Origin of the sequence: Nitrosopumilus sp. b2 (genome assembly GCF_014078535.1) — an archaeon.
Lineage (GTDB): Archaea > Thermoproteota > Nitrososphaeria > Nitrososphaerales > Nitrosopumilaceae > Nitrosopumilus > Nitrosopumilus piranensis.
Genome location: NZ_MU078705.1, coordinates 277,005 through 332,809, shown reverse-complemented (window position 1 = coordinate 332,809; position 55,805 = coordinate 277,005). Strand labels below are relative to the sequence as shown.

Below are 55,805 nucleotides of genomic sequence, written 5' to 3'. Positions count from 1 at the left end.
AATTATTGAAGCCGTTTTGGAGGCACGAAATGAAAAACTCATTCACGCAATGAAAGATTTGGGTGGCGGTGGACTGTCTTGTGCTATTTCTGAAACTGCAGATGCATTAGATATTGGAATTGAGATGGATGTTAGTAAGGTGCACACTCGAGAATCTGATATGCATCCCGATGAGATTATGGTTTCTGAATCTCAAGAGAGAATGCTAATTGTTACTAGTAAACCTAAATTTAAAAAATTACAAGAAATATGTAAAAAATTTAGAATCGGTTGCTCTGTTATTGGAACTGTAAAATCTGATAACCGTATGCATGTCAAAAAAGGAAAAAAAACATTTGCAAATCTTCCAACAGATGTTGTTGCAAATGCTACCTTGCTTGATTTGCCATCAAAAAAACCATCATATCTTAAGACAATTGAACAAGAAAAAAAGTTCAAAACAATTTCTGATTTTTCTAAAACAATGATGAAATTACTTGCATCCCCAAACATTGCAAGTAAAATTTGGGTTTATGGGCAATATGATCATGAGGTAGGAATCCGAACTGTGGTAAAGCCAGGAAGAGATGCGTCTGTTTTAAGATTAGACAATGGTAAATTTCTCTCAGTAAAAATTGATGGTAATCCAAAACAATGCTACATCAATCCAAGAGAAGGTGCAATTGGTTGCTTTGAGGAAGCATGCAGAAATGTTGTTTGTACTGGCGCCAAACCAATTGGAATGTTAGATCATCTACAATTTGGAAATCCAAAGGATCCTGAAATTTTTTGGACATTCTTAGAATCCCTAAAGGGGTTGACTGATTTTGCAAAGGATTTCAAAATCCCGTGTATTGGTGGTAAAGTTAGTCTATACAATGAAACTCCTGTCGGTCCAATCAAACCCACTCCTCTAATTGGGGTCATTGGATTAATTGACAAAAATCCTCAAATTCCTCAAAAAATTAGTGATGGTGACTGCCTGATAATTGTTGGAGATACAAAAGATGAATTGGGGGGTTCTGAATATTTTGAATATATTCACAAATTTGTAGGTGGAAAATGTCCAAAAGTAGATTTTTCAGAATCAAAAAAGAATATGAAATCAGTTTTAGATATTATAGAAAGACAACTTTTGAAATCAGCTCATGATTGCTCAAAAGGTGGACTGGCAATTGCAGTATCTGAATTGTCTATGAACAATCTAATTGGTTGCAAAGTATCTTTGGAAAAAGTCCCTTGTAAAAAATTGGATGTTGATGGAATCCTCTTTTCTGAAAGTCACTCTCGCTATCTTTTAACATTTGATAAGAAAAATCTCTCAAAAATTGAAAAAATCCTCAAAAAGAATAAAGCTTTGTACAGCGTTATTGGTGAATTTACTGGAGAAAAGATTCATTTTGTTAATGGTAAAAAATCAATTATAGATCTAAGAGTTGATAAAGCACAAAAAACTTGGTTAAATTCGTTAAGGGATTTGGTATTGCATGGATAACAATCACAAATTGCATGTTCTTGATGATAAACCAAAAGAAAATTGTGGCGTAATTGGAATTTACAGCCTTAGTGGTACTAATGTTATTCCAATGGCAATTGATGCATTACGTGCTTTACAACATAGGGGCCAGGAGGCATGGGGTATTGCAATACCAAACAAACCTCCACTCAAAAGATTAGGTCTTGTGTCTGCAGCATCTTCTGAATTCAAGGCAATTGCTGAAGAATATTCTTCTCCTTGTGTAATAGGACATGTTCGTTATTCTACTATGGGCAGGAGTTCATTGGAAAATGCACAACCTCTCAAAGTAAAGGATCTTTGTGTTGCACACAATGGAACAATAGCTAATGTTCAAGAACTCTCAAATTTAGTAGGTGGCTGCTCTTTTACCCCTCAAAATGCAAGTGACACACTAGTTGCTGCTCAAAGACTTGTTTCGTTAATTTCTGAAAAAGGTCAAATGGGAAAAGCCCTATCTGTTTTAAAAAATGAAATGGTTGGATCATATTGCTTTACATTTATCTCTGATGATAATTCTGTTTATGCTGCGCGTGATCCAAAAGGTTTTCGTCCTATGGTTTTAGGTCATAAGGAATCTGATGATACATACATTGTAGCATCAGAATCATCTGCAGTTTCTGCAGTTGGTGCACAAATGCAACGAAATGTGACTCCTGGTGAATTAATCCGATTAAGCAAAGACGGTATAGAAACTGAAATGTTTTCTGATGATCCACAACGTGCACATTGTTCTTTTGAATTTACTTACTTTGCACATCCAACAAGTAACATGGAAGGAACTAACATCTATGTTGCAAGAAAAAACATTGGTCGATTTTTGGCAAAAAAATTCCCAATCAAAGATGCTGATTTGGTTATCCCCGTACCTGATTCTGCAAGACCTGCAGCATTAGGTTATGCACAAGAATTAGGTGTATCTTTTGATGAGGGACTACTCAAAGACAGATACAGCAAGAAAGGGCCTTTGCGAAGTTTTATTGAACCCCATCAAACAGACAGGGTAGAAATTAATCGATGGATTATTCCAATTCGAGAAATTATTGACGGAAAACATGTTGTTGTAATTGATGATAGTTTGGTTAGAGGTACAAGCTCCAAAGCAATAATCAAAGCATTAAGACGTGCTGGGGCACGAAAAATTAGTATGGTCATTACTTATCCTCCAATAAAATTCCCATGTTATGCTGGTATTGATTTTCCCTCTCAAGAGGAACTTGCAACATTTTCAAATGGAAAAGACATGTCTCAAGAAGAAACTATAGACATGGTAAGAAAAAGTATTGGTGCTGACTTTTTGGGGTATAATGACGCTGAGAATCTTGCAGCAGCAGTAGGAATTCCTGTTGATTCTATGTGTTTTACATGTGCGTCTGGAAATTATGAATCCCTTGGAATTACCCCCGAGTTTAAGAGTCGAGAAGAAATCAAAGGAGAAACATGATTAGAATGCAAGCAATTTGGAATGGTGAAATTATTGCAGAAAGTGATGATACTGTTGTAGTGGAAGGAAATCATTACTTTCCTATTAATTCTATCAAAAAAGAATACTTTGAAAAATCTGACCTGACTAGTTTTTGTGGATGGAAAGGTATGGCCAATTATTATTCTGTAACCGTTAATGGAAAGACAAACAAAGATTGTGCATGGTATTATGCTGAACCTAATGATGCTGCTATGAAAATTAAAGGCATGGTTGCGTTTTGGAATGGCGTTGAAGTAAAGTAACCAATTTAATTATTAGAAATACTATAAGATTTTTGTGAAGCAGTACACCGCACTTCTTTGTATTGGTGTAGGAGTAATTGCAACTATTGGTGTAATTTTTGGGGCAGATTTTTTCAAATTTTCTATATCTACTCAAGACTATGAAATTTTTGTAGATCCTCTTTTAGATGAACAGGGAATGTTTACTATGGGGCGAGTGACAATCCAAAACATTGGTGCCAAGCCAATAACAAATGTTCACATTAATTTTGGTGATGGGGATACATTGGATATTCAAACTATCGCAGTGGGACAAAAAATTATTGTCTCTCCTCCTCCTGAGAATTCAATGAAATTTGTGATGATCAGTGCTGATAATGACATATTTGTCAATAAAGCATATCGTGAAATGCCTAAAATGGTAGGTATGATGGGTTCATGATATTTGCTAGCAGTTAAATTCTGTAAAAATTCAGTATTTTTACTTGAAATTTCTTACCAGTGGAAAAGTAAAGGATCTTTATGATGTTGATGAAAATACACTGCTCTTCAAATTCTCTGACCGTGTATCTGCATATGATGTAAAATTCAAGCAAGATATTCCTAGAAAAGGGGAGATTTTATGCAAATTTGCTGAATTTTGGTTCAATGAATTACCTGTACCCAACCATTTCATCAAACGCGAATCTGACACTGAAATTATAGTCAAAAAAATGCAGATGCTTCCAATGGAATGTGTAGTTCGTGGATATTTTTATGGTAGTCTTGTAAACCGATGGAAAAAAGGAGAATTCAAAGTTCCTGAAGGCACTGATACTACATTAGCTGCAAAACTGCCTGAACCAATATTTGATCCTACCACTAAATCCGAGCATGATATTCCTATAGATAAAACAAAAGCAATTGAAATGAAACTAGTTTCTGAGGAACAATACAACTGGTTAGAAAAAACTTCAATTGATATTTACAAAAAGATGGCACAAATTGCTGATAATGTTGGTTTTATCTTGGCTGATTTAAAATTAGAATTTGGAATTTTAGATAACCAAATCATTTTGGGTGATTCAATTGGTCCTGATGAGTATCGTTTATGGCCAAAGGATTCCTTTGAAGTTGGAAAAATCCAAGAAGCATATGACAAACAACTCTTACGTGATTGGCTAACTACAAATGGGTATCAAAAACAGTTTGATGATGCTCGTGACCGTGGTGAAGAACCTATGGCTCCTGAAATTCCATCTGATATAATTTCTAAAATGACAGAACGTTATGTTACTGCATATGAAAAATTCTCTGGTAAATCACTGTAATTGTTATTTTGATTCAATGTTGACTGTTTGTTAACTTTCAACTCGAATAGTGTTTTTGAAAATTAACAAAATCCTGTCTTGATGGGGGTATTTTTAGACATATTTTCTTGATTGTCCTTTTTTTGGTATTTTATAAAAAATCTTAGACCACTACAATAATTCTTTCTATACTACTATCTATATCATAGTGGTATAATTTTTAGTGATTATAATACAATAATTCTTGTAGTGGTAATCATAATTTAGTAACAGTATGATTTTTTTGAAAATGAAAAAAAATTGATGCGATTAGACAAAAAAATATGATACAAGGATCTTTTAGATCAGAATTAAAGGTAATCTCAGTATGTCTACGTTATTAGAAAAACCAATCAAAGTAAATCGTATTGTCACGACAAGTATTGAACATGCTCGAGCAATTGAAGACCCTGCAAGAGCAAAAATTGTTGAGATATTATATCATCAAGCTCTTTCTGCTGACCAGATTACAACCATGCTCAAAAAATTTGGATTCAAAAAAGCATTAACCACTGTACGCCATCACCTGGAAATTCTAAAAGAATCAGGGCTGATTGAAATTGTAAAAATTGAAGAATCTCGAGGTGCAATAACCAAATTTTACAGCACATCTACAAAACTTCTTGATTTTCAAACCCCTGAAGATTTTGAATTAAAATATTCAAAACTCATTGATAACACATCTACAAAAATTGAAAAAATCCTAAAAGGATTGACCCCAAAGACTGGAAAATCAAAAGGAAAGAAATCTGAAGAATATTCTCAATATTTGGTAATGGAAATTATGAATCGTGCCATGACGAATGTACTTGAGAATTCTGGTAAAAAATAATCGTTAAACCTAAGTATTTCGTGCAAGAAATTCTGATATGGTACGTATATTTTACAGCCAAAAAACAGAAGACCTCCTTGAAAAGATGACTCTGACTAATTGGCGTAAACAAGTTCAGCAAGAACTTGGTCAGGAGCATCAAGACATGTCTGATAATTGGAAAATGTGTGCGATTGGTGAAAGAATAAAACTTGAAGGCAAAGATTTAGAATCAATAAAGGATCTTTCACCCGAGGCGATCAGACTTGGATATGAGTTTTCAGTAGCAATGCAAGAAAAAGACAATGAAAAAGCACTTGAAATCATTACAAAAATTGAACAACTTCCAACAATCTGGAGAAATGAAATTAATGGATGAAAAAGCTGTAAAATTATTTTCTGAAAAAAATCTTGTCTTTATTGCAACTGTTATGAAAGATGGTTCGCCACAGGTTTCACCTGTTTGGGCAAATTATGAAGATGGGTATGTTATGGTGAATACTGCTGAAGGGAGAATAAAACACAAAAATGTTTTACGTGATCCTCGTGTTGCAGTTTCAGTTGTCTCAAAAGATAACCCTCTTGATATGACAACAATTCGTGGTGTTGTTGAAGAATTGATTCCTGATTATGATTACAAACATGCTGATAAATTGACGCAACAATATATGGGACGTGATCATTATCCATTCAAACGTGATGGTGAAAAAAGAGTTATACTAAAAATAAAACCAAACAGAATTTTTGTTTTACCTGAATTAAAAATGTCCGAGTAACAATTTACAATATTTCTAAATTCGAGTTTAGAAATATGATAAATTAAGAATGTAACTCATAAAAAAGTTAGCATAGGCAGCTTAACGTCGACGTTTAGCTGCCTTTCTCTTTGGAGCGGCTTTGCGTTTTCCTGCTGCCTTTCTCTTTGGAGCTGCTTTTCTTTTAGTCTCTTTGGAGCTGCTTTTCTTTTAGCTGCAGTTCTTCTCTTTGGAGCTGCTTTTCTTTTAGCTGCAGTTCTTCTCTTTGGAACTGCTTTAGCTGCATTCTTCCTTCGAGTTGCTGCAGCTTTTCTCTTACGAGATGCTGCTGCTTTTGCTGCCTCTGCTGCTTTCTTAGCTGCATTTCTCTTTCGAGTTCTTGCTGCTTTCTTAGCTGCTTCAGCTCTTTTGGCTTTAGATATTGCCATGATTTTTTTCAAAAATCATGTGTGTTATATAGTAAAAGTCACACAATATTACGCAAACTATAGAAAAATTTGACAATTTTTTTTGATTTTGATAATTATCGATCAACAATTTGTTATGCAAACAACAGCTGTGTCTACTGTTGACTGTTCTTTTTGTGGTCTTATGATTATTTTGTACGTTTTGTCTTCATCAAATGGAATATCAAACTGTGTCGTTTTTTCTACTGGCTTGTTTGGTTCTAACCATTCTAAAAGTAAGTCTTTAGATGAAAATTCGCCATAAACTGCTTCATGTTTTTGCTCTTTTTCATCAACAATGTAAAATTGTCCTCCTGACAGTAGTGTTTTCTCTTCATCTCCAGTATACTCTGCAGTAATTCCAATCATTACAAACGTGTTTTCTGGTTGTACTTCTTTACTTCCTTCATGTGTGCCTTCAAATGTGATGACATATTCTACAGGCCCTACTGTAACAGTATCACCTGTGGTAGTTTCGATGTAATTTGTCTGATATTCTGTATACATGTACATTGCAGCTGCCATGGATGCAATTATGGCTCCAATTACAATGACTATTCCTAATCCTGCCACGAAAAAATCATCATTTTTTTGAATATATAGTTGCATAGTTTGGAAAAAAAGGGCTTTAGACCCAGTGCAAAATTGCACAAGTGAAATGGGCAGGACTAAAACTCGATAATGCTAGTACCATTTATGAGATAAAAACCGCGGAAAATTATATCGATCAACGTTTCCACATTGGTCTTTTTTGGTCTATTTTTTTGGTAATTTTTGGTAATTTTTCGTCAAAATTGAGGGGTTGAGCTTTTAGGCACAACACAAAAAGATCATACATGTTTAGCTGGGACATCTTGGTGGGTTGATGGTTGCATTTCATATCTAGGCACGAGTGTTCAACCCCCCCTCAAAACGCCTACTTTTGAAAAATTGACATTGTGCCTAATTAGGGTAAAATTAGAGGGGGGTTTAACGCCTAGGCATAATTCTAACAAATTTTCTATTTTAGAAAATTTTGTGTAATATCTCCTATAAACTCTGAAACTTGAATGAATATTTTAGATGAGAGAATTCTAAACTCTTCAAACAAATTATTGGTAGTTTCAAACGATTCATTTATTGAATTCTCATCAATTTGAAAAAAATTGATTTTCATGTTTTATGTTGAAATGTGTTGATTTTACCTTCTGCTTGTCCATATGAACATACATTTTGTATCAAAATAGGGGGGGTTTTTGGCATATTTACTTGGAAATTTAATAAAAAAGGGACAAAATCCCTTTTGTTAAAATTACAAAATTTGAGATTTATTGCTTCTCTAATCTGATTGTAATTTTGCCTTTTTTTGCAGTATTAACTACTTTGAGGGCTCTGCTCATTACCCCCATACCAAATCTTGACAACTCTGTTGTAGAAATTGTAATCTCTCTTGGTTTTGATTTTGTTGTATTTCTTTTCATATTATGAAATAGGTAATTTTTGTTATAAGCCCCGCGTAGAACTGATAAATCATCTATTTTCTTAGAATGTCTTCATCAGAAATCTTGAAGTTTTTTCATGCATTTCTGAAACTCTGTCTAATGCATCAAGCAGACCTTGCTGATTGATGTTTTCCTCTTTGTCTAGCACAGCATAAACCCCAATCTTTCGTTTCCCATCTTCTGTGGTATTTTTATTAATTGCCTGGATTGAATAGCAATAATCTGCTACTTTTTTCTCAAACTTCTCTTTCTCTTCTTCGTTAAACCCCAAATACCTTGCAATCTGATTATTTTTCATGTTCACTTTAGATCCTACTACTAAGATTCCTTGTTGTGCCTTTGGTTCAAAAATTTCTACTGGCACTCCTGCTGGACCTGCATGTTTTACCAAAATCTGGAATACATTTTCAGGATTTTTAACATCTTCAAAGGATAACCCCTCATGAATTAACCATCTTTCAACATTATCTCTCATTCTTGATGCACTCATAATGGATTATTGCAAAGTGGTTCTATATGATTCTAAATTTATGATTACAGTACTAAATTTTGAATATTTCTAAATTCGAATTTTGAAATATTCTAAATCTTTACCTGCGAACTAAACATTTTTGCTAAACGTTTACTCTGAAACCAGGGCCAAATTCAGGTATGAGTGATGCAATTATTGCATTAAAAACTAACCCTGCAATCATTAATGCAATTCCAACATACAAACAATTTTTTGCTTTTTTGGGATCATCCTTACGCAAAATAAAATATGCAATAATCCCCCCTATTATCCCAAAAAATATTGGCAACAAAAACCATAGATTACTTCTTTGTCTTTCTGGATATGTCATTTCCTAAAATTATTTTGCAGTAGCTGCTTTTTTCTGTAACTGTGTAATTTCTATCTCAACAGTTTCTAATGGATCTTCTACTTGGTTTCGTTTAATTGAGAACATTTTTGGTTTTTCAAAATCATCTGTGCAATCTGGACATGCATAAACTAGTACGCGATGTTCATTCGGTGCTTTTGGGTTTGATAATCTTGGGTAATACACTAGTCTTGCGCCACAGTCAACACAATATCTGTTGGCCCTTCTAGTTCTGACCAATGTAAACCTCCTGCATTATTCTAAATATGCGATCATCTATTAGATCTATGTTGTCTAATAGTGTAAACCAATTACTGTCAACCGATCAATATTTCTAAATTCGAATTTAGAAATATTATTTTTTCACTCCTTGTAATATGTTAACACAATCAAAATAAAATGTTTCAAAACTCGAGTTTAGAAATAAGTGGCGCCGCCCATCAGACTTGAACTGACGACCGTCCGATTAACAGTCGGATGCTCTACCACGCTGAGCTAGGGCGGCAACATGTTTGTACCTCGGTAAAAGTGATTTAATCCTTGCGACTATACAATTTAGACCAAAGTTATAGTAGATTAGTTAAATTTGGCAAAAAATTCTTTGATTTCTTTTGAATGACTTTCTACTAGTTCAATTATTTCCAAGTGCTCATCAGCAGTAGGTTCTCTTTGATGAACAACTTGAAATGCACTAAGTGCAGAACCTACCATTTCGCCAACAAAAAAACCACACAAAAAATCACCAATTTTTTCACAATCCCAAACTTCTCCTACTCTTGGTGAAGCTCCTGATTTTTTGTATAATTCTAAAGTCTGTTGAATTAAATCAGTTGTTTGTTTGGCAAATTCAGGATCTAGGGTCATTAGAAAAAACTAAAATCTACTTTTCTATGCCTTTTTTCTTTTCATAGACATAGATGCCGTCTAGGAAAACTCTGTGATCTTTATTCTTTACTTTGGTTTTTAATTCTATATTAGCTGCAGTTTGGGTAATGTCTGTCCAAACTTCTCCTGTGAGAATTACGTCTTCACCTTTAGGAATTACTTTTGTATTTCCCATGATGTGTGTAGTTCTTGGTGCTCTTTCTCCTTGATAATTTTCAATTAGAATTTTTTTTCCTTCAACTTTTACTGTGATTGGAAAGTGTGCAAAAACAACTTTCATCTTTATTGTATATCCTTCTACGAGACCTTCACAAATATTTCTAATTATTGATCTTGCAGTGTGTAAAATTGCATAATCTCTTTTTCTCTCACCAATTGTTTTGAGATTTACTTTATTATCTGAAATGTCAATTTTGACTGGAATGTTTCGAAAACTTTTGTGTGTTTTTCCTAGTGGACCTTCAAACAATAACATGTGTTTATTTTGTGTAACTTTGACTCCCTCTGGGATTTCCACCTGATCTTGCATTTTTTCAAGTTGACTAGTAGACATATCCTATCAAAAATCCCCCAATTCCTTTCTGTGCTGCATCATGATGTGACATTACTCCCTGGTTAGTTGTAACAAGAAGCATTCCTCTATCGTATGCTGGCAAGTATTGCTGTTCCCAATTGTTAAACTCATCAGTTTTTACTTTGAATCTAGGTGAAATTGCACCACATTTTGTAATCTTTGCCAATAATTTGATTTTGAATTTTCCTCCTCTTTTATCATCAATATGTTCGAATTCTCCAATGTATCCATCTTTTTGAAGTGTTTTGAGAACTTCAATTCCCAATTTTGAAGTTGGAAGTATTGTACACTCTCCTTTTCTTCTTGTTTCGTTATTGTATAATGTGACAAATAGATTTGCTAAAATGTTAGTTGCTGGCATGATATCACCTATTTTTCCTAAATCCAAGAGATGTTGCTACTTCTCTAAAGCATCGTCTGCATAACATCAAGTCGTATTTTTGTATAACCGCTGTATAGTCTCCGCATCTTTTACACCATCTTGAACCTCTGCCAAAATCGTGCTTTTTTCTACCTGTAAATTCGTATGATCTATCTTTTGCCATTATGCTACCGTCACTCCAAACTCTTTTACTAGATAATCCTTTGCTTCTTGATTTGTAATAATGTGAGATTTACCAACACTTGCTTTGTGTTTGCTTCTTCTTCTAATTCCATAACCTGGCCTAGTTAGTGTAACTGAAATTCCAAGACCTAAAATTCCAATTGATGGTTCATATTTCACACCTGGAATATCAATATGTTCTTTAATTCCAAATGAATAATTTCCAAAATTATCAAATGATCTTCCATTTACAGTATTTCCTTTTGCTTCAAGTAATCTTTTCAATAATTCTTTTGCATCATCACCGCGAATTGTAACTGCAACTCCAATTGGTTCTCCTTTTCTTACTCCCCAATCTCTTTGTGTTTCTTTTGCGTTACGTGCTGATGGTTTTTTACCAGAAATTTGTTCTAATGCTCTTCTTGCAATGTCAATTACATCTCCAGATTTACCAACTCCCATGTTTAGTACTACTTTCTCTAAAGAGATTTTTTTCATTGGGGATTCTGTTGTTTGAGACATATGATCACTTTAATTGAATTATTGGTTCCTCTTTTCCTATTGGCATGATGATGTCTGCTGGAATTTCGATTTTTCTATCTCCTAAAGACAGAATAACTCTTTTTGGAAGGATGAATGTGCCTTCTTCAATACTTTCAATCTTTCCAATCTGGCCTGCGTTAATTCCACGTGTGACTAATCCATGGTTTCCTGTTTCTAATTTAATTACTTCAAGAATTTTTTGATCTGGAACTTGAATTAAACATACATCTCCAACATTGACTTTGGTATCTGAAATTGTTGAACGCCCATCATGGAATCCTATTTGCATTTTTCCTTTGTTAATTGTAGTTTTACTGATAACTCTAACAAGTTTTTTAGTTTTTTCTGAATCGTTAATTTTGATTGGTTTTAGCAGCTTACCTTCTGTTGGCACAAGACGATAAACATCTGGAACATTTTCTAGTTCTACTACATCCATTAATCCAATTGCGTGATGTAATGATTTTCTAACAACTCCATCAATCTTTACTTTTCCAGAATAGATTGCAGTTTTTGCTTCTCTAAGACTTGTGACAATCTTTAACATGTCTCTAAGAAATACTGCTGTAGGTACTGAATGATCCTTTTTGTGAGGGCCTGGTCTTACCGTAATTACAAATCTTTTGTCTTTTCTTGTAATTCCCCAGAATTGAGGGGCCATTTGTCGTTTGAGTTTTTTACTACCTGAAATGCTTACCATTAATTCTCATCTTCCTTTTTTTGTGGTTCTTTCTCCACTTTTGTTTCTTTAGTATCTGTTTTCTGTGACTCTTCTTTCTTTGATGTATCTTGAGCGGTTTCTTCAGCAGCTTTTGGTGTCTCTTTAGGTAGATTTGTTGGATCTTTACCTTCCAACTTTGCTATTCTCCATTTGTCTGACGTGTTTAATGATGTGACAAGCAGATTTGAGGTGTGAATAAAAACATCAAATTTGTCACCTTTGGTTTTTTCTTTCTTTACTCCTTCAATGGCAACACTGCTTTTTTCTGTAGATACTTCTGAAATTTTGCCATCTACGCCTTTGAATTCTCCTCTAAGAATAGTTATGCTGTCTCCTTCAACTACTCTGACACTTCTTTTTCCATATTTTTTATGTAGATCTTTTGATAATGCACTTCCAAGTTGCCTACTTTTTGTCTTGTATGATGCACGATAAATCATCTTGTTACGCATTTTTGTTGGTTTCATTTTATTATACCACCATTGATGCCAAGTTAGCTACTCTTGGCCATTTCTCTGAAGCTTCTGCTGCTACTGGTCCTTTGATGTCTGTTCCTTTTGTTTCTCCTTCTGGAGTGATTAGTACTGCTGCGTTGTCTTCAAAACAAACTCTTACACCATTTAATCTGCGAATTGCATATTTTTGTCTAATTATAACTGCACCATACACTTGTTTTCTTAATTCAGCTGGACCTTTCTTTACAACAACATTACAAAAATCTCCAACTGATGCTGATGGGAGTCTTGATGCTCTTGTTTTGTGCCTTGGAACGTTAATTACTTCTAAAATTTTAGCGCCAGAATTATCTGCACATACAATATTTGCTCCGACTGGAATAACTTTAGTTACATATGGGCGGAATTCTTCTACTCCCTTACCTGCTTGCTTTGCCATTATGATCTAACCTCCACTACCACATAGGACACTGATTTTGATATTGGTCTGCATTCTGCAGTCAATACTTTATCTCCTGATTCTACATCAAGACATCCTGGGACGTGAGCATGAATACTGCTTTTTCCTCTTGCATACCTTTTGAATTTATTAAAGTAAATTGGTGCGTCTTTTTGTAAGGTGATGGTCTGTTTTGCTTTACTTCCTGTTACTTTGCCATCAAAGAGTTTACCTCTAATTGCCAATCCTCCGTGGAAAGGACAATTCTTATCTGTACATTCTCTCTCTGGTGCTTTTACTTTTAATCCAATATCTCTAGTCATGCCTTTGCTCCTATTCTATCAAACGGTCTTTTTGCAATCTTTGATCCTTTTACAATTATATCGTTATTTTCAATTGAGAATTTCCAATTACTTATAGATTTTGCAATGGATTTTTTTCCATTTTCTGTGTTAATTGTGAACATTGATTTTGTTTCATTTTCAATTGTTCCATTTAATCCTATTACTTGTGGATTGGTTGATTCAACAATCTGTGTGTTTAATCCAATAAATTCATGTGCTGTTATGTTGTCTGCTGTAATCATTTCTCTTTCTTCATCTCGTTTAATCTAGTGAGCATTCTTGCAATGTCGTGTCGTAGTGGTTTTAGTTTGCCGCTTTCTTTTCTTAATGTACCTTTAGCTGCATCAACTCTAAGTTTTGAAAGTTCACTTCGTGATTCTTGAATCTTACTTTTTAGATCTTTTTCATTTAGATTCTTGATTGTCTTCATACTAATTCTTGTCATTTGAGTTTTGCCTCCTCTTCTTCTAATGTCTCAAGTTCTTTCATTTTTTCTTCTTCTAGTGCAATTTGTTCTGATTCTGTTCTTGCTTTCTTTTCAGCAGCAGTTTCATCTCTCATCTTACCAGTATCTGCATCTTTGACCTGTTTAGCTTTCTTTGGTTTCTCCGTTTTCATCTCAAATTCTGGAACAAATTTTTCTTTTCTTGCAATTCTAATTCTGATTCCAATTAATCCCATTGCTGTATTGACATGTGCAATGTCTTCAGCAACTATTACTTCTGCATGGTGACCTGCCCGTGGTAAGATTCCTGCAGTATGTTTCTCAAAAGCTGAACGATCACCTCTTAGTTTACCTGAAATTGTAATTTGAACGCCCATTGCGCCATTTTCCATAATTTGTTTTAGTGTCCACATAGTCGCTCTTCTAAACGCAGTTCCTCTTTCAAGATGTGAGGCCATTCTATTACACATTACACTTGGTGATAACTCTGGCTTTTCAATTTCCACTACAGAAATCTGTGGATTCTTTAATCCAAAATCAGTTGCAAGTTTATCTGTAAGGTCTCTGATTCCTGAACCTTTTCTTCCGATAACTATTCCTGGTCTTGTAACATGAAGTGCAACTCTTGTACCTGTTGGTGTCTTTGAAATTTCTGCATGTGAAAATCCAGCTTCTTTGATTGCTTCTCTAAGATAATCTTTGAGAAGCATCATGTTGTAGTTGTCTTTAATTACATTCTTGACTGACGACATTTCTAAATCTCCTGGGCCACCAATTCTACGTGAGTCAATACATTGTTCTTTGGAGTTGCTCTACCCATTGCTCTTGGTATGAATCTTTTTATCAGAACCCCTTTGTGAACAGTTGCGTTTACAATTTTTAATCTATCTAAATCCATTCCTTTGTATTCTGCATTTGATTCTAAATTATCTAAAACTTTGATGAATTCTTTTGCTGTTTTTTGTGGGTAACGTCCTGCCATCATTCCAGGATCACCTTTGTGTCCGACTTGATTCTTGTATCTTCTAAATGCAATTGCTCTGTCTTTGTGAACGACAGATTGTAAGTAGTCTCTTGCTTTTTCAATTGACAATCCTTTGATTGCAACTGCTACTTCTCTTGCGTGCTTATGTGAGATATCTTTTTCTCTTAATGATGAACGTACGTGTCTTGTTGCATCATAATTTTGAAAAGCGTAATCGAATCTACCCATAATAATCACTTCAATGGCACATAGAGGCTGGATCTTGATGCGCCGACACCCGGTGCACCGTGTGAAACCTTCTTGTTTGTTATGACATATTCTCCCAAATAATGGCCAATCATCTCAGTTCTAATTAGAACTGGTTTGAATTCCTTTCCTGAGAAAACATTTACTGTAACATCTACCATGTATGGTAGGATAATCAAATCTCTGACATGGGTCTTGATTGGATTTTTTAATTTGCCTGCTTTTGCAGTTTTGATCTCTTCAATTAATTTTCTTTTACCATCATTAATTCCTCTGGTAAGTGATCTTCTTTGTCTTGCATTGAATAATTGGAATAATTTTTCTAATGACATATTCTCTAACTCTTCTTTTGGAATTCCTCTGTATGAAAATTCTTTAACCATTTTTGTTCTTCACCTTCAATCTCCCTATTATAGCATTCCTATCTTTGTTGCGAGGTCTCTTGCTTTTTCTGTATTTTCAAACTGAACAAATGCTTTCTTGCCATATATTGTTCTAGCTGTATTGACGTTAGTGACTTTTTCTTTGTATAGTGTGTTAACTGCATCAGCGATTTCTGGTTTGCTTGCTGATCTATCTACTATGAAGCAAATCTTACTTTCACTTTCCACCATTGCAAATGTCTTTTCAGTAATGTATGGTTTGATTATGATTTTGCTTGCTTGATCTACATTCATTGTACTTTCGCCATTACCTCTAGATGTGTTGATTTTATTTTTCCAATTTCTTCTATTGCGGATTTGGAATAAACGGTTAATCTAATTGGGTCTGAACCCGGAGCTAAATCTAATACGCTCAAATCTTTAACACTTGTTGCCTCTACACCTGGAAGTGCGCCAATTGCTTTTGATATATTTGATGAATCTTTAGTTACAAACAACACGCTCTTTCCAACTTTTTTACTTCTTCCTCTGAGTCTTGATTGACCAGAACGTGGTTTTCTTGATTGTAATCTTTGTAGATCTTGTGTTAGTTTTAATGAATCTAGTATTTTGGAAATTTCACTTGTTTTAGATACTGCTTCAATGTCGTCTGAAACTACAATTGGAAATGATTCGATTCCTTCTACCTTATGACCTCTTGATTCTACTCTGTCTTTTGATGCTGTTGCTGCAATTGCAGAACATAATGCTAACTTTTTTTCTTTTTTGTTTAATTTTTTGTAAATTACTTTCTCAACAATAGGTGGATGTGCCTGTCTTCCACCTCTAGTTGATGCTACTTCTGCACCTTGTCCTTGTCTTCCGCCACCACCACCTCGTGCTCTTGCTACACGAGATACCCCTTGACCTGTTGGCGGATCATTAGAATCTGCAACTACGTCTTGGCCTGCAGTTGGATGTCTTCCTTGTGGTTGGAATTTGTGTGATGTTAGATTAGTGAAAGCTTTGTGAATCAATTCTCTTCTAAATGGTGTTGCAAATACTGGTGGGAGTTCTACTTCTCCGTCTTTGGTTCCAGTTGTTGCGTATACTGCTGTTTTAGTCATACTACTACCTCCAAGATATTTGGTTTGTTAACTTTGGCTGGAACATTTCTGATTTGACTTCTTAGTTTGATTAATCTTCTATATGTTCCAGGAACTGAACCTTTTAGAATGATGAAATCTCCTTTAACTAAACCAAAATGTTTGTATCCTCCATCTGGATTTATCTTTAGTTTATCGTCATCTGTATTGCCCATAATCATAATTCTTTTGTCGTATTCTATTCTTTGATGGAATCCAAATTGTCCTGCTCTTGGAACAGTATACATGACACTTTGTGGGGAGATTGGACCTAGTGAACCAACTTCTCTAACGGTCTTTCTTGATTTGTGTTGCTTCTTCTTTACGTTCCATCTTTTCAAAACACCTTGCCAACCTTTGCCTTTTGTAATTGCTGCAACATCAACGCTTGCACCGGTTTCAAAAATCTGATCAATCTTAATTTCTTTTCCAAGTAATTCTTTAACATGTGTAAATTGTTTTGGTATGTCTCCTCCACTAACTGAAGCTTCAAAGATGTATGGTTTCTTTTGTTCTAATCCTGCAGCACTTGGTGATACTGCAACAATGGCAAAAATTTCTTTAATTTTTTTCAAACTTTTTTCTGCATTCTCTATTGCATTTTCTTGTTTGTTTTTTAGTGAAATCTCTTTGGCAATGTTTTTTGGAATATCTTCTGCATAAACATCAAACTCTGCATGTAGTCCATCATGATCTTTTGAATAACCTCTAATTCCCAAAATCAAGACTGGTGGTGTAACTAGAACTGTTCCCAAACTTACTAGTTGTTTTCCTGCATTAGGTACTTTTTCACGATCATCAATACTGACAATTTGAACACATCCTGCTTTGAAGCCACAATGAGCTAAAATTTTTGGTTCTTCAGAATCTAACTTTGGCCATGCACGTATTCTTGCCTCCATGCTTTTGGCACGTACTCTAGGTGAATACGCAAGGCTTCCTCTACGTGGTGAATGTCTTTTTCTAGCACCCATGACTAAAACGCATCATCGATTACCCTCTATTAAACCATGTGAGATGTCGTTAACCACTAAAAAAATATTGGTTAACCAACTGTGCCTAAAAATTAAGGACTAAAGAGATCATTTACCATATTCCAAATTGTTATTCCACCAATGATAATTCCTGCAGCTCCAACCCCGATTGCCAACAACAAAAAATTTTTTCTCTCTGCCATGATTATGATGTAGTTTGTGCATTAATTATTGATAATGTTCCAAGTAATGCTTCTTCTAGACGTACTGTTTGGGTAGCTTGGTTTGGAAAAAAGTTTAGAGATTTTGCGTTTTGCACATTTTTCATCTTTCCTCCTAGGATCTCATGAATTCCTTTCTCTGGAGAGCCAAACACAACCAGTGTTGGTTGATCTGATTTTGTATATTTTGCAATTTGTTCTTTTGTTGCAGTCTTGCCTTTTCTTGATGTAAGTATTATGTTTCCCTTCCATTCTGATAGTACTGAGAAGAGATTTGCTCTTTCTTTTACAGAATATCCCCAATATGCTGGTGCCTCACTTTTGTTAATCTCTTTAACTGAAAAATTTGGATGTCCTTCTTTGAATTGAATTGTTACTCTTTTACCAATTGAAGTTTTTCCAAAAAATGGAATTAGTTGATTTATGCCCACATCTACAAATCTTTTTCCCTTTACACTAACGACTATTCCTTCTCTGACATCTCCTCTGTTGATTTTTTTTGGGTTTGCAGGTGTTATGTGGCTAGGAATTTTTAATGGTTGTAACACTCCTGCAAATTTTAAATCATTCATTTTTGGAAACATTCTTCTTCGCAAAAACTGAGGTGTTTCTAGATATTTTAAAATCATAATCATGAGATTTCCATCTTGTTTGTTGTTTCCTTCTTGGTAAACATAGATTGTATCAACTTTGAAAATTGCACATGCTCTTGCCAGTACTGAAATTTTTCTAGTCTTGTCTATCTTTAATGATTCATCTGATAACGACGATTCAGGAATTGCAACAGATAATTTCACTATAATCGAGTCTCACAAACAGATAAAACAATTAATTTTTGTCGTGTGGATATTTTTCTTTGGCAGTGTTTGCATAGTTTGCAATCTGCTCTTCTGAAACTATTTCATACAAACCAGTATCTGTTTTGATATGTGCCATTCTGATATGACTAGTTCCCTCCTTATCTTCACTTGATAGATAAATTCCTGCTGCAGCTAATGCTGACGCATCTTCTAACGAAAGATCTTTTTTGTATGTTTTTTCTAAAAAGTCAGTTACTTGATCAGAACCTGAACCAATTGCAATTGCATCATAAGAGATGTATGTTCCACTTGGATCAGTCAAATACAATTGTGGGTTGTTGTTAACTACTCCGCCAAGAATTAATGCAACACCAAATGGTCTTACTCCTGCATATTGTGTATATTGTTGAGATTGATCAGCTAAGTGTTTAGCAATCGTTTCAACCTCTACTGGTTCATCATAAATCATTTTGTTACTTTGAGAAAAGAATCGTGCATTGTCAACTTGACTTCTTGCATCTGGGATATATCCTGCAGCTGCAACTCCTACATGATCATCAATTTGGAAAATTTTCTGTGCATTTGTAGAAATTTGCAATTTGCGTGGCTTTTCTTCTACTGCAATTACGATGCCATCTTTACATTTGATACCAACTGCAATTGTTCCTCTTCTTACAGTCTCAATTGCATATTCTACTTGGTATAACCTGCCATCTGGCGAAAATACTGTAATTGCTCTATCATAACCTTGTTGTGCAGGAAGCATTTGATTCAAATGCTCTGAAAGTTTAATTTAAGTCTAGCCTATCTAATTTGCCGTGAGATTCGAAATTGAATTTTCAGGCCATGAAAATATTAGATCAAATCATCAAAAGACTATAGAGATTACAAAAGATTCTCATTTGACTCCGCAAGGCGATTGCATCATTGGAGTTTGTGCAAATTACGCATGTGCAGATTTGCCTCAAAATCTAAAAGATAAACTCAAAAATTCTAACTCAATTATTACATTTTCCATTAGTGTTGGAGATCATAATTTCACTGTAGAGGGAAAAGGACACCCTGATCTTATCCTTTCACACACTGATGACATTGTAATTAGAAAAAGCGATTTTGTATGTCCTAGAACCCTTGCAGTAAATTGTGATAAGGCATCTGATTTACTACCTAGAAAAATGGTTTCATTGTTACAAGATCCAAAAACTAAAGGTACTTTTGCCATTACAGTTGATTAAAACTGTGACAATTTTATAGGCATCAACTGTATTTTGTTTAATGGGTCGTAAAACTAATTTCTTTATTTTGATACCTCTGGCTGCATTTGCTACCCTGATTATTGGTGCTGGAATGTATATGACATTGTGCAAAAATGCTCTTGTTTCTTTGCCTTGTTGACTCAATATTTTCTAGCTTTAGTTAATTCTGGTTTAGCAAGATTCTCTTAAAGCACAACTCAATAGATGCTTCATGGCAAAACCTACTATTGAGTTACCTATTTCTGCAAAACCTACTGATTTAGAATTAAAAAAACTCAAAGATTATTTCAAAGAAATGCCTGTTGATGAAATTCTTACTGGATTAAAATTTGCAAAAAATAGATGGTCTGCAAAAGATGCAGGAACTCTAAAGGTTGGAAGAAAAAGCATTATCCAAAAAGAAGTTCACTCTGTAACTACTGAACAAGCTCAATGGAGATTAAAAAATTGGAAGATGATGATTGCAAATTATAGAAGACGCGGATACAGCTATCCAACAATTTCTAGAATAAAGAAAATTCTAATTCAAAAAAGTAAAAAGAAATCTAAATGAAAACGTCGGATTTTCTTTCAACAATTTGTTGTTTGAGTGTATCAGGGACATCTGGAATAGAAGCTTTTGTTTGACCTGAAATAACACCTTGTGCTTCTTCTAATATTGCTAGTGTGTCTGCATTAGTTTCTGCACCCACATTCATAGTATCTCCTAATTCCATTGATGAGCCTGACATTACATCTCCGAGTATTGATGACAAGTCTTGCATTGATGCATTTGCCTCTGGCATAATTCCATTAAGTGATGGAGCCAATCCCTTGATAATTGACATACAAGGACTAAGGGTAACTACCACGTCTCCTAATTCTGAAACTGTATCTAGTCTAAGTTTTACTTGCTCCATTGAAAGTTTGGCACCACTTACCATATTTTTCATCTTTCTTACTTGTGCCAATTCGTTTGCATATGCTTGTGCATAGGCATTCTTGTTATTTTTGTGAGCCACAACTATTTTATCAAAAATCTGATCATGTTTTACTCTAAGTTTTTCATTTATTCCTTCTAATTTTGAAATTTGAAATTGTAATTTTTTCTGTGCAAAGTCAATTTTATTCTTTAATGGTTCATCAGGTCGTACCTTTCCCATTACTTTTTGGGAAATACTTTCTCCCTGTGATTTATTCCAAGAATTGCTTAGCATATCTGATTCTCGATATTGGTCAAAAATTTTGTTTTAAAGAGATTTGTCACTGCAGCTAGTGTAACTGGAGTGACAGACAGTTATGGTTACACTACCCGAAGGTAAATGTGAATATTTCAAAGCCAGAACCAGTAACTTTGATTTCTAATACGTGGGATGCACTATCCTCATTGCTGATAATGTTATACAACCCTGGCTCTGAAACCCTTAGAATGTTTCTTGTTTGTATGTCTGTTCCAGAATATTGTTCAGGCAATTCTTCCCCGTCAAGAAAAATCTCCAACTCGGCATTACTTGCAGTAACAATGTTTACTTCCTTTGCATTGTATAACAATTTGATTTTTCCAGCATCTGAAATTAACTCCATGTTGTCCTTGTTATTTTTCCAAGTCCCTATTGGATAGAATTTATGTAGTTCAATTTTTTCTGATTCTTCATACACTACTGTTTTTCCTGGTTGGAATCCTTCTTCACTACCTAACTGATTTCTATTTTGTGCAAAGTAGTACCCAAAGTACAATTCTGGTGTTCTAAACAATGTATGCTCAAACTCTTCAATATCTACTAGCGATGAAGCTAATGTAGTTTGAATTCCTAATGCATCTGATCTTTCTTTTAGTAATTGCTGAATCACTTTTTCAGTTTCTTGGTATCCTCCTTCGCCAATATGATCATATCTGATATATCCTTCATGGTCTGCAATGTATTTTCTTGGCCAGTATCTGTTTTCAAATGCTTTCCATGTTTCCATATCGTTATCCATTACAACTGGATAGTCTATTCCATGTTTGTCAATTGACATTTTTACATTTTCAGGATCTTTTTCAAATTCAAATTCAGGAGAATGAACTCCAATAATTAATAATCCTTGATCAGAATATTTGTCATCCCATGCTGTGATATATGGAAGTGTTCTGATGCAATTAATGCAACTATATGTCCAAATATCATATAACACAATTTTTCCCTCCATCTCTTGAGACAGTTCTTCAGGTGTTGTATTCAGATAGTGTGCAATACCTACCAAGTCAGGAGCCATTTTGAATCCTGATTTGTCTATTTTACTAGTATCTTGATTGGTAATGTTTGAGACATTTGTCTCATCAAGTGTAGAAAATGATATGCTTATTGCAGCTATTCCCATACCTATGGCTACCGCCAAAATGACTGCTGTTTTAATTTCTGATTTCATTTTATTACCCTAGAAATAATAATTCATTGAGAAGTGGAAAGTTGGCAATATATGCTAGTTGATTTGTGTATACTAGAACTCCTAAAATCACAATAAATCCACCTAAAACAATATTGTAATATTTTAGATGCTTACTCATTGAGCAAATAATTTTGTTTGCTCTTGAATAAAACACACCAATCAAAATAAATGGAATTCCTAATCCAAATGAGTATACTAGTAGTAGATTAAATGCAACTGATGGCGTTGTTGCTGCAAGTGTAAGTATTGTTCCTAGTATTGGTCCTACACATGGTGTCCATCCTGCTGCAAATGCTAAACCAAAAACAAATGACATTGGATAACTTGCTTTTGCTCTTTTTGGAAAGAATTTTTTTTCCATGTTTAGTTTGTTTATTTTCATTGAAAGAAGCAAGAATATGCCAAATGCTACTATGATTGCTCCTCCTATCTGATTGAGTCCTTCTACTAGTTCGCCTGATGATGATGACAGTGTACTGTTAATTATAACTCCTAATGTGGAAAACACTACAGAGAAACCTAACACGAAAAATACTGAATTTAAAATGATGTTTGATCTGTTAATTGATACTGTTTTTATTCCATCTTTTTGATTCAATTCTGAAAGAGTAGTTCCTGAGATATATGCAAGAAATGCAGGAATCATTGGTAATATGCACGGAGCTACAAATGAGCTTAATCCTGCTAATGCTGCAACTGCTAGTGTTATTTCTGTCACACACTAGATTTACAATTTTTCCATTAAAGCATTCTTCCAGATTTTTATCATATGTCGATACAATCCGTTTTTAACTGGGTTATACCAAATTTTGGCATGAACAAGCGATTCATAGTAGTTGGAGTTGTTTTAGGACTAATCGTTGTGGCTGCTGTTCTAATTGGGTCTCCAATGTTTGGTGGCTTTGACGCTATGAGATAATTAGCAAAATTTCAAGTATGCCTTTTTGAATATTTCAAGCGATTTTTCAATATCCTTGTCTTTTAGCCATGCAGTTACCGATATTCTAAGCCTTGCCTGGTTTTTTGGAACTGTTGGGTATCGAATTGGCTGAGCAAATACCCCATTTTCAAATAAGAATTTCCCAAAGTCCATTGCGGATTTCTCATTTCCGATAATAATTGGTATGATTTGAGATTTTGAGTTTATTTTAAAACCAATCTCTTTGAGTCCTTTTGTTAATTTTTTTGTGTTTTTTTCTAGTTTCAGTTTTTGTTTTTCTCTATTTGAATTGAATCTTTTTAATGAATATTCTACTAAAAATGAAGGAAGTGCTGATGTATAGATAAATGATTTTGATCTGTTTATGCACAAGTCAATTACATTGTTTTTTGCTGCAACGTATCCTCCAAATGATCCTAGTCCTTTGCTTAGACTACTAATATACATGTCAATCTTTTTTCCAACATTAAAATAATTTGGTGTTCCCTTTCCGTCTTTTCCTATTACAAAGTCTCCATGTGCATCATCTACTATTGTAATTGCATCTGTTTTTTGAGATATCTCTGTGATTTGTTTTAGTTTTGACATGTCTCCATCCATACTAAATATTCCCTCAGTGATTACAAACTTGTTTTTTCCTTTTTGTTTTAATTTTGTTTGCAAATCTTTTATGTCATTATGCTTGTAAACTAGAACTCTTGCATCTGATAACTTACATGATTCAATAATGCTTGTATGGTTTAACTCATCACTTAGAATCAAGTCTCCTTTTCTTGCAATTGCTGAAATTGAACCCAGGTTTGCCATGTATCCTGTAGGATAAATCAAACTGTTTTGCTGTGATTTGTGTTTTGCAAGAATTTTTTCTAATTTTTTGTATGACTCGTCATTGCCTGATACAAGTCTAGAACTTGATTGGAGTTGACTCACTTGAATCCTTGTTGTAGGAATTCCTAGATAGTCATTTGAGCATAAATTGATTAATTTTTTTCCATTAATTGTGATGTGGGAGCCTTGAGCTTTCCCATATCGTAATTCTCGATAGAGATTGTTTTGCTTTATTGCTTGCAACTCTGCATCGACAAAGTCAAGTTTATGCCTGGAGGCCAATTTTTTCAATCATTTTACGGTCTTTTTTGGCCTCATTACCTCCCATGGTAAGATACCCTGCTGTAATGATTCCATTTGCTCCGCTTTGTAGTAACTCTTCACCTGAATCCTCTAGTTGAGTTTCTCTGCCTCCAGAAATTTTGATAACTGATTCAGGCAATAGAAATCTGATCACTGAAAACATTCTTACAATTTCAGAGTTTGGTAAATCTGTTTGAAGTTCAAGTGGTGTTCCTGGAACTGGAACAAGTATGTTAATTGTAACTTCTTCAGGATACAGTCTTGCAAGTTCTAATGTTAGTTCTAATCTCTGTGCTCTTGTTTCACCCATTCCTATGATTCCACCCGTACATAACTCTAAACCTGCATCCCTCGCGATGCCTAATGTCTTTAGCCGGTCATCATATGTATGAGTTGTACAAATCTCTGGAAATTTTGATTTTGCTGTCTCTAAATTATGATTGTATCTTTTTACTTTAAGTTCTTTTAATTTTGCAGCTTGCTTTTTTGTAAGAAACCCTAAACTACATTCAACACTAATTCCAACTTTGTCATTTATCTCAGTAATTATTTTACAAACTTTTTCAAAATCTGTTTTTGATGGTTCACGCCACGCTGCTACAAGACAATATGATTCTGCGCCCTCATCTTTTGCTTTTTGAGCTTTAGATACTACTTCTTCAGGTGAGGGCAATTGGTATGTCTCAATTCCGGTGTCAAAGAATGCAGATTGTCCACAAAATGTACAATCTTCACTACATGCATTTTTTTTAATATTGTTTAATTGCTCAACATCTACTTTTTCTCCATTAAAATCTCGAGTAATCTCATTTGCACATCTTGCCAAATCTTTGAGGTTTTCCTCTGGGATGTTTAGTAATTTTTCAGCATCCTCTGCTGTGATATGATTTCCTGAGAATACTTTTTCCTGGCACTCTTTTATGAAATTCACAACACTCATGATCTTTTGTTTATGTTTTCCATTTATAACAATGAAGGTAGTCAAAAATTTCCCTTTATTGCTATGAACTTAGAAAAGCGTTAACCTCCATGCTATAGGGGGTTAACACAGGTTTTAAAAAAGTTATTTTCAATAATTTTATCCAATATGCCCAACTATATTTTGGGAAAAAATGGATGTAGATTGGCTTGCACGCCAAATACTGTTTAGCGAGAATTGGCCACGCATGAATTCTAGTTATTCAACAAAAATTCTAATTTTGATTTTGTATTTTTTTCATACAAATGGATTTTACCCATTATGATATGATGATTTATTCAATAATTCTCTTCTTTTCTAAATTCATTTAGATAATCACTAAATCCCATCATGAAATTATTTTTAGTTGTAAGAGTCAAATCAAATTACAAGGGCTAGAGGTGACTTGTCAAGATATCTCATGTCCTTCATTATTTTACACGTAAAAATTACATTAAAGATATTCATTTGTAAAGAATAACTAATGAATTTCAAGACTAAATTCTGAAAATATTTTATTTTGAAAAATCAGTACATCTCTTACAAGATCATTACTTTCAGCCTTGTATCTTTTGCAGAATTCATCACACATTACATGTTTACTAACAAAATTACTGCAGAGCATACACCCATCAAAGCATACATGTATTTTCTATACTTAGGATCACGTGTTCGCATAGCAGAATGTAAGTTAAAAAAGCATTTAAAAATTAATAGAATCTCAATAAAGTTATTCTACACCTCTTTCTTGGCTGTAATGTCAACAATTTTATCTATTTTCACAATGAAGAATTGTACATTACCAGTTAGTCTGTGGGCAATACAATAATTACAGAAACAACCTAATCTACTTTAGAGTCATCAACTAGTAAATTTAATAAATTACTTTATGATCATTATAGGCACTTTGGATTTGTGCATTACATGATTTGATACGCTTCCAAGAAATACTTCTTTAAGACCACCTCGTCCTCTAGAACCCATTACTATCAGATCAACTTTGTTTCTACTTTGATTTGCAAAATTAGAGATTAATTCTCCAGGATTCCCCTCCAATATTTTTTCTTGTAAGGTCACACCTTTTTTCTCTGCATTTTTCTTAGCTTTTGCAAGATTCTTTTTTGATTCAATAAACATTGTCTCTTTTGCAATTCTAATCTCACGATATGATAGTGGTGAAAAAGGAACTATGGACAATCCAACTATTTTTGCATCACATTGTTTTGCAAGAGTTACTGCTTCAGCAAACGCTCGCTCTGAGTACTTTGAGCCATCTAACGGAACAAGTATTTTTTTGTATAATCTATTTGCCATTATCTTAATTCCTCAGTTGTAAGTTGTGAATTTTTGCCTAAGATCATGTTTCTAACCTTTACCATCTTTCTTGCCAGCATAAACCCTGCACCAGACATACAACTACCAATAATGACATGAAGTATGCTAGATTCTTGCTGTGGTGCAACTAACATCACATATGCAAATCCACCAATCATTAGCATAATGCCAAAAGCTGCAAAGATCGCCATCATTACTGGGATTCTTGAAGGAACAGAGGGCAACAATGCAGTTTTTGATGATGACTCTATACTATCAAGGTCTTTACAAACATCACAACATCTATGTCGTTGTTTGTTTTGCCAGGTGGTAGTTAAAAAGAAAAATTCTTGGTGACAAGAATCACAGGTTCTTTTTGGAAGAGTAATCTTTCCATGTTCATCAAAGTCATGCCCAATCTTTTTCATGCAATCTTTACAAAAGTATCCGGGAATTCTCCATTGCTTTTGAAAGTTGTATTTCTTCCAACCCAATGTAACATTACATCCAGAACATGAAGTCAATTCTTGTCGCCTCTTGAAGTTTCTGCAACTGACTTTTGTCCGCTAAATACTTGTGCGATTCCTTTTCTTGCCTCAATGATGGGCAGAAATATGATGAAGAATGAAGCAATACTTACCCAAATTACGGAGATTCCTACCCAAATACTATAAGCCATTATATCAAATACTACGCCGGCAGCAATCAAGGGCATTGGCCATGCAATGATTAAGACCAGAGTCATGATACCGCCACCAGTAAGACTAAACTTGAAGGCTTTCTTCAAAGTCTCTTCGTTTTCAGTGATTTCTGCAGACTCTGCTTCAGATAATTCGACAAGAGTGATTTTCTTTTTGAGATCAGCCCAATCAAACTCAGTTTTAGCTGCAAGACTTCCAAAGATGGTAATTGCTCCACCAGTTAAGATTCCAGCAATGTTTCCAAATAACATAGAGTAATTATGACCAAGACTTGCCAGATTGATTTCCCCACCAAATTCTGGCAATGATGCTGCAACAGATACCCAGGTAGTTACTGCAACCATCAAACCGATAATAGCTCCAAGCGTGGCAGCTACTCGGTTTGTTCTTCTCCAAAGTATTGTTAATGCAATTGGAATTACTGCTGCACCAATTATGATGCCCATTGCCAGATAGACAAAGCCAAGACTTAATCCCATGTGTAAGAGTATGACTGCTAAACCCCCCATACCAAGCCCAAATCCAACAATCGTTATTCTAGATACTTTGACTAGTTGTTTACCTGAGGCATTTGGATTCTTGTACGTTCGGTAAATATCATAAGTTATCAAAGAAGAGACTGCAATTAGTTCTGCAGAACCGGCAGAAGTTACTGCCATAAATAACATAGTTAATACCATGATAGCACCGACTTCCCCCATTAGCGCTGTAGCTGCTGCTGGAACTACCAATCCTAATTGAACTTGTGCAGGGGTCAAGTCAACATCAAGTGCCACTGCAGTCAGCCCCATAGTAGTTGCAAGTGTAAATGGAATTGCAAACCAACATGCACCACCAAGTAAGAAGCCCTTAACAGTGGATGATGGTTTTGCTGCAATTGCTCGCTGCCAATATGCTTGGTCAACAAAGACAGTTCCAAAGTTTCCTACAATGTTAATGATACCAAACATCAGACCGCCAATTGATGCCATTGTCAAGAATGCACCTGCTGCATTTCCTTCAATTGGTCTTAGATCTGCAGCTGCAACTAATTTTTCATACATTCCTTCAACACCACCAGTGATGTCAGTATTGAAATATACTGCTGCAACAAAGGTTAGAATTACAACAAATATGATTATTGTATGCATATAATCTGCAACAAAAGTTGCTTTTAGCCCTCCAACTAGAGTGTAGATCATCACACCTACTGGAATCAAGAAGGCAGCAAGAGAAATATCCATTCCAGTAAGACCATTGACTACGGCTGAACCGCCTAGCAATAACATGGCTGTTACAATCATGTTAGTCATTAATGCAAATACCAAGAAGACTTTATGAGAACCATCACCGAATCTTGCACGAATGATTTCTAGGAATGTATGTGCGTTTGGGGCTTTACGTTTCAATTCAATAGCTAAAATTCCGAACAGCAACACTTGGATTGATGCTCCTGCTGCATACCAAAATGGACCACTTATTCCATACTGATATGCTACAGTTGAGGATTGAAGTAAAGTTGCAGCCCATGTCCAAGCAGAAACAATAGCAGCCGCAGTTAGACCCGTTTTGATTGTTCGTCCAGCAGTATTAAACATCTCAGAGGTCTGGTTAACTCCAAGGTATCTTTCTTCAATTTTTACTTCAATGGAAATTATTACAGCAAAAACTGCACCTAAACCAACAACAATAGCCCAACCAATCCATTCAGGCAATGCTTCACCAATTGCAAATCCTTCTGAAATGGCACCTGCTGCAAAAACGGTTTGTGGAGATCCGACAAGGAACACTACAATAGCAAAAAATGTAGTTAATACAAAGGGTAAAGATTTTGCTGTGTACACAAAAATGAATATTCTGAGATTTACTTATTGATTGAACAAACTAGGACCTTTATGTACTCAATTTTTAAGACAAAATAAAACCCTACAATCAAAAATAATTCTAGTCGACGTCGGCTTAAATGAAAATTTACATGAAGAAAATAAAAATTGAAAAGTATTAAAACAAGTTGTAAAGTCGTGCCATAGAAATTTTTTCAACTGGATCAATTGTTGCAAGTTTACCATCAACTTTTACTTCATAAGTTTCAGAATTGATTTCAATTTTGGGGGTTTGATCATTATACAACATATCTTTTTTTCTAATATTACGACAATTTTTTACAGGAACCAATTTCTTTTGGGATTTAATTTCAGATTCAATTCCTTTGTCTAGTGCAAGTTGTGATGTAAAAGTTATAGAAGTAGAATGTTTTGTTTGGCCATATGCTCCAAACATAGGACGATACAATATGGGTTCAGTTGTAGGGATTGAGGCATTAGGATCACCCATTAGAGAATAGGTGATAAAGCCGCCCTTGATGATCATTTTAGGTTTGATGCCAAAGAATTGAGGAGACCAAATAACGATATCAGCTAGTCTTCCAGGCTGAATAGAGCCTACATAATCGGAGATTCCATGAGTTAGGGCAGGATTGATTGTGATTTTTGCAAGATATCGCTTTACTCTGAAATTATCATTTCCAGAATTATCCTCAGGTAATGGTCCGGTCATCTTTTTCATTTTATCGGCAGTCTGCCAGTTTCTAGTTGTCACTTCACCGACTCTACCCATTGCTTGACTATCTGATGACATCATACTTAGCACTCCAAGATCATGTAAAACATCTTCCGCTGCAATTGTTTCACCTCTAATTCTAGATTCTGCAAATGATACATCTTCAGGAACTGCAGAATTAAGATGATGACAGACCATCATCATATCAAGATGTTCAGCAAGTGTGTTTACGGTAAATGGTCTTGTTGGATTGGTAGAAGAAGGAAGAATATTTTGTTCACTTGCAACTTTCATAATGTCCGGAGCATGACCCCCTCCAGCACCTTCTGTGTGATAAGTATGGATTGTTCTTCCTGCAATTGCTTCTATAGTGTCATCAACAAATCCACATTCATTTAGAGTATCGGTATGTATTGCAACTTGAGTGTCAGTTTTATCTGCAACGTTTAGAGCAGAATCAATAGCAGCAGGTGTTGATCCCCAATCTTCGTGTAATTTTAATCCGCATGCTCCTGCTTCAATTTGTTCAAGTAATGCCGTCTCAAGGGAATCATTTCCCTTTGCCAAGAATCCAAAGTTAAGTGGAAAATCATCAACTGATTCAATCATTCTATGGATATTCCATTTTCCCGGAGTACATGTAGTGGCGTTTGTGCCATCTGCAGGACCAGTTCCCCCACCAATCATTGTAGTTGTTCCATTACAGATTGCATGGATTACTTGTTGAGGAGAAATAAAATGAATATGAGAATCAATTGTTCCAGGGGTACAAATTGTATGCTCACCAGCAATAATCTCAGTGTTTGAAGAAATTATCATGTCAACATCATCCATAATGTTTGGATTTCCTGCATTTCCTACACATACAACTTTTCCATCTTTTACTCCAATGTCTGCTTTGATGATTCCCAAAATAGGATCCATAACTATTGCATTAGTAATTACCAGATCGAGTGATTCTGCACGAAGCACTCCACTTGCTTGACCAAGTCCATCTCGTATACTTTTTCCTCCACCAAAAACAGCCTCATCACCATACTTGATCAAGTCTTTTTCAATTTCAATAATTAAATCGGTATCAGCAAGTCTAACTTTATCACCTGTAGTTGGACCAAACAAATCAACATAGTTTTTTCTTGGAATGGTTAGTGTCATTTTGCCACTCCCTTGAATCCTTTTTCTGCTGCTTTTTTGATAGCATCTTCTTGTTTTTCTTCTAAGCTTCCACTTACTAAACCGCTAAATCCATAAACAATTTTCTTTCCTCCAAATTCTGTTAATTCAATTTCTTTTGTTTCACCTGGTTCAAATCTTACAGAAGTTCCTGCAGGAATATTAAGATGATAACCATAGGATTGCTTTCTTGGAAAATCAAGTGCTTTATTTGTTTCAAAAAAGTGAGTATGCGAACCGACTTGGATTGGTCTATCTCCCGTATTTCTAACACTAACAAAAACTGTTTCCTTACCCACATTGGCAATTATTGGTTCATCTGAAGGGAAATATTCGCCAGGAATCATTTACATCACACAATCGGGTCATGGATAGTTACTAGTTTAGTTCCATCTTCAAAAGTTGCTTCTACTTGGATGGAATGGATTAGATCAGCAACGCCAGGAAGAACATCATCTTTTGTTAGAACTTTTTTGCCAGAACTCATTAGTTCTGGAACAGATCTTCCATCTCTTGCACCTTCTAAGATATGATCAGCTAAAATAGAAACTGCTTCAGGATGATTTAGTTTAAGTCCTCTAGTCTGTCTTCTGCGAGCAAGTTCCGATGTAACAAAAACATTGAGTTTCTCTAATTCTCTAGGAGTAAGCATCATTGAATGAGATTATGTTTTAATGTATTTAATAATTAAAAAATGTAAAAACAATCTAAGAAAGTATAACTTTATCAAAATACAAAGTTTGTTGTGTTAGAGATCAATGTACCGATCGGAAATATTTTTCTAGATGAAGGATTTGATAATCTTAAAGATGGTAATTTTGAGAGATTAAAGATTTCCAGAATAGAATTAGACAAAAAAATTCTCAGGAGAAAGACTGATCGTGGAACTGATATTGGTTTGAATTTAAATTCTGGAATTAAACTACGTAATGGAGATGTTCTGGTTAATGGAAAAAATCCAATTGTTATAGAGCAGTTATCTGAAAAAGTCATTAGAGTGAGACTAAAAACTAGCAACAACAAAAAGGTGATGATACTTTTGGGCCACATCATTGGAAATAGGCATAGACCAATCTCTATTCAGGGAGAAGAGATAATCTTTCCAATACAGGCTGATTCTGAAAAAGAAGTCTTTGAGAAACTATTTCATAGTATTATTAACTATATTGAGTTGACCGTAGAAGAACGGGTATTTTCTCCGCATTCAGGGGCAGATGTACATGAACATTGATGAGATTGAACAAGAACTAGGAGTGATGCAGTTATCAGATTCTTTTTTTCCTACAGGAATATTTGCTACTTCAAATGGATTGGAATATCTTTTCTCTCAAAATAAGATTCATGGGATGACAGATCTAGCTGAGATGGTTAAAATCAATATTATTCAGCAGATAGGACCAACTGATTGCATTGCACTTGCAGACATATTTGAGAATTCAAATGAAGGTAATTTTGATAGAATTATTCAAGCAGATAATACATTATTTGCAACAAAATCAATTAAAGAAATTAGGGATGCATCAGTAAGATCAGGGATTCAATTAGTAAAGTGTGTGGCAGAATTTGTTAAAGATGACAAAATGCTAAAGCAGTATCAAGATAGTATTTTAGAGAAAAAAGCAAATGGAATTTTTCCTGTTGCCTTTGCTATATGTTGTAATGCCATGAAGATAAAAAAAGAGAAAAGCATGATGATGATGCTTTACGGTTTTAGTGTTGCAGTAGTGGGAGCGGCATTACGATTAGGACTAATTCAACACTTTGAAGGACAAAAAATCATTCATAAAATTAAACCTGTAATTGCTCAGACAATTAAAGAAAATTCAAATAAATCCCTTTCAGAAATGTGGCAGTTTGCACCTCAAATGGATGTCATTCAGATGTCCCATGAGAAAATGGATTCTAAAATGTTTATTACATAAAAATTAGATTTTTTTATCATGACACATATTCCTAGAATTGGAATAGGAGGGCCTGTAGGCTCTGGAAAGAGTATGCTTATTGAGAGACTAGTTCCAATGCTTGCACAAAAAGGATACAGTGTAAGTATCATCTCAAATGATGTCATATCAAAAGAAGATGCCGATAGGATGCGAAATAACCTTGCAACTAAGAGGGGGTTACTCCCTGAGAATTTAGTGATTGGTCTTGCAACAGGTGGATGTCCTCATACTGCGGTCCGAGAAGACCCTTCAATGAATCTTTCAGTAATTGAAGAGATGGAGGCAAAGCATCCTGATTTGGATCTCATAATAATTGAAAGTGGTGGAGACAACATTACAACTACATTTAGTCCAATCCTGGCTGATTATTTCATTTACATTATTGACGTTGCAGGAGGAGACAAGTATCCAAGAAAGGGAGGACTCGGAATTGAGAGTTGTGATCTTTTGATAATTAACAAGATCGATCTTGCACCATTAGTTGGGGCAGATCTAGAAATAATGAAAAGAGATGCACTAAAAATTAGAAAAGAAAAGCCATTTGAATTTGTAAACTGCAAAACGGATAAAGGAATAATGAAAGTTACAGAACATATTATTCATGATGTATTATTTGATGCACAACCAAAATCAATAATTGCCCAAAAGGTGTAATTCTTGAATAAACTAGAATACTATACTCCTGATGACACTCCAAAAGAGATTCAGGCATATGATGCCAGTGTAAAACAGTTAGGGGTGGGCAAATCCGGAAAGGTAGGAATTTTAGATGTAGAACTCCAAGTAAATGAAAGCGGAAAGACTGTTGTTACAAAGCAATTTTCACAAGTTCCTCTACAAATTCAAAAAGCACTATACACTGAAAGTTTCCTTCCCCAAATGGCATTTCTTTATGTAATTTCATCATCAGGGGGAATTCTACAAGGTGATCGATATAGAACAGACATCCTACTAAAAAATAAGGCAATTTCTCATATTACAACGCAAGGGGCCACTAGAATCTATAGCATGAACGCAAATTCTGCATCACAGATTCTAAACATTACAGTTGAGGAGAATTGTTATCTTGAATATATTCCGGATCAGATAATCCCTTACAAAAACTCTAGATATTATCAAAAGGTGAATCTCAATGTTCATGACAATTCTACTTTGATTTATTCAGAAATCTTAACTCCGGGAAGAGTTGCAATGGATGAGTCATTTGAGTATGATATTTGTTATCTTAGAACACATTGCAAAAATCAAGACAATAAGATTAGATTTTTAGAAAATACGAAGATTGAACCAAAAAAACAACGAGTAAGAGATTTTGGAATATTAGGTGAATATGAAATTGTTGGAACAGTTTACATCCTTACAAAAAAAGAAGAAATCATTGCACTAGAAAATCTTATTGAAAAAGAACTAAAAAAATTTGAGAAAATAACAATTGGAACATCTATCTTGTCTGACGAATCAGGAGTCATTATCAGAATTTTAGGAAACAAAACAGATATGATTTTTGAAGGAATTTTTAAAATTGTAGAGATCGTAAGGAAAAAAACTCTTGATGCGCCATTTAGTAAAATTAGGAAAAGTTAGAAGTTATTGAGAATTCCAACCGACACATCCAATCCTAGGAATAGTGAAGAGATGAAATTTCTAATTGAACAAATCAGATCTTAAACAAGTCTAAACATCACTTTGAAAAACAATTGAAAATTATTAGAAATTTTAAAAAATATTAGATTATTTTTTTGATTTTCTCTCCTTTGCAATCCACTCAGGAATAATTACTGCGCGAATAAATTCTTGAGTTGTAATTCCTCGTTTTGAGGCAAGTTTTTTTATTTTTTGATAAACTGAATTATCTATTGTCATTAAAAATGGAGTTGTTTTTTTTGAGGTATTTACCACAGAGATACTTGTAAAACAATTTTAAAATATTTTTCAATATAAAAAAATAGTAATAGATATTGATATGTTGTTTTAGATATATAGTCGACGTCGACTAGACATGTTTTGTGTTATTTAACCAGCAAAATCTGTTTCAAACATAACTAACAAATTTTTCTAATTACCTTCAATGACATATAACAAAATCAAAATCAGCATGTTCATAGCTATACTATCAGTATCTTTGACATCTATTGAATTTACACAATCATTTGCTCAAGAAACTCTTAGTCAAGAAGATATACGTCAAAAGGCAATTAAAGAGCAAACAAGTTTATTCTCAAGTAATGCCCAACTAGGAGAAAAAATTCCTGTTGAGGGGTTTGATAGAATTATTTCAGAAAGAGATCCAGGTATAGGACATGAAAATCATCAACTAGCAGTAATCATTCCCATTAGCGAAAAAGAGTATACAGGGACTTTATACTATTCTGCATCTGAACCTGTACAATTAGTCTCACTTAGAGGTCCACTAGAACCAGGAGAAGATAAAGGTAAATTCATTTGGACAACAGATGGAGAAACACATTATGAAATAACTCTAGTAAACGAGTACACTACAACTGGCCAGTGGAGTTTTGTCGGTAATGCTTTGGCACTACACACTTTCAAAAACAGTCCATTTGTTGTAGATTACAAAGTAGACTATGAGGAGGTCAAATCTACAAGAATGATGCCACGAAACAGTCTAAATGATATCAATATCATAACCGAATTTAGCTTTGATTCAGAAACTATACAAATCAATAGTTTTGATGTGTATCAACATGTATCTGGATTTAACAGAGAAACACCAGTTGTAAATCTACAAGGAATGGTAGGAATTGACAAAAGTATTCTATATAGAGCTGCAGATGAAGAGTTTAATCGAGGAACAGGTCCATTTGGTGCAGAACATAAATTCTCAGAATTTGGAATGTCCATATACCTAGAACAAGGAGATCTTCCAATTAGAAAGATGACATACAGAGAGTGTGACATTACAAACTATACAATAGATACTCTAAATGACAAAGACTATAGTTATAATAAAGCATCAGTCTTTGTACTGGTCGATAATTTTGAGATAACATGTACGGGAATGCAACCATATCACTATGAATATCAAAAATACATTGACGAATACGGAGTGGAGGCAGTCATGAAGATGCACAATATGAAGATGAGTCCAAAAACATACAAAGATTATGGTATAGATTAATGAGTTAGTCTAGGTCAAAAAATTTTTCTTTTTAATAAATTTTTTTATGCAATAAAAGAGTATTTTCATAATATCATATTTTAATTATTGATTCAAATTTATTTTAACATTAAAATTAATAATTTCAAACAAACAAAAAAAATTCAGTTTTGTAAAAGTCATGAGAAAGATTTTGATATATTGTATAAAATTGCTAAAGATTCTATCATACAAAGAAAAAAACAAGGTTTAGACCAATTGATAATAGTATGTGGTTTTCATGTAGTAAATGAGATTAGAAAAAAATCCCCTGTAGAAAAAATTAAAAACAATCTAACCAAGGAATTCTCAAGACATTACAGTATTATTCATATGCTCAAAGATACCAAGAAGTTTTCAATTGAGGCAAAGATAGATGATTTTCCAAAAAAATTCTTAGCTTTTCATCAAAAGACAGAGATTTTATTCCTATTCCGATAGAACAACAGATTTGGAAGTTAATTTGAGTACCTTTTGTGTAACATGACCCAAATCTGAAGTGGACTTTCCTATTCCCTTTTTGCCCATAATTATCACATCAATTTTGAGTTTGTCAGCAAGTTCGGAAATCTTTTGGGCAGGATCCCCCAGTTTTACAATTCTCTTATAGTCACTAATATTTTTGGGGACAACAACACTTCTTAGAATCAGTCGGCCTTCTTCTTGAATTTGCTCTGATAATGCTTCATCAATATTTTCTTCATTTTCATCAGTCCATTCTATCACATGAAGTAGGTATATCCTAACCTTTGCTGCACCTCTAAACAAATAATTTGCTTGATACAATGCCTTAAGTGATCTTGCAGAACCGTCAACTGGGACTAGGATTTTCATTATTGGTAGATCATATTTAGAGTCTTGAGAATCATCAAACTCTTCATTTTGATTCATTTGTGCTTTATGGAAAATCTCAGTAATGTTTCTTCTAGCCTCAATTAATGGTAAAAAGATGATTATTCCTGCTGCCGAAAATGCCCAAGTTATAGCAAGCCAAACCCATAGGTGGAATGACTGTTCTTCAAAAACAAACTCTGTTAGATAAAAAGAGGTAGGCCAAACAATAACAAGAAATACTGAAATTGAGAATCCAATTCTTTTACAAAATCTCAAAGAACGTTGAAGGAATTCTTCATCAGTATCTCGTCTTAGCATAGAACGAACCTTATCATCTACAACCAGAATTTTTTGTTTCATTATTTGGAAATCAAAGTTTTCAGATTTTATCAAACTACCAACAATTGTGATTCCCAAACTGACAAGGATTGAAACAACATTTCCAATCAAAAGTGGAATTAAATTCCCTGTTGAAGCAAGTGTGATTTCTCCATAGATAGAATTTGCTACAAAGATCCATGAGAAAACACCACATGCCAATCCAATTACTGCAGCAGATGTGGCAGCAAATTTGTTGGTCTTTTTCCACAATAATGCAAAGGAGATCGGAGCAACTGCAGACCCTATCAGAACACCCATCATCAGATAGACATATTGTAAACTAAATCCAGAATGAAATAGGAGAGATGCTAAAACACCCATTCCAATCCCAAATCCTAAGATGGTAAATCGAGATATTCTAATCAATTCTCTACCGGTAGCAGAAGGTTTCAGATAGGTACGAAATACATCATACGTGATAAGAGATGACACACTTACTAATTGAGAAGACCCCGCAGCAGTAACTGCTGTAAATATTATTGTAAGAATTAGAACGGCTCCAAGATCACCCATTAGATTTGTGGCTGTAGTGGGGGCAACAAGACCCAACTCTATCTCATTTTCATTTAGAACGACGCCAGTAGCAATTGCCGCTAGACCAAGAGTAGTAGCCAGTGTAAATGGGATGGCAAACCAGGCCAAACCACCTATAATGAATCCGCCAGTAGCAGCCCGTGGTCGTGATGCAATTGCTCGTTGCCAATATGATTGATCAACAAAAACAGTTCCAAAGTTTCCAACAATGTTGATGATGCCAAATATCAGAGCACCAATTGATGCCAATGTCAGATATGTTCCAAATACATTACCTTCTACAGGATTTAAAATAGATGCTTGACGGAGTTTTTCATACATTCCAGAAATTCCCCCAATTTCAGGTGTAGCAAAATAGATAACAGTTACAAAAATCAAAACCACAACAAAGATGAATGCTGCATTAAGATATTCTGCAAAAAATGTTGCTTTAAGACCTCCCCCAATAGTGTATAGGATTATTCCAACAGGAATTAGAAATGCGGCTATAGTAATATCTACTCCAGTAAGCGAGTGGATTACTGCAGCACCGCCTAAAACAAGCATCGCAGTAACAATTGTGTTAGTCATTAATGCAAAAGATAAGAAAATCTTGTGAGAATGTTTTCCATATCTAACATAGATCATCTCAGGAAAAGTGTGAGTCATTGGCGCCTTTCTTTTTAGTTCAATTGCAAGAATTGAAAACAAAATAACCTGAATACTGGCACCTGCTGCATACCAAAACGACCCTCCCAATCCAAACTCATAGGTCACAGTAGAAGATTGAAGTAAAGTTGCAGCCCATGTCCAAGCAGATACTATAGATGATGCAATTAATCCCGTTTTGATTGTTCGTCCAGCAGTATAGAACCACTCAGAGGTTTTTCTAGTTCCAAGCCATTTTGTTTCGGCCTTGACCATCAGTATGACTGATAATGCCATTATCAATCCAACTCCTATCAGTACAACATATCCTACGTTTTCAGGTAATATAGAGACCAGTAGAATAGTATCAAAAAAACAGGTATTAAAATAGAATTAAAACAGTCAAAAAATTTCTTCCCTAAAATACAGATTTAGAAAATTTGTTAAATAGTTGATTTGTGGGATTATGCATAATGGTGGATAGGGTTGATGAACTTATAATTTCAGCGCTTTCCCAAAACTCAAAACAAGATGTATTTGAGATATGGGATTATCTAAAAGGTTTCAACTATGATTTAGCAGAAGAAGAGATCGAATCTAGAATAACAAAACTTGAGGAAGATGAAATTATTAAGGGATATACAATCAAAGTAGATGTAAAGAAAATTCCACATAGAGTTGTTCGAGTAGATCTTGTTACATTTAGAACATCACAAGCACTTCCAAAACGTCTAGTAGGTTTGAAAAAATATCTTAATGATGCGCCATTTGTATTATTTTCAGGTAGGACACGTGGTGGATATGATTGGATCACAGTAAAATCATTTTTGTCAAATGAGATGGCAGATGAGGAAAATGACATCTATAGAAATCTATTTGGAGATATTATTCAAACTTATGAGGTCTATGACTTTGTTCCACAGACAGAAGCATCAATTTATGCTCTGACATACACTGAAGATGAATACAAAAAATTCCTCAAAGAATGGGCGCCGCCATTTATTGGATCATAAAATAACAAAATTATTTTGAAAATTTCTTTTTAAATTTAATAGTTTCATCTATCATTGAATGAGTTTTCAATCTGAGACCCATCAAAAATTTGATCATCTCTACTCTTTGTTTTGGATCAATACCATGTGCATCTTCAATCAAATCATCAATTCTTGAAAGAGTGATTTTAAGTGCAAGGTTACTTTTATTTACCAGATTAAGGGTTTTAGAATTCTTGTTAGGACTTGGTTTGTAAAGTTCGGTTTCTTCTTTGGTCTTCTTTTTCATGATTCTGATCTGTTTTACTGTAAGCTTATTACCTACAATTTCATCTACAAACTCGCTTTTCATAGACGCATCAACGTTTGTGAGTTCTAATGCCTGACTGACACTCAAATCATTGTGAACAATCTTTTCTCTCACATCATCAGGGAGTTTTAGAAGTTGCATTCTATGAGATACATATTCTTCACTTTTTCCAATTTTTTTCCCTAGTTCGCTTACGCCCCCCCAGCCATACTCATTTACGTATTTTTGGTATGCCTCGGCTTCCTCAATTGGGTCCATTGATTTTCTTTGAATATTTTCAGTTAGTTGGATTTCATATGCTTGTTTGTCAGACAAATCTCTAATTTTACTAGGAATAAATCTCCAACGCATTGATTTACATGCAGAAAACCTTCTATGACCTGCAACAATCTCAAATCCATGATCAAGAGGTCTGATCACAATTGGCTGAAGTAATCCATGTTCTTTAATGCTAGATTTGAGGTTTACAAGTTCTGAGGAATTTGATGGGAGTTTGTATCTAACTGGGAATTTAGATGGTCTGATCATTCGAATTTCAATAGGTTCTACAAGAGAATTATCAATTACTTCCACTTACAACCCCCGCCATACCCAATAAGATAGAGGAAATATAGTATTTAGGCATTAATAAAAAACATAGATAATAAAATTCATTTTTTTAGATTGATTTGTAAGAAATTTGATATAATTCCAAAGTATATTAAAAAAATTGTAACTCAATCAATTTATTTTTCTATCAGCAATAGATTCACAAAACAATACGTTTGCAAGCATTAGTTTGTATCTGTAAAGGTCAGTATCTCAAAAAAGTAAAAATAGTTTTGTTATGAAAATCAGGTATGAAACATGTGGTAATTTTTGTAATTGTATCGATTCTCTTAATCCCCGGAATTATTTCAATAGTAGAAGCACACCCACATGCTACAGTTGAACTAACAGATTCTCATTCACATATTTTGGCAGATGAGAAATTCCATGATGATTTCTGGATTCATACATTTGATCAAGTCATATTTTCAATGACTGATTTTTTCAATAGTTTGTTTAGATAGAATCTTAAAAGATTTGAAACGATCTAGGGGGTTAGCAGTCAGATTACTTGAGACCTTGCACTCAGAATAGTCTTAATTGTACACTTTAGGAGTAAATCAAGTTCTTTTTCAGATATTGCCAGGGGTGGAACAAGCATGACTATATTCCCAAGGGTTCTTAGATAGATTCCGTTCTTTTTGCCTTCTTCATAGAATATTTTATTGATTGATTTTTTGGGATGAATTGGGATCTTTTTCTTTTTATCAGTGACTAGTTCTATTCCCATTAACATTCCTTTGTGTCTGATATCTCCAACAATATCAATTTCAGAAATTTCCTTGTAGTATTTTTCAAATATTTTGGATGTTTTCTGAATTTTTTTAATCAATTTGTTTTTGTGATACATTTTGATATTTTCATTTGCAACTGATGCTGCAAGTGGGTTTCCAGTGTATGTGTGACCATGAAAGAGATGCTTCCAATCATTGAATTCTCCTGAGAATGAATCATAGACTTTTTTGTTTGCAAGTGTTGCAGCCATGGTAAGATAACCCCCTGTTAACATTTTTCCATATGCTACAATATCTGGAGTGGATTTTTGCTCTTCATGCTGAGTCATAGAACCTAATCTGCCAAATCCTGTTGCAATCTCATCTAAGACCAACAATACATCATATTTTTTACATAATTGACTAATCTTTTTTTGAAATCCTTTTGGATAAATTATGACTCCCCCAGCTACCTGTGCACCACTTTCCATTACAAATACTGCAATGTTTTTATTTTTTGAAAACTTTTTTTCAATTTTTTCAAGACATTCATTTTGATAATCAGAAAACGTATATTCTTTTGGCAGTCGATATTTGTTTGGAACTGGAAATTGTATTGTTTTGAATAATTGTTTTTTGAATTTCCCAAAAAATTCTGGCACATATCCTACTGCCATCGCGCCAAAGGTATCTCCATGGTATCCGTTTTCTAGTGTTGCAATCTCTGTTCTTTTCTCTCCAATGTTTTTCCAATACTGTAACGCCATTTTGATTGAAATTTCCATTGCTGATGATCCATTATCTGAAAAAAACACTTTGTGCATTCCATGGGAGATTTTGACTAGATTGTCTGCTAATTTCTCTGCAGGCTCATTTGTGATGTTGAACATTGATGAATGCTGCAGTTTTTTGCTCTGATTTGTGATTGCCTTGACTAGTTGAGGGTTTGAATGTCCCCAAACATTACACCACATAGAGGCTACGGCATCTATCATTTTGTTGCCTTTGGAATCTATTAGCCACATTCCTTTGGCTTTGGTAATTTTATCAAAAGAATCCCATTCAGTCATCTGAGTATTTGGGTGCCAAACAGAACTTTTCATTTGATTTTCTATGATGTCAGATCTTAATAATTAACCGATGAATTAATCAATGGATACATCTGAAAATATTTTGTTGAAATCTCTCTTTATTACAGGAACTGATACAGATGTTGGAAAAACCTACATCACAGCAGGGCTTGCTGTAGTGCTGCGCAAAATGGGTGTGGATGTTGGTGTGATGAAACCATTTGCTGCAGGAGATGCTCAAAAAAAAGGCTACAAATCCGAAGATGTTGAAATTTTATCTAGTGCTGCCCAAACATGTGATCCTGAAAATTTGGTAAACCCTCAATTCTTTTCAATTCCTGCATCACCCTATACTGCTTGGAAGAAACTAAAAACAAAACCCAAAGTTTCTACAGTTTTATCTAGTTTCAAAAAATTATCAAAACTTCACAAAGTGATTCTAGTTGAAGGTATGGGGGGTATCATGACTCCTATTCTCAAAGACTATTACATTACAAATTTGATAAAAGAGATGAAGATTCCAACAGTAATTGTCACACGTAGTAAAATTGGAACTGTTAATCACACTGTAATGACAGTAAAGATGTGTGAAAAGTACAAAATCCCAATCAAGGGAATAATCATTAATGACTTTGAAAGTGGCTATCCAATCAAAGACTTGACAAGTGATTTGCAAAATCTTACAGGAATCAAAGTATTGGGTTCTATTCCATTTATCCAAGACATGAGTGATGCATCTTTGAATCGAATCTTCAAAAAGAATATTGATTTGAAATTGCTATTAAAATAACTATGAATAATATTCTTTGAATCCTTTATCTGTGGAGTATAACTCAATTTTTGGGCCAAACATTCCTTGTTTTTCTACTACCTTGATGAGGCCTTTTTGCTCTAACTCTTGTAAAATTGAATCAAGTACTTTGGTTTCAATCTGGGTGTTTTTTTGAATTTTATCAAATGTATTGGCACCTTGATGCATTATTCCAAGAACTTGCATTTCTTTTGTTTGTGATTTTAATGATTCTTGTTTTGGTCTCCATTCAGTACTTTGTTCTGTTTGTGTTTCTTTAGTTTTATATCCATCAGTCTTCTCCCTTCGTTTTGAAATTAATCTTGGAATGATTCTAGATAGGGGTATGGCCAAAAATAATACCAAATAAAACCAAGAATAGTTTGGATCTGCCATAGACTACATTTGTATTCTTGTGATAAATTTGTTCATTTTTGGTGTTTTAATGCGATTTGTGATTTTACAGATGGTATAAAAGGAGTAGATGTCTAGTGTAATGGTTGTCAAAATACCAATCTCCAAAAATGTCAGTTAACATTAATGCTGCCAAAGGTGTTGTAATTGGAATTATCATTCTAATCCTCATAGGTGTTGTAGCAACCGCATCTGTAAAGATAGTGGATTCCGGTCATAGAGGAGTATTATTACACTGGAATGCAGTTGATCTTACACAACCGCCTCTTGATGAAGGATTGCATTTTGTAGTCCCTTTTCAAGATGAAGTAGTTAACATTGAAGTTCGTACTCTAAAGTATGCAAGTGATGCCCGAAGTGCATCAAGAGATTTACAAACAGTAGAAACAACAGTTACCGTCAATTATCACCCTGATAAGGAAAGTGTACATAGATTATACAAGAATTTAGGGCTTGATTATGAAAATAGAGTAATCCAACCTGCAATTGAGGAGACAGTAAAACAAGTAACTGCAAAATATAATGCTGAAGAACTAATTACAAAAAGACCTCTTGTTAAACAAGATATTGAAGCTGCAATCACAGAAAGATTAAACCAATTTAATGTTGTAACAGATGTAATTTCAATTACAGATTTTGAATTCTCACCATTATTTGCTCAAGCCATTGAATCCAAAGTAGAAGCTGAGCAAAACGCTCTAAGAGCAGAGAATGATTTGCGAAGAATTGAAGTAGAGGCAAGACAACGTGAAGCAAATGCAATTGGTCTTGCTAATGCAAATATTGCAGAAGCCAAAGGTGAAGCTGAAGCAATTGCAATTATCAACAAAGCACTTTCTGAAAATCCAAACTATTTGGAATGGCTAAAGACACAAGCTTGGGATGGAAGATTACCTCTAGTAGTTGGTGAAGGTGGAACTCCATTTATCCAGATACCTATGCAACCATAGTGTTTCAAAATTAGTTGTTTTATTTTTCTCTAAGCACATCGTACATGGCTAGGAACTGGTCTGGTTCTTTTTGCCTATAGTATTTTTCCAAATTTAGAATCTCTTTGTGTGATTTTTTCTCATCTTTTTGCTCATAATACTCTTTGATGATTTGAGATGGTGTCTTTTTGATATTGTATCTTTTAAGGGTCTGATTGACTGATCTTTTACATAGAAAATCATACATGGCATATCTATACACCAAGTAAGCACTCAATCCCGCCACCGCAACTATAACTATTGGAATTATGATAACTGATGCCATAACTTTTGTATGTTTTTTTGATATTTATTCTCTTTTTAATCTTACACTCGTAAAATTTTGAATTTGTTTGCCCCACCCACATTACTAAACTGAGCAATCTCAAAAATTATCTTTGAAAAAGAGGAATCTTGTTTGGATAAAACAAATGTCTTCTTGTCTAGTTTTATGTTTTCAGATAGAACTATCCAAATATTTTCTTTGATTGGTTGAATTTTTTCTAACTGTTCTATTTTTTCTTCAATGATTCTTTTGTCCGAATACTTTGGAATACAAATTAGCAGAGCCATTTTTGGATCTTTTTCTAGTGTCTTGATATCGGGAATTATGATATCTAATTCAATTCCTTGACACTCTATTTTTCTTTGACTATTCAGCAACGCATTAGTCAACAAATAATGAAGAAGTCCTGTTGCAAGTACTCCAACTGCTACATCTTTTTTATCCATTAAAATTATTTTATCATAGCAATGTTGAATTATTTCATTAATGACAACATCAAATTTCTTTTTAGAGATTAATTCTGGTATTGTTTGTGAGTTTTTGATATAATCAAATAGGTAATCCTTGATTGGATTTGATTCTTCAGCCATTATTCATTGTAGATGTAACGTCTTTCGCCTTTGGATTCAGTTTCTTTATTTACATCAACTAGAATAAATTCTTTCTTTGAATGTAGCATGGAGTCTTCAGGTGATAATTTGTTCTCATGAAGTTCTTCGTATTCTTCCCAGGTTAGTTTTCGTCTATCTCCAATTTCTGCCTCCAAGTTCATGTTTTTCACAATCTCTTCGTATTCAGGTTGAATTACACCACTAAACACCATGGCACTACTTCCACTACCATATGATCCAAATCCTACTCTCTTTCCTTCCAATTTGATTCCTTTTTGATATTCAAATTCAAGACTGCTCCTAAACCCTAGGTATAGTGATGCTGTATACAAATTACCAATCATACTTGATGCAATTAATGAACTTGCAAGTTTTGATTCATAGACTTCTTGATACTCTGGTGTTTTAGTAAATAGTTTAGTAAATTCATGATCTTTTGCCATAAACTCCTCATCACCTAACACTGATTCTATGGTTCCTCTAGGATCTTTTGGAATTGGTTCTTCTATTCCAATTTCTTGTAGAATTTTTTTCCATCTTGGGAGTTGACGCCATTCATGTCTTACTAGGTATGCTAATGCTTTCTTTCCCATGTTGCTATATGGCAAGTGCATGTTAATGTAATCCATATGGTCTAGTATTGTTTCTCCTGGTTCTATGTTGATTAGTTTTGATGAGATTACTTTTTTCTTGTATGCTTCAAGTGCTTTTCTTACTTGAATCATGTATAACATGTTGGAATATTGTCCATGAACAATTGGTGTCTCTTTTCCAAAGGGTCTGTAAAAGTCATATTCATCTTTAATTGATGTTGATGTTACTCTAGGATCAAATGCTAATAATCTTGGTTTGTCATTTAGAAGCATTACCATTGCTCCTGCACCTTGTGTCATTTCTCCACTGGAGCCCATATCATATTTTGCAATATCAGACACTACAACAAGTGCGTGTTTTCCTTCAGCTTCTCCTGCTCTAATCCAATTTGTATTGTCATACAATGCATATGAGCCACTTACACATGCAAATTTTGTTTCCACTCCTCCACAGTGCTCAAATGCGCCTTGACCATAAACTTGTTCGAGCATTCCAATAACAAAAGAGTTCATTGCCTTTGATTCATCAAATGATGATTCAGTTGATACGTATAATCGACCTATATCTTCTGGTGATAGTTTGTTTTTTTGCATGATCTTCAAACATGCATTTGCTGCCAAAATTGCTGGGTCTTGATTGGCATCGACTATTGCCATCTGAGATACTCCAAGACCTTTTTGTAATTTTACTGGGTCTAGTCCTCTAGCTTTTGCAAAATCTGCTGCGTCAATGTATAGTCTAGGTATGTATATTGCAATGTCATCAATTCCCGCTGCCATAAGCTTGCGTCCGATATTTCATTAATAAGGTTATTGTGTAAATTCTATCTAACTAGGAAGGGAATTTTGATACTTTTTTTTTAACTTTATTCGTAAATTGATCGCAAATTATTTTATTTTTTTTAATTCAATTTCAAAAATATTTTCAAATGTTGAATATGGTTGTGCTCCAAACAATCGGGTAACTTTTCCATCAGGTCCAATCACAAAAAATGCTGGAGTTCCAGTTAATTCAAGCGATCTTGCATCATCATTGCTTGCAACTATTGTTTGTGAATGTTTTCCACTAATCATGCAGTCAGACCACACATCAATATCTAATCCAATCTCTTGTGCAAATTTGAGCAAGTTTTCTGATGATGCCCATCCATTATTTTCTCCAGTCCAATTAGAATACAAGATATCATGGTATTCCCAAAACATTCCTTGATCATTTGCACAATGTGCTCCATGAGATGCATTAATTGAATCGGGTCCTATAATGTTGAAATCTTTGAAGATCATGCGAACTTTACCTGTTTCTACATAATTTTTCAAGATATCTCCTTCAGTTGAATGAAAAAAGACATTGCAAAAATGGCATTGGTAGTCTCCAAACTCTACTAATGTTACTGGTGCACTAGAATCTCCTAATATTGAGGAATCGTTCTCCAAAAATGTACTCATTGTAATCTTTGCTGGTCCTTCTGGTTGTACATTAGGTGTGGGTTCAATTACTAATTCAGGCTCATTAGCAACTTGATCAAATCCAAGAAACACAACAACTAGTACAGCTGCAGATATTCCTGCACCTATTGCCAAAGATGGACCATGTATCAATAATTTTTGAAATTATTTATATCATTTAGTCTTTTGCGCTATGGAGAACTCCCATGTTCCGGTACTGCACCTAATGTGAAAATCTGTAATATTTTAGATGATTTTGAATCTTGGTCTTCAGCATTAATTGTTACCGTTAATGTTTCTCTAGGATATCTTTCAGGGATATAAAATTCTGTTTCAAAAAGTCCTTTGTTGTTCGTAAATCCTGTAGATGAATGAAATTTTTTACCGTCTTCATCTAAAACAATTACCTCAATACTTGTATTTGCTAGAAATCCATAATTGAGATTAAAATCATTTAGTTTGTTTTGTGTTGGATCATATACTTTGATGTCTACATGTGCAGTTTTTTGTGAATGAACTCTTTGTGTGTACTGGACCAGAATCTGCAAATTATCTTCTTTTTCTAATTCATCTTTTTGTGGGAGCGTTTCCTCAAATGACAGTTTTACAAATTTTCCTCCCACAAAAATTATTCCATGAGTTTGAATATCGTCGTTTAAAATTTTAGAATATGTTATGTATGGAAATCCTTCCAAGGTCTGTCCTGAAATCCGAATTATTTTACCATTGAAAAATTCTCTAACGGTAATTTCATTACTTATTTGAAATTTATTTTCGTTTGTGTGTAGCGTGCCTGTTTTCATAAATGATACTTCTGTTAGTGGATCTACTTCTGCAAAAGCTGTAGTTATTGAGAAAAACCCAAACATTAATGAAAAAATCCCCATGAGTAAATAATGATTCATGATTTTGACTGTATGAATACGCTAAAAAGAATTTTTATCAAATTATACTAGTTTTTGTTCTTTTTGCTAGAGGCTACTATCTGTTAGATATCAATACCTAAAAAAACGGGATAATTTGTGATAATGTGTGAAGAATGTATTTGTTAATGGATATGGATCCATTGGTAGTAGAATTACTGCCTTTCTAAAAGATGATCCAGAAATCTCTGTTGTTGGAGTTGGAAAATATTCTCCTGATGAAGATGTCAACGTTGCTATTTCTAGAGGCCTTGATGTTTATGTACCTGAAAGTAAAGTAGATGATTTCAAAGATTTTAAAATTTCTGGTTCAATTGAATCGGCATTAGACAAATCTGATCTTGTAGTTGATGCTGCACCTGGCGGTCATGGTTTTAAAAATAAAAAAAATCTGTATGAGCCACGTAACATTCCTGCAATTTACCAGGGTGGGGAATCCACTATGGGAGATAATGCTGTTTCTGATTTATTGTTTAACTCTCGTGCAAATTATGATCTTGCAATAGGAAAAAACCATGTCATGCAGGGAAGTTGTAATGTTACTGGAATGGGCAGAATTTTAGAACCTTTAAGAGAAAAATTTGGAGACAGTATTATTCGCTTTGATGTAACACTTGTGCGAAGATGGGCAGACATTGAACAAACTGAAAAGAAACTTTCTGACACTATTGAAATGACTGAAAAACCTCATCACGGAGATGATGTGAAGTTGTATTTTGGCAAAGATGCCCCTCTTTATGTTAGAGCAATCAAAGTACCAACAAGACAGATGCATCTGCATATTATGGATGTTAGATTCAATGGAACTGCCCCAAAGCATTCTGAAATTCATGAACTTTTTACAAATGAGTTTGGGGTCGCAACATTATGGACTGCAAAAGGCACAAAAGATGTTAGAGATTATGCTCAAAACATGGGCTTCAATTTTACTGATACAAACATGATTCATATTCATGCCAATATGACTACCTCAATTGGAGATACAGTTCAAATGATGTATTCTGATGATCAAACAGGAATTGTTATTCCTGAAAATCATATGTTAATGCAGGCAATGTTATTTGAAAAATCATATTCTGAGGCATTTGCACATACTGAATCTATATTCCATATGACTGAAAAGAAACAAAAATTACAAGAGCACTTTAAAAAATTCTAATTTTTTTCACGCATTCGTTCTATTCTAACTTCTGTGGGTAGATTTTTTACAACTTTATCTACAATGATTTTCAAATTATTCAACTCCACTTTGTCACCTGAACGAGGAATGTCTTGTAATTCATGATGTAACAATCCATTTAATGTTGAATAGTCATCTCCTTCAGGAATATCTGACTTGAAATATTCATTAATTTGTTCTATTTGAATATCTCCACTTACAATTAAGGTATTTTTATCTACAACCCGAATGTTTTTCTTTATTTCTGCATCTGTTTCATCTTCAATCTCCCCTACAATCTCTTCAATCAAATCTTCTAGTGTTACTAGTCCCTCAACGCCTCCATGTTCATCAATTACAATGGCCATGTGTGTTTTCCTTCCCTTCATCTCTTTTAGTAATGCACTGACCATTTTTTCTTGTGACGCAAAGACTGGCTCTCTTGAGATTTCTTTTAATGTAACCATTTTGTTTTCTGATTCTAATTCTCTCAAAACATCTCTAACATGAATAAATCCTATAATGTCGTCATTAGTCTCGCCATAAATTGGAAATCTAGAATGTGTACTTTTATTAATTAATGGTAATGCATCAAAAATCAACATTTTTGCTGGAAGTACAAACATCTTTGTTCTTGGTGTCATTACTGATCTGATAACGGTATCATCAAAGTTTAGTGCACTATGAACCAAATCCCTTTCTGTTTTCTCTAATGCATCATCCTTGAATCCTTGATCAATAATTCCTTTAATCTCCTTTTCTGTTAAAGCAGGGGGGTGATAATCGCTACCAGTAATTTTTATCATTCCTCGTGTTATTTTTTCTAAAATCCAAACAACAGGATATGTTGCATAACTAAAGAAAATCAATATTCCACTTGTTCTTAATGCTACTTTTGAGGCATTAGCATTACAGTATGTTTTTGGAGTAACTTCACCAAAAATAATAATTAAAAATGTCATAATCCCAACAGCAATTCCTAAACCCTCGTCTCCAAAAATTTTTATGGCAACAACAGTTGCTAATGCAGACGACCCAACATTTACTAAATTATTGCCTAGATTAACAGAGGACATCATCCATCCTGGATTTGATTTTAATTTGTAAAGTGCTTTAGAGCCACGTTTTTTTTCTTTAAGTAAACGTTCAACTGTCGCTTGACTAGTTCCCACTAATGCAACTTCTAATCCACTAAAAAAACCTGAGAGGCCAATTAATCCTGCAAGTGCTGCTAACTCCATCCAAAGTTCTACCATTTCTTTCTCCTGAAAATTAAATTAGAACAACTATAACGGTCATTCATTTTATGTGTCAAACACCATCTCTTGGTTACCATCATTTTGTTGTTCTTGGATTTAACTCTTGATATTGAGCATTTGTTATTTTGCAGATGATCTGAGGCTAGCTTTTTGGAGGTATGGCAAATTTGTTTTCTGGATTTTTGTGGTAATCAACTGGAAGCATTGCATCTTTTTGTCTACCTGTAAGAATCCCTACTACTGTATCGTCTTTTTTGATGATTTCCTCATCCATCAATTTTTTAATTCCTACTACTGATGCCCCCGATGCCATCTCACAATCAAACCCATTTAATCCTACTACGGACATTCCATCAAGCATTTCTGAATCTGAAACCGTAGTTGCAACTCCATTTGTAAATTCTAATGCTCGAAGTCCTTTCAAAATATTTGCGGGTCTTCCAATTTGAATTGCAGTGGCTTTAGTTTTGGGACGTATTCCTTCTTTATCCAAATGATCATAATATTTTGTGATTAAATCCGTATTTGGTTTACCCTTATTCCACCTTAATTCCTCTCCTTCGAATTTACCATTATACAAATTAGATAGTGTACTTGCGCCTTCAGAATTGATTACTGCAATTCTTGGAATTTTTTTAATCCATCCCCATTCATAGAGTTCCATTAATGCTTTCCCACAACTCGAAGTATTTCCAAGTGCTCCGCCAGGATAGACAATCCAATCAGGGGATTCCCAGTTGAGATACTCTAATGCCCTAAATGGAATTGTTTTTTGTCCTTCGATTCTAAATGGATTAATGGAATTTACTGTGTATCCTTCATGGTTTTGAGCATCTTCTAATGATTGTTTTAAGGCATCATCAAAATTTCCATCAACTTCTATAATTTGAGCTCCAAATTGATATGCTTGACTAAGCTTCCCTGGCGCAATTTGACCTGCTGGTATGTACACATCACAATTAATTCCTTCATTTGCTGCAAACATCCCTGCCGAAGCTGATGTGTTTCCAGTTGACGCACAAACAATTTTCTTTGCACCGATCATCTTAGCATGTGTTACTGCAGTAGACATTCCGTTATCTTTGAATGAACCACTTGGATTGTATCCTTCTGGTTGTAGCCATAAATTATTACTTGAAATTCCAACAAATTCAGCAGCCTTTGACATTTGGTATGGTTTTGACTGTCTTCCTTCAGCCCCATCTAATGATACTAAGTACTTTGAGCATTCATCAATATTTTCTGTATCAATTTGACAAAAATTTAGTAATTCTCTGAATCGCCAAACCCCACTTTCATTAAAAATACTTCCTTGTGGATTTCGTCGATTAGAAAAGACATCTTTTAGATTTGTGGATGGTGTTTTTTTGTATTTTACATCTAGCAAGTGACCTTTATCACATTGTACATTTGTGCTCTCAATTGGATATTCTAATCCGCATTGTGGATCAATACATTTGAGATAAGCGTCTCCCTGCATAGTCATTACGAAAAATTAATGATAATTTAAAGCAAATGTGTAATTTTTAGACAAGTCAAGCTATTTTTCCTAAACTTTAGATTAGATGTATTTGGAAAATAATTGTGACCACATATAATGAATATTTGAAAAGTATTCTATCCCAAATTCTTGAATCATATGATCATCTATCTGAGATTCAGGAAAAACCTGGAGATCTGGATGTTATTAAAAAAGAATTACTCAAAATTAGCGGATTTCTAAAAGTAATCTCAAATAAGATTGATGAAAGTAAAATACATCATTCGGATTTTAAACCTTTGAAATTAAAATTTAAACATTATTTAACAAATTATTCATTTGAGCAAGAAATTGAAACTATGGCTCCACTCTATCATGAGGATCTGCATAGGGTGAAAAATATGCGATTAAAGATTTTAGAGTCACTAGAAGAAAATAAAATGATGGCAGATGTTAAGGAGTTGTTAGAGAAGGTTTGAGTGAAAAAAAATGTGTCTTGTGTGGGTGTAAGGATCATAAATTATTTGGTTGTAATAGACATATGTCAAAAAACTGCAGATGTTATAAAGAAGAAAGTTAATTTTTAAAATTATTTTCGTTTAGGTCCAGATCTTTCATGGAAATTCAAACAGCATTTACATTCTTTTTCAAGACATTCTGACTCAGAATGATGACCACAAATCCCACATTCACAACTTCCAGACATGCTGTTTGTAGTCTTATTTAGAATATATTTTATCCCCCAAATTTTTATGAGTTTAAGGTCAAATGAGATTATTTTTTAGATTTGGATTTTGATTTCTTTCCTATAGATTCTTTCCCTTCTAACTCTTTTTCAATTTCTTCAGCTTTGCTATCTACTGCCTTGATAATCTCTTGAATTAATCCGTCAAGGTCACTATCTTCTGCATCAGGCTCTACGGTTGCGGCAATTTCATTAATTGTGTTTGAAATCTCAGCACTAACATCCTCGAAGCTTTCAGGATCCTCATATGCTGCATTATAGAGATTTTTGAGGTTGTTTACATGTCCTACTACTTGATCTGTAATCACAATCCTGTAATCGGTTCCATTTACCTCGAATTCTTTTGAACTCATACCATTTTTCGAATTCTTATCTTTATAATGTTTTTCAGAGAAAAATAATGAATTTTTAGAATACGATATAATCTAGTGCTGAAGCATCACTAATCAATCTTGTATGTTTTGAACCTACAACATAGCCATTTTTAATGTCGCTAGCAGGAATCCATCTATTAGTAGATGTATAATGTCTTTTTTCTTGTAATTCTCTTTCAATTGCCTCAACATCAAACTCTCCTTCTTCAACTTCTTGTGTTGTGAGATGTTTTATTGTTACAAGAATTTTAGTTACTTTGACTCTGTCTCCAAACTTCCATTTTGATGGTGGCGTTTCATCAGATACTTCTAACACTTTGATTTTCATCTGCTTATTTCCAAATGCATCGTGACTGATCAATATTTTTTCATCAGTAAATTCCTCAAAACTGATTCTGGAATTTACTTCTGCATCAGAAACGGTTTCCAAAAGTGCTGCTGAATTCAACTCAGAGGTTGGTTTTTCATCATAACTTGTATTGATATTGATTTCGGGTAGTTCTGATTCTGTATTGGACTTTGGTGTATATTTCTCCTCAGATTCAGGTATTTTTTCAGTTGGGATATCGACTTTTTCTGTAACTACCTCTTCAGGTTTTGGAGGATTTTTGATTTCTTGAATTCTCTTTGATTCTATTTCCCATAGCGACTGGGCCTCTTCATCTTTGTTTACATCAGACAATAATTTTGATTCTTATTTATCCTTAAAAAACGATTTGCAGATTTTGGAAAATTAGGCACTATTTACGCTGTTTTGTTTTAAATGGCATTGTACATTCTTTAAGAGGAATCTCTTTTCGTTCTCCATTAATTTTTGCAAAGAATTTGCCTTCATATGTACAGACACAATCAGTAATTTCCAGAGTATCATCCCATATCTTGTAAAATTCTCTGAGTTCTCTACCCTCATACTGGCCTATTCCTATCCTTTTCTTAGATAGAAACTTGAAGGCTAGCAAAACATGTCTTTTTTGATATATATCAAATGTCTTTATCCACTCTAAGCATCGTTCAATTTGATCAGCTGGAACCGGAAGGGATGTACTTGTTCCTGATTTGGCCTCAATGGTAAAAATTGTGCTGTTATCTGTATTTACCGCTAATACATCAGGCAACGCAATACTTGGTGAACCTAATCTGAATGCTTTCCAGTTTTTTGTTGTATTGAATCGTTTAACTAGTGTGTCTTCCCATTGATAGCCCCGTTGTCTTCTTGTTTTGGCAGCTTTTTGATTATTGGTTTTTGTTTTTTTTGCTAGTTTGGAGATTGTCATTGTTTTTATTTGCATGCCTTTTAGTTCCTAATTTTAGGTATAGTAAGGTGGGTAATTACATAATAACTCAACAAAAAGTCATTTTAACATTAACATTTTTAAAATAATTTGAATTTCATCTATTAATTCAGTAATGAATGTCGTGATCGTTGCTAATTCAACTATTCCGAGGTCATCGAACACTCTATCTAAATAGAACCTGATTCAAAATTATCTAATTGTCTGAAATTATAATTGAAAAATTATTGGAACAACGTGATTTCTACCTCAATACCCTAAAACAACTTGAATTCCAACTAGTAATGGAACCTTCTGAAAATGAAAATAATGATATTGAAAAGTTACAGGTAACAACAATTGATCAACTAAAAAAAGTGGAACAAGAAATTGCTTATCTTTCATCAAGAAAATCACCATAATTTGCAGTGAGTTTATCAAACCCCTGTATTTAGAAAATTTATGTTTGATCAAATTATCAAAAATTTTGTTTCAATAAAGCAAGATTTTGCTAAAAATTATTCAGGAAATGCACATATTCAGGAAGTAATTCCTGCATCCACCTCAGATCAATTCCCATTAGAAGAATCTCATCTAGAGCATATTCATAAATTTGCAGAAAAAAACCCTATCTACTTTAATTCATTTGAAGAAAAAATTTTAGGAATTGACTGTGTTGTATATGAAGGAGACATCAATGATTATTGGCTCAATAGCATTAAACATGGAACTAGCTGTCAACCATTTTACCCAACTTGGATATTTTCAGCATACTTGATGGTGTTAATTGCAAAAAAATTAGGTTATCAAGAATTAATCGATATTGGTTCAGGTGATGGACGGATTGCCTTTTGTGGAAAATTTTTAGGGTTTACTTCTCACAGTATTGAAATCGATGATGGTTTGGTAGAATTACAAAAACTAATTTGCAATGACATTGAACAAAATTTTGATCCTGTTTGCGATGATGCATTAGAATTTGATTATTCAAAATTCCAATTAAAATCACCTGTATTTTTTATTGGAGGATTACCTCAAATGGGAGGTGATATGCTGGCTACAAGTATAATTGATAAAATAAATTCTATTGACAATCTTAAAAAATCAACAGGAATAGTTTTTGCCGGAACTCATTCCAAACGACAATTGTCTGGAAATCTATCCGATGGTGGTTGGAGTTCATTAATCCAAAATCATAATTTACAAGTGATTAAAACCGTTTCACTTCCTACAGTGTGGACATTTGATCAGACTAGCGAAACACCTTACATCTACACTAAATTCAATTGACCTGAAAAAAATAATTCCCATTATTAATACCGCATTTTGAAATTTTTACATCTTGGCCTAT

The 55,805-nt window shown here is 34.1% G+C and carries 74 protein-coding genes, 1 tRNA gene and 2 pseudogenes (2 of these 77 cut by a window edge); 24 read left to right on the top strand and 53 right to left on the bottom strand.

Going from position 1 to position 55,805, the window contains the following annotated elements:
* The 8 genes from purL to C6989_RS09855 form a co-directional block, all read left to right on the top strand.
* On the top strand, positions 1–1,474 hold the 3' portion of the coding sequence (gene purL / locus C6989_RS09890; RefSeq protein WP_148703458.1) for a phosphoribosylformylglycinamidine synthase subunit PurL. Its footprint begins 692 nt before the window's first position; only the last 1,474 of its 2,166 coding nucleotides appear in the window; its start codon lies beyond the left edge, outside the window; the stop codon is at positions 1,472–1,474.
* Positions 1,467–2,939: an amidophosphoribosyltransferase gene (locus C6989_RS09885; RefSeq protein ID WP_148703457.1), complete on the top strand. Its 1,473-nt coding sequence runs from the start codon at positions 1,467–1,469 to the stop codon at positions 2,937–2,939. Before purL ends, C6989_RS09885 begins: the two co-directional genes overlap by 8 nt.
* 5 nt (positions 2,940–2,944) lie before the next feature.
* Entirely contained in the window at positions 2,945–3,223 is a 279-nt protein-coding gene (locus tag C6989_RS09880; protein WP_148704165.1) for a DUF427 domain-containing protein, read from the top strand.
* Between the two features lie 34 nt (positions 3,224–3,257).
* Entirely contained in the window at positions 3,258–3,644 is a 387-nt protein-coding gene (locus C6989_RS09875) for a hypothetical protein (protein ID WP_148703456.1), read from the top strand.
* Positions 3,645–3,687: 43 nt separating this feature from the next.
* Entirely contained in the window at positions 3,688–4,512 is an 825-nt protein-coding gene (purC, locus tag C6989_RS09870; RefSeq protein ID WP_148703455.1) for a phosphoribosylaminoimidazolesuccinocarboxamide synthase, read from the top strand.
* A gap of 346 nt (positions 4,513–4,858) precedes the next feature.
* A complete protein-coding gene (locus C6989_RS09865) occupies positions 4,859–5,362 on the top strand; it encodes a winged helix-turn-helix domain-containing protein (protein WP_182127017.1) in 504 nt (167 codons plus the stop codon).
* Between the two features lie 37 nt (positions 5,363–5,399).
* Entirely contained in the window at positions 5,400–5,720 is a 321-nt protein-coding gene (locus tag C6989_RS09860) for a hypothetical protein (protein WP_182127016.1), read from the top strand.
* Complete coding sequence (locus tag C6989_RS09855; RefSeq protein WP_182127015.1) at positions 5,713–6,117, top strand: PPOX class F420-dependent oxidoreductase; 405 nt, start codon at positions 5,713–5,715, stop codon at positions 6,115–6,117. Before C6989_RS09860 ends, C6989_RS09855 begins: the two co-directional genes overlap by 8 nt.
* Before the next feature lie 81 nt (positions 6,118–6,198).
* Here the strand turns inward: C6989_RS09855 and C6989_RS09850 are convergent.
* The 26 genes and pseudogenes from C6989_RS09850 to psmA form a co-directional block, all read right to left on the bottom strand.
* A pseudogene (locus tag C6989_RS09850) lies at positions 6,199–6,524 on the bottom strand (hypothetical protein).
* A 102-nt stretch (positions 6,525–6,626) separates the two neighbouring features.
* Positions 6,627–7,115, bottom strand: a complete 489-nt coding sequence (locus tag C6989_RS09845; protein WP_148703450.1) for a DUF4352 domain-containing protein — start codon at positions 7,113–7,115, stop codon at positions 6,627–6,629.
* A 734-nt stretch (positions 7,116–7,849) separates the two neighbouring features.
* Positions 7,850–8,002 carry a hypothetical protein gene (locus tag C6989_RS09840; RefSeq protein ID WP_160272889.1) on the bottom strand — a complete coding sequence of 51 codons (153 nt, stop codon included), beginning with the start codon at positions 8,000–8,002 and terminating at the stop codon, positions 7,850–7,852.
* Between the two features lie 61 nt (positions 8,003–8,063).
* On the bottom strand, positions 8,064–8,513 hold the full coding sequence (locus C6989_RS09835) for a DUF2299 family protein (protein ID WP_182127014.1): 450 nt from the start codon (positions 8,511–8,513) through the stop codon (positions 8,064–8,066).
* Between the two features lie 124 nt (positions 8,514–8,637).
* A complete protein-coding gene (locus C6989_RS09830) occupies positions 8,638–8,865 on the bottom strand; it encodes a hypothetical protein (RefSeq protein ID WP_148703448.1) in 228 nt (75 codons plus the stop codon).
* Positions 8,866–8,874: 9 nt separating this feature from the next.
* Complete coding sequence (locus tag C6989_RS09825) at positions 8,875–9,123, bottom strand: hypothetical protein (RefSeq protein ID WP_141975656.1); 249 nt, start codon at positions 9,121–9,123, stop codon at positions 8,875–8,877.
* Between the two features lie 188 nt (positions 9,124–9,311).
* Positions 9,312–9,388, bottom strand: a tRNA-Asn gene (locus C6989_RS09820).
* Between the two features lie 71 nt (positions 9,389–9,459).
* A complete protein-coding gene (locus C6989_RS09815) occupies positions 9,460–9,747 on the bottom strand; it encodes a hypothetical protein (RefSeq protein ID WP_148703447.1) in 288 nt (95 codons plus the stop codon).
* Between the two features lie 16 nt (positions 9,748–9,763).
* Entirely contained in the window at positions 9,764–10,321 is a 558-nt protein-coding gene (locus C6989_RS09810; RefSeq protein ID WP_148703446.1) for a 50S ribosomal protein L6, read from the bottom strand.
* On the bottom strand, positions 10,311–10,703 hold the full coding sequence (locus C6989_RS09805) for a 30S ribosomal protein S8 (RefSeq protein ID WP_148703445.1): 393 nt from the start codon (positions 10,701–10,703) through the stop codon (positions 10,311–10,313). The genes C6989_RS09810 and C6989_RS09805 overlap by 11 nt, the downstream gene beginning before the upstream one ends.
* A 4-nt stretch (positions 10,704–10,707) precedes the next feature.
* Complete coding sequence (locus C6989_RS09800; RefSeq protein WP_014963151.1) at positions 10,708–10,887, bottom strand: 30S ribosomal protein S14; 180 nt, start codon at positions 10,885–10,887, stop codon at positions 10,708–10,710.
* On the bottom strand, positions 10,887–11,408 hold the full coding sequence (locus C6989_RS09795; protein WP_148703444.1) for a 50S ribosomal protein L5: 522 nt from the start codon (positions 11,406–11,408) through the stop codon (positions 10,887–10,889). Before C6989_RS09795 ends, C6989_RS09800 begins: the two co-directional genes overlap by 1 nt.
* A gap of 4 nt (positions 11,409–11,412) precedes the next feature.
* Positions 11,413–12,129 carry a 30S ribosomal protein S4e gene (locus tag C6989_RS09790; RefSeq protein ID WP_182127013.1) on the bottom strand — a complete coding sequence of 239 codons (717 nt, stop codon included), beginning with the start codon at positions 12,127–12,129 and terminating at the stop codon, positions 11,413–11,415.
* On the bottom strand, positions 12,129–12,617 hold the full coding sequence (gene rplX / locus C6989_RS09785) for a 50S ribosomal protein L24 (RefSeq protein WP_182127012.1): 489 nt from the start codon (positions 12,615–12,617) through the stop codon (positions 12,129–12,131). Before rplX ends, C6989_RS09790 begins: the two co-directional genes overlap by 1 nt.
* Positions 12,618–12,621: 4 nt before the next feature.
* Positions 12,622–13,044, bottom strand: a complete 423-nt coding sequence (locus C6989_RS09780; protein ID WP_148703441.1) for a 50S ribosomal protein L14 — start codon at positions 13,042–13,044, stop codon at positions 12,622–12,624.
* A complete protein-coding gene (locus C6989_RS09775; protein WP_148703440.1) occupies positions 13,044–13,367 on the bottom strand; it encodes a 30S ribosomal protein S17 in 324 nt (107 codons plus the stop codon). Before C6989_RS09775 ends, C6989_RS09780 begins: the two co-directional genes overlap by 1 nt.
* Positions 13,364–13,630: a ribonuclease P protein component 1 gene (locus C6989_RS09770; protein WP_182127011.1), complete on the bottom strand. Its 267-nt coding sequence runs from the start codon at positions 13,628–13,630 to the stop codon at positions 13,364–13,366. Before C6989_RS09770 ends, C6989_RS09775 begins: the two co-directional genes overlap by 4 nt.
* Entirely contained in the window at positions 13,627–13,833 is a 207-nt protein-coding gene (rpmC, locus tag C6989_RS09765) for a 50S ribosomal protein L29 (RefSeq protein WP_148703438.1), read from the bottom strand. Before rpmC ends, C6989_RS09770 begins: the two co-directional genes overlap by 4 nt.
* Positions 13,830–14,585 (bottom strand): 30S ribosomal protein S3, encoded by a 756-nt coding sequence (locus tag C6989_RS09760; RefSeq protein WP_148703437.1) that lies wholly within the window; start codon positions 14,583–14,585, stop codon positions 13,830–13,832. Before C6989_RS09760 ends, rpmC begins: the two co-directional genes overlap by 4 nt.
* 2 nt (positions 14,586–14,587) lie before the next feature.
* Complete coding sequence (locus C6989_RS09755) at positions 14,588–15,046, bottom strand: 50S ribosomal protein L22 (RefSeq protein WP_148703436.1); 459 nt, start codon at positions 15,044–15,046, stop codon at positions 14,588–14,590.
* 5 nt (positions 15,047–15,051) lie between these two features.
* On the bottom strand, positions 15,052–15,447 hold the full coding sequence (locus tag C6989_RS09750) for a 30S ribosomal protein S19 (RefSeq protein WP_182127010.1): 396 nt from the start codon (positions 15,445–15,447) through the stop codon (positions 15,052–15,054).
* 27 nt (positions 15,448–15,474) lie between these two features.
* Positions 15,475–15,741, bottom strand: a complete 267-nt coding sequence (locus C6989_RS09745; RefSeq protein WP_148703434.1) for a 50S ribosomal protein L23 — start codon at positions 15,739–15,741, stop codon at positions 15,475–15,477.
* On the bottom strand, positions 15,738–16,553 hold the full coding sequence (gene rplD / locus C6989_RS09740; protein ID WP_182127009.1) for a 50S ribosomal protein L4: 816 nt from the start codon (positions 16,551–16,553) through the stop codon (positions 15,738–15,740). The genes C6989_RS09745 and rplD overlap by 4 nt, the downstream gene beginning before the upstream one ends.
* Complete coding sequence (locus tag C6989_RS09735) at positions 16,550–17,545, bottom strand: 50S ribosomal protein L3 (protein WP_148703432.1); 996 nt, start codon at positions 17,543–17,545, stop codon at positions 16,550–16,552. The genes rplD and C6989_RS09735 overlap by 4 nt, the downstream gene beginning before the upstream one ends.
* Before the next feature lie 205 nt (positions 17,546–17,750).
* Positions 17,751–18,563 carry a putative RNA uridine N3 methyltransferase gene (locus tag C6989_RS09730; RefSeq protein WP_148703431.1) on the bottom strand — a complete coding sequence of 271 codons (813 nt, stop codon included), beginning with the start codon at positions 18,561–18,563 and terminating at the stop codon, positions 17,751–17,753.
* A 31-nt stretch (positions 18,564–18,594) separates the two neighbouring features.
* A complete protein-coding gene (gene psmA, locus C6989_RS09725) occupies positions 18,595–19,332 on the bottom strand; it encodes an archaeal proteasome endopeptidase complex subunit alpha (protein WP_148703430.1) in 738 nt (245 codons plus the stop codon).
* A 52-nt stretch (positions 19,333–19,384) separates the two neighbouring features.
* Here psmA and C6989_RS09720 point away from each other — a divergent pair, with 52 nt between their 5' ends.
* Complete coding sequence (locus C6989_RS09720; protein ID WP_182127008.1) at positions 19,385–19,801, top strand: DUF371 domain-containing protein; 417 nt, start codon at positions 19,385–19,387, stop codon at positions 19,799–19,801.
* A 232-nt stretch (positions 19,802–20,033) separates the two neighbouring features.
* Positions 20,034–20,375 (top strand): hypothetical protein, encoded by a 342-nt coding sequence (locus C6989_RS09715; protein ID WP_182127007.1) that lies wholly within the window; start codon positions 20,034–20,036, stop codon positions 20,373–20,375.
* Here C6989_RS09715 and C6989_RS09710 read toward each other — a convergent pair.
* The 11 genes and pseudogenes from C6989_RS09710 to C6989_RS09660 form a co-directional block, all read right to left on the bottom strand.
* Positions 20,368–21,018 (bottom strand): Snf7 family protein, encoded by a 651-nt coding sequence (locus C6989_RS09710; protein ID WP_148703427.1) that lies wholly within the window; start codon positions 21,016–21,018, stop codon positions 20,368–20,370. The two genes, C6989_RS09715 and C6989_RS09710, sit on opposite strands and share 8 nt — an antisense overlap.
* A gap of 91 nt (positions 21,019–21,109) precedes the next feature.
* Positions 21,110–22,210: a redoxin family protein gene (locus C6989_RS09705; protein ID WP_182127006.1), complete on the bottom strand. Its 1,101-nt coding sequence runs from the start codon at positions 22,208–22,210 to the stop codon at positions 21,110–21,112.
* A gap of 4 nt (positions 22,211–22,214) precedes the next feature.
* Positions 22,215–22,949, bottom strand: coding sequence for a cytochrome c biogenesis CcdA family protein (locus tag C6989_RS09700; protein WP_148703425.1), 735 nt, complete (start codon positions 22,947–22,949; stop codon positions 22,215–22,217).
* 201 nt (positions 22,950–23,150) lie between these two features.
* Complete coding sequence (locus C6989_RS09695) at positions 23,151–24,290, bottom strand: aminotransferase class I/II-fold pyridoxal phosphate-dependent enzyme (protein ID WP_148703424.1); 1,140 nt, start codon at positions 24,288–24,290, stop codon at positions 23,151–23,153.
* On the bottom strand, positions 24,265–25,242 hold the full coding sequence (bioB, locus tag C6989_RS09690) for a biotin synthase BioB (protein WP_182127005.1): 978 nt from the start codon (positions 25,240–25,242) through the stop codon (positions 24,265–24,267). Before bioB ends, C6989_RS09695 begins: the two co-directional genes overlap by 26 nt.
* A gap of 900 nt (positions 25,243–26,142) precedes the next feature.
* Positions 26,143–26,574, bottom strand: a complete 432-nt coding sequence (locus C6989_RS09685; protein WP_148703422.1) for a universal stress protein — start codon at positions 26,572–26,574, stop codon at positions 26,143–26,145.
* Entirely contained in the window at positions 26,574–27,098 is a 525-nt protein-coding gene (locus C6989_RS09680; protein ID WP_237087633.1) for a hypothetical protein, read from the bottom strand. Before C6989_RS09680 ends, C6989_RS09685 begins: the two co-directional genes overlap by 1 nt.
* Positions 27,095–29,098 (bottom strand): sodium:solute symporter family protein, encoded by a 2,004-nt coding sequence (locus tag C6989_RS09675; protein WP_237087632.1) that lies wholly within the window; start codon positions 29,096–29,098, stop codon positions 27,095–27,097. The genes C6989_RS09680 and C6989_RS09675 overlap by 4 nt, the downstream gene beginning before the upstream one ends.
* A 157-nt stretch (positions 29,099–29,255) precedes the next feature.
* On the bottom strand, positions 29,256–30,968 hold the full coding sequence (gene ureC, locus C6989_RS09670) for an urease subunit alpha (RefSeq protein WP_182127004.1): 1,713 nt from the start codon (positions 30,966–30,968) through the stop codon (positions 29,256–29,258).
* Positions 30,969–31,027: 59 nt separating this feature from the next.
* Positions 31,028–31,333, bottom strand: a pseudogene (locus C6989_RS09665) (urease subunit beta); the annotation flags it as partial.
* Between the two features lie 5 nt (positions 31,334–31,338).
* Entirely contained in the window at positions 31,339–31,641 is a 303-nt protein-coding gene (locus tag C6989_RS09660; protein ID WP_148703419.1) for an urease subunit gamma, read from the bottom strand.
* 90 nt (positions 31,642–31,731) lie between these two features.
* Here C6989_RS09660 and C6989_RS09655 point away from each other — a divergent pair, with 90 nt between their 5' ends.
* The 4 genes from C6989_RS09655 to C6989_RS09640 are packed head-to-tail and all read left to right on the top strand — an operon-like array spanning position 31,732 to position 34,513.
* A complete protein-coding gene (locus C6989_RS09655; RefSeq protein ID WP_182127003.1) occupies positions 31,732–32,217 on the top strand; it encodes an urease accessory protein UreE in 486 nt (161 codons plus the stop codon).
* On the top strand, positions 32,207–32,908 hold the full coding sequence (locus tag C6989_RS09650) for an urease accessory protein UreF (protein WP_148703417.1): 702 nt from the start codon (positions 32,207–32,209) through the stop codon (positions 32,906–32,908). The genes C6989_RS09655 and C6989_RS09650 overlap by 11 nt, the downstream gene beginning before the upstream one ends.
* Before the next feature lie 18 nt (positions 32,909–32,926).
* On the top strand, positions 32,927–33,583 hold the full coding sequence (ureG, locus tag C6989_RS09645; RefSeq protein ID WP_182127002.1) for an urease accessory protein UreG: 657 nt from the start codon (positions 32,927–32,929) through the stop codon (positions 33,581–33,583).
* A gap of 3 nt (positions 33,584–33,586) precedes the next feature.
* Positions 33,587–34,513, top strand: coding sequence for an urease accessory protein UreD (locus tag C6989_RS09640; protein WP_148703415.1), 927 nt, complete (start codon positions 33,587–33,589; stop codon positions 34,511–34,513).
* Positions 34,514–34,660: 147 nt separating this feature from the next.
* Here C6989_RS09640 and C6989_RS09635 read toward each other — a convergent pair whose 3' ends face one another.
* Entirely contained in the window at positions 34,661–34,828 is a 168-nt protein-coding gene (locus C6989_RS09635) for a hypothetical protein (protein WP_182127001.1), read from the bottom strand.
* A gap of 169 nt (positions 34,829–34,997) precedes the next feature.
* Between C6989_RS09635 and C6989_RS09630 the strand changes: the two genes are divergently transcribed.
* Together C6989_RS09630 and C6989_RS09625 are read left to right on the top strand one after the other, a co-directional pair.
* Positions 34,998–36,068: a hypothetical protein gene (locus C6989_RS09630; RefSeq protein ID WP_182127000.1), complete on the top strand. Its 1,071-nt coding sequence runs from the start codon at positions 34,998–35,000 to the stop codon at positions 36,066–36,068.
* A 180-nt stretch (positions 36,069–36,248) separates the two neighbouring features.
* Positions 36,249–36,527, top strand: coding sequence for a hypothetical protein (locus tag C6989_RS09625; RefSeq protein ID WP_255464693.1), 279 nt, complete (start codon positions 36,249–36,251; stop codon positions 36,525–36,527).
* Here C6989_RS09625 and C6989_RS09620 read toward each other — a convergent pair.
* Positions 36,516–38,759, bottom strand: a complete 2,244-nt coding sequence (locus C6989_RS09620; protein WP_237087630.1) for a sodium:solute symporter family transporter — start codon at positions 38,757–38,759, stop codon at positions 36,516–36,518. The two genes, C6989_RS09625 and C6989_RS09620, sit on opposite strands and share 12 nt — an antisense overlap.
* 176 nt (positions 38,760–38,935) lie before the next feature.
* Between C6989_RS09620 and C6989_RS09615 the strand changes: the two genes are divergently transcribed.
* Positions 38,936–39,475, top strand: a complete 540-nt coding sequence (locus C6989_RS09615) for a histidine kinase (RefSeq protein WP_148703411.1) — start codon at positions 38,936–38,938, stop codon at positions 39,473–39,475.
* Between the two features lie 10 nt (positions 39,476–39,485).
* On the opposite strand, the gene C6989_RS09610 is transcribed toward C6989_RS09615, so the two are convergent.
* Positions 39,486–40,337: a ParB/RepB/Spo0J family partition protein gene (locus tag C6989_RS09610; protein ID WP_148703410.1), complete on the bottom strand. Its 852-nt coding sequence runs from the start codon at positions 40,335–40,337 to the stop codon at positions 39,486–39,488.
* 266 nt (positions 40,338–40,603) lie between these two features.
* On the opposite strand from C6989_RS09610, the gene C6989_RS09605 reads away from it, so the two are divergent.
* On the top strand, positions 40,604–40,816 hold the full coding sequence (locus C6989_RS09605; protein ID WP_182126999.1) for a hypothetical protein: 213 nt from the start codon (positions 40,604–40,606) through the stop codon (positions 40,814–40,816).
* A gap of 38 nt (positions 40,817–40,854) precedes the next feature.
* Here C6989_RS09605 and bioA read toward each other — a convergent pair whose 3' ends face one another.
* Positions 40,855–42,168, bottom strand: a complete 1,314-nt coding sequence (bioA, locus tag C6989_RS09600) for an adenosylmethionine--8-amino-7-oxononanoate transaminase (protein ID WP_182126998.1) — start codon at positions 42,166–42,168, stop codon at positions 40,855–40,857.
* A gap of 73 nt (positions 42,169–42,241) precedes the next feature.
* Here bioA and bioD point away from each other — a divergent pair, with 73 nt between their 5' ends.
* Positions 42,242–42,925, top strand: a complete 684-nt coding sequence (bioD, locus tag C6989_RS09595; protein WP_182127054.1) for a dethiobiotin synthase — start codon at positions 42,242–42,244, stop codon at positions 42,923–42,925.
* On the opposite strand, the gene C6989_RS09590 is transcribed toward bioD, so the two are convergent.
* Positions 42,926–43,321 (bottom strand): winged helix-turn-helix transcriptional regulator, encoded by a 396-nt coding sequence (locus tag C6989_RS09590; protein WP_148703407.1) that lies wholly within the window; start codon positions 43,319–43,321, stop codon positions 42,926–42,928.
* A gap of 104 nt (positions 43,322–43,425) precedes the next feature.
* On the opposite strand from C6989_RS09590, the gene C6989_RS09585 reads away from it, so the two are divergent.
* On the top strand, positions 43,426–44,289 hold the full coding sequence (locus tag C6989_RS09585) for a prohibitin family protein (protein WP_148703406.1): 864 nt from the start codon (positions 43,426–43,428) through the stop codon (positions 44,287–44,289).
* Between the two features lie 19 nt (positions 44,290–44,308).
* Here C6989_RS09585 and C6989_RS09580 read toward each other — a convergent pair whose 3' ends face one another.
* The 5 genes from C6989_RS09580 to C6989_RS09560 form a co-directional block, all read right to left on the bottom strand.
* A complete protein-coding gene (locus C6989_RS09580; protein ID WP_148703405.1) occupies positions 44,309–44,593 on the bottom strand; it encodes a hypothetical protein in 285 nt (94 codons plus the stop codon).
* Positions 44,594–44,634: 41 nt separating this feature from the next.
* A complete protein-coding gene (locus C6989_RS09575; protein WP_182126997.1) occupies positions 44,635–45,183 on the bottom strand; it encodes a hypothetical protein in 549 nt (182 codons plus the stop codon).
* Positions 45,183–46,577: a hydroxymethylglutaryl-CoA synthase family protein gene (locus tag C6989_RS09570; protein ID WP_148703403.1), complete on the bottom strand. Its 1,395-nt coding sequence runs from the start codon at positions 46,575–46,577 to the stop codon at positions 45,183–45,185. Before C6989_RS09570 ends, C6989_RS09575 begins: the two co-directional genes overlap by 1 nt.
* A 108-nt stretch (positions 46,578–46,685) precedes the next feature.
* A complete protein-coding gene (locus C6989_RS09565) occupies positions 46,686–47,396 on the bottom strand; it encodes a DsbA family protein (RefSeq protein WP_182126996.1) in 711 nt (236 codons plus the stop codon).
* A gap of 38 nt (positions 47,397–47,434) precedes the next feature.
* A complete protein-coding gene (locus tag C6989_RS09560; protein ID WP_148703401.1) occupies positions 47,435–48,112 on the bottom strand; it encodes a hypothetical protein in 678 nt (225 codons plus the stop codon).
* 163 nt (positions 48,113–48,275) lie between these two features.
* On the opposite strand from C6989_RS09560, the gene C6989_RS09555 reads away from it, so the two are divergent.
* Entirely contained in the window at positions 48,276–49,325 is a 1,050-nt protein-coding gene (locus C6989_RS09555; RefSeq protein ID WP_182126994.1) for a type II glyceraldehyde-3-phosphate dehydrogenase, read from the top strand.
* On the opposite strand, the gene C6989_RS09550 is transcribed toward C6989_RS09555, so the two are convergent.
* Both C6989_RS09550 and C6989_RS09545 read right to left on the bottom strand, forming a co-directional pair.
* Positions 49,322–50,581 carry a hemolysin family protein gene (locus C6989_RS09550; RefSeq protein ID WP_148703399.1) on the bottom strand — a complete coding sequence of 420 codons (1,260 nt, stop codon included), beginning with the start codon at positions 50,579–50,581 and terminating at the stop codon, positions 49,322–49,324. The two genes, C6989_RS09555 and C6989_RS09550, sit on opposite strands and share 4 nt — an antisense overlap.
* Before the next feature lie 145 nt (positions 50,582–50,726).
* Positions 50,727–52,064, bottom strand: a complete 1,338-nt coding sequence (locus C6989_RS09545; protein WP_182126993.1) for a threonine synthase — start codon at positions 52,062–52,064, stop codon at positions 50,727–50,729.
* A 104-nt stretch (positions 52,065–52,168) separates the two neighbouring features.
* Between C6989_RS09545 and C6989_RS09540 the strand changes: the two genes are divergently transcribed.
* Positions 52,169–52,543 (top strand): hypothetical protein, encoded by a 375-nt coding sequence (locus C6989_RS09540; RefSeq protein ID WP_237087629.1) that lies wholly within the window; start codon positions 52,169–52,171, stop codon positions 52,541–52,543.
* A gap of 295 nt (positions 52,544–52,838) precedes the next feature.
* Here C6989_RS09540 and C6989_RS09535 read toward each other — a convergent pair whose 3' ends face one another.
* From C6989_RS09535 to C6989_RS09525, 3 genes are read right to left on the bottom strand one after another with little or no spacing between them, the layout of a single operon-like run.
* Positions 52,839–53,162, bottom strand: coding sequence for a hypothetical protein (locus C6989_RS09535; protein WP_182126992.1), 324 nt, complete (start codon positions 53,160–53,162; stop codon positions 52,839–52,841).
* A gap of 55 nt (positions 53,163–53,217) precedes the next feature.
* Positions 53,218–53,865, bottom strand: a complete 648-nt coding sequence (locus C6989_RS09530; RefSeq protein WP_182126991.1) for a hypothetical protein — start codon at positions 53,863–53,865, stop codon at positions 53,218–53,220.
* Between the two features lie 58 nt (positions 53,866–53,923).
* Positions 53,924–54,472, bottom strand: coding sequence for a PDDEXK family nuclease (locus tag C6989_RS09525; protein WP_182126990.1), 549 nt, complete (start codon positions 54,470–54,472; stop codon positions 53,924–53,926).
* A 203-nt stretch (positions 54,473–54,675) separates the two neighbouring features.
* Here C6989_RS09525 and C6989_RS09520 point away from each other — a divergent pair, with 203 nt between their 5' ends.
* A complete protein-coding gene (locus tag C6989_RS09520; protein WP_182126989.1) occupies positions 54,676–54,876 on the top strand; it encodes a hypothetical protein in 201 nt (66 codons plus the stop codon).
* Positions 54,877–54,916: 40 nt separating this feature from the next.
* Positions 54,917–55,744, top strand: coding sequence for a hypothetical protein (locus C6989_RS09515; RefSeq protein WP_182126988.1), 828 nt, complete (start codon positions 54,917–54,919; stop codon positions 55,742–55,744).
* Here the strand turns inward: C6989_RS09515 and C6989_RS09510 are convergent.
* A protein-coding gene (locus C6989_RS09510) for a hypothetical protein (RefSeq protein ID WP_182126987.1) crosses the window boundary here: on the bottom strand, positions 55,737–55,805 show its final stretch. The gene runs 240 nt beyond the window's last position; 69 of the gene's 309 nt are visible here — the last part of the coding sequence; its start codon lies beyond the right edge, outside the window; the stop codon is at positions 55,737–55,739. The genes C6989_RS09515 and C6989_RS09510 overlap by 8 nt on opposite strands.

Bases quoted from the DNA above. Each gene is read 5' to 3' on its own strand.
- C6989_RS09885 (WP_148703457.1), top strand. From the start codon at position 1,467: ATGGATAACAATCACAAATTGCATGTTCTTGATGATAAACCAAAAGAA.
- C6989_RS09880 (WP_148704165.1), top strand. From the start codon at position 2,945: ATGCAAGCAATTTGGAATGGTGAAATTATTGCAGAAAGTGATGATACT.
- C6989_RS09865 (WP_182127017.1), top strand. From the start codon at position 4,859: ATGTCTACGTTATTAGAAAAACCAATCAAAGTAAATCGTATTGTCACG.
- C6989_RS09860 (WP_182127016.1), top strand. From the start codon at position 5,400: ATGGTACGTATATTTTACAGCCAAAAAACAGAAGACCTCCTTGAAAAG.
- C6989_RS09855 (WP_182127015.1), top strand. From the start codon at position 5,713: ATGGATGAAAAAGCTGTAAAATTATTTTCTGAAAAAAATCTTGTCTTT.
- C6989_RS09840 (WP_160272889.1), bottom strand. From the start codon at position 8,002: ATGAAAAGAAATACAACAAAATCAAAACCAAGAGAGATTACAATTTCT.
- C6989_RS09835 (WP_182127014.1), bottom strand. From the start codon at position 8,513: ATGAGTGCATCAAGAATGAGAGATAATGTTGAAAGATGGTTAATTCAT.
- C6989_RS09830 (WP_148703448.1), bottom strand. From the start codon at position 8,865: ATGACATATCCAGAAAGACAAAGAAGTAATCTATGGTTTTTGTTGCCA.
- C6989_RS09815 (WP_148703447.1), bottom strand. From the start codon at position 9,747: ATGACCCTAGATCCTGAATTTGCCAAACAAACAACTGATTTAATTCAA.
- C6989_RS09810 (WP_148703446.1), bottom strand. From the start codon at position 10,321: ATGTCTACTAGTCAACTTGAAAAAATGCAAGATCAGGTGGAAATCCCA.
- C6989_RS09805 (WP_148703445.1), bottom strand. From the start codon at position 10,703: ATGCCAGCAACTAACATTTTAGCAAATCTATTTGTCACATTATACAAT.
- C6989_RS09800 (WP_014963151.1), bottom strand. From the start codon at position 10,887: ATGGCAAAAGATAGATCATACGAATTTACAGGTAGAAAAAAGCACGAT.
- C6989_RS09795 (WP_148703444.1), bottom strand. From the start codon at position 11,408: ATGTCTCAAACAACAGAATCCCCAATGAAAAAAATCTCTTTAGAGAAA.
- C6989_RS09790 (WP_182127013.1), bottom strand. From the start codon at position 12,129: ATGGTAAGCATTTCAGGTAGTAAAAAACTCAAACGACAAATGGCCCCT.
- rplX (WP_182127012.1), bottom strand. From the start codon at position 12,617: ATGAAACCAACAAAAATGCGTAACAAGATGATTTATCGTGCATCATAC.
- C6989_RS09780 (WP_148703441.1), bottom strand. From the start codon at position 13,044: ATGGCAAAGCAAGCAGGTAAGGGAGTAGAAGAATTCCGCCCATATGTA.
- C6989_RS09775 (WP_148703440.1), bottom strand. From the start codon at position 13,367: ATGACTAGAGATATTGGATTAAAAGTAAAAGCACCAGAGAGAGAATGT.
- C6989_RS09770 (WP_182127011.1), bottom strand. From the start codon at position 13,630: ATGATTACAGCAGACAACATAACAGCACATGAATTTATTGGATTAAAC.
- rpmC (WP_148703438.1), bottom strand. From the start codon at position 13,833: ATGACAAGAATTAGTATGAAGACAATCAAGAATCTAAATGAAAAAGAT.
- C6989_RS09760 (WP_148703437.1), bottom strand. From the start codon at position 14,585: ATGTCGTCAGTCAAGAATGTAATTAAAGACAACTACAACATGATGCTT.
- C6989_RS09755 (WP_148703436.1), bottom strand. From the start codon at position 15,046: ATGGGTAGATTCGATTACGCTTTTCAAAATTATGATGCAACAAGACAC.
- C6989_RS09750 (WP_182127010.1), bottom strand. From the start codon at position 15,447: ATGGTTAAAGAATTTTCATACAGAGGAATTCCAAAAGAAGAGTTAGAG.
- C6989_RS09745 (WP_148703434.1), bottom strand. From the start codon at position 15,741: ATGAATGTAGATCAAGCAAGCAAAATCATAATCAAACCATACATTACT.
- rplD (WP_182127009.1), bottom strand. From the start codon at position 16,553: ATGACTAAAACAGCAGTATACGCAACAACTGGAACCAAAGACGGAGAA.
- C6989_RS09735 (WP_148703432.1), bottom strand. From the start codon at position 17,545: ATGGGTGCTAGAAAAAGACATTCACCACGTAGAGGAAGCCTTGCGTAT.
- psmA (WP_148703430.1), bottom strand. From the start codon at position 19,332: ATGCTTCCTGCACAACAAGGTTATGATAGAGCAATTACAGTATTTTCG.
- C6989_RS09715 (WP_182127007.1), top strand. From the start codon at position 20,034: ATGGCAAAACCTACTATTGAGTTACCTATTTCTGCAAAACCTACTGAT.
- C6989_RS09710 (WP_148703427.1), bottom strand. From the start codon at position 21,018: ATGCTAAGCAATTCTTGGAATAAATCACAGGGAGAAAGTATTTCCCAA.
- C6989_RS09705 (WP_182127006.1), bottom strand. From the start codon at position 22,210: ATGAAATCAGAAATTAAAACAGCAGTCATTTTGGCGGTAGCCATAGGT.
- bioB (WP_182127005.1), bottom strand. From the start codon at position 25,242: ATGAGTGTTGTGAATTTCATAAAAGAGTGCCAGGAAAAAGTATTCTCA.
- C6989_RS09685 (WP_148703422.1), bottom strand. From the start codon at position 26,574: ATGGCAAATAGATTATACAAAAAAATACTTGTTCCGTTAGATGGCTCA.
- ureC (WP_182127004.1), bottom strand. From the start codon at position 30,968: ATGACACTAACCATTCCAAGAAAAAACTATGTTGATTTGTTTGGTCCA.
- C6989_RS09660 (WP_148703419.1), bottom strand. From the start codon at position 31,641: ATGATGCTTACTCCTAGAGAATTAGAGAAACTCAATGTTTTTGTTACA.
- C6989_RS09650 (WP_148703417.1), top strand. From the start codon at position 32,207: ATGAACATTGATGAGATTGAACAAGAACTAGGAGTGATGCAGTTATCA.
- ureG (WP_182127002.1), top strand. From the start codon at position 32,927: ATGACACATATTCCTAGAATTGGAATAGGAGGGCCTGTAGGCTCTGGA.
- C6989_RS09630 (WP_182127000.1), top strand. From the start codon at position 34,998: ATGACATATAACAAAATCAAAATCAGCATGTTCATAGCTATACTATCA.
- C6989_RS09620 (WP_237087630.1), bottom strand. From the start codon at position 38,759: ATGGCATTATCAGTCATACTGATGGTCAAGGCCGAAACAAAATGGCTT.
- C6989_RS09615 (WP_148703411.1), top strand. From the start codon at position 38,936: ATGGTGGATAGGGTTGATGAACTTATAATTTCAGCGCTTTCCCAAAAC.
- C6989_RS09605 (WP_182126999.1), top strand. From the start codon at position 40,604: ATGAAACATGTGGTAATTTTTGTAATTGTATCGATTCTCTTAATCCCC.
- bioA (WP_182126998.1), bottom strand. From the start codon at position 42,168: ATGAAAAGTTCTGTTTGGCACCCAAATACTCAGATGACTGAATGGGAT.
- C6989_RS09590 (WP_148703407.1), bottom strand. From the start codon at position 43,321: ATGGCAGATCCAAACTATTCTTGGTTTTATTTGGTATTATTTTTGGCC.
- C6989_RS09580 (WP_148703405.1), bottom strand. From the start codon at position 44,593: ATGGCATCAGTTATCATAATTCCAATAGTTATAGTTGCGGTGGCGGGA.
- C6989_RS09575 (WP_182126997.1), bottom strand. From the start codon at position 45,183: ATGGCTGAAGAATCAAATCCAATCAAGGATTACCTATTTGATTATATC.
- C6989_RS09570 (WP_148703403.1), bottom strand. From the start codon at position 46,577: ATGGCAGCGGGAATTGATGACATTGCAATATACATACCTAGACTATAC.
- C6989_RS09560 (WP_148703401.1), bottom strand. From the start codon at position 48,112: ATGTTTGGGTTTTTCTCAATAACTACAGCTTTTGCAGAAGTAGATCCA.
- C6989_RS09550 (WP_148703399.1), bottom strand. From the start codon at position 50,581: ATGGTAGAACTTTGGATGGAGTTAGCAGCACTTGCAGGATTAATTGGC.
- C6989_RS09545 (WP_182126993.1), bottom strand. From the start codon at position 52,064: ATGCAGGGAGACGCTTATCTCAAATGTATTGATCCACAATGCGGATTA.
- C6989_RS09535 (WP_182126992.1), bottom strand. From the start codon at position 53,162: ATGAGTTCAAAAGAATTCGAGGTAAATGGAACCGATTACAGGATTGTG.
- C6989_RS09525 (WP_182126990.1), bottom strand. From the start codon at position 54,472: ATGCAAATAAAAACAATGACAATCTCCAAACTAGCAAAAAAAACAAAA.
- C6989_RS09515 (WP_182126988.1), top strand. From the start codon at position 54,917: ATGTTTGATCAAATTATCAAAAATTTTGTTTCAATAAAGCAAGATTTT.